General features: G+C 60.3%; 58 protein-coding genes, 1 tRNA gene and 1 pseudogene (1 of these 60 running past the window's edge). 30 read left to right on the top strand and 30 right to left on the bottom strand.

What is annotated here, in order from left to right:
* From dnaJ to RCH09_RS09805, 5 genes are all read left to right on the top strand, one after another.
* Window positions 1-77, top strand: partial view of a molecular chaperone DnaJ gene (gene dnaJ, locus RCH09_RS09825; protein ID WP_326940900.1) — the final stretch only. Its footprint begins 1,075 nt before the window's first position; only the last 77 of its 1,152 coding nucleotides appear in the window; the start codon falls outside the window, past its left edge; its stop codon occupies window positions 75-77.
* Window positions 78-295: 218 nt separating this feature from the next.
* Window positions 296-916, top strand: coding sequence for a chalcone isomerase family protein (locus RCH09_RS09820; RefSeq protein ID WP_326940899.1), 621 nt, complete (start codon window positions 296-298; stop codon window positions 914-916).
* 182 nt (window positions 917-1,098) lie between these two features.
* Window positions 1,099-2,211 carry an HD domain-containing phosphohydrolase gene (locus RCH09_RS09815; protein WP_326940898.1) on the top strand — a complete coding sequence of 371 codons (1,113 nt, stop codon included), beginning with the start codon at window positions 1,099-1,101 and terminating at the stop codon, window positions 2,209-2,211.
* 55 nt (window positions 2,212-2,266) lie between these two features.
* Window positions 2,267-4,840, top strand: a complete 2,574-nt coding sequence (locus RCH09_RS09810) for a response regulator (protein ID WP_326940897.1) — start codon at window positions 2,267-2,269, stop codon at window positions 4,838-4,840.
* Window positions 4,841-4,889: 49 nt separating this feature from the next.
* Window positions 4,890-5,540, top strand: coding sequence for a TenA family transcriptional regulator (locus tag RCH09_RS09805; RefSeq protein ID WP_326940896.1), 651 nt, complete (start codon window positions 4,890-4,892; stop codon window positions 5,538-5,540).
* Between the two features lie 60 nt (window positions 5,541-5,600).
* Here RCH09_RS09805 and RCH09_RS09800 read toward each other — a convergent pair whose 3' ends face one another.
* Window positions 5,601-6,548 (bottom strand): crotonase/enoyl-CoA hydratase family protein, encoded by a 948-nt coding sequence (locus tag RCH09_RS09800; RefSeq protein ID WP_326940895.1) that lies wholly within the window; start codon window positions 6,546-6,548, stop codon window positions 5,601-5,603.
* 211 nt (window positions 6,549-6,759) lie between these two features.
* Between RCH09_RS09800 and RCH09_RS09795 the strand changes: the two genes are divergently transcribed.
* Together RCH09_RS09795 and can are read left to right on the top strand one after the other, a co-directional pair.
* The gene (locus tag RCH09_RS09795) at window positions 6,760-7,899 is read left to right on the top strand and encodes an FAD-dependent oxidoreductase (RefSeq protein ID WP_326940894.1); all 1,140 of its coding nucleotides are present in this window, start codon (window positions 6,760-6,762) and stop codon (window positions 7,897-7,899) included.
* 67 nt (window positions 7,900-7,966) lie between these two features.
* Window positions 7,967-8,635, top strand: a pseudogene (can, locus tag RCH09_RS09790) (carbonate dehydratase).
* A gap of 44 nt (window positions 8,636-8,679) precedes the next feature.
* Here can and panB read toward each other — a convergent pair.
* The 7 genes from panB to hda form a co-directional block, all read right to left on the bottom strand.
* Window positions 8,680-9,510 carry a 3-methyl-2-oxobutanoate hydroxymethyltransferase gene (gene panB, locus RCH09_RS09785; RefSeq protein ID WP_326940893.1) on the bottom strand — a complete coding sequence of 277 codons (831 nt, stop codon included), beginning with the start codon at window positions 9,508-9,510 and terminating at the stop codon, window positions 8,680-8,682.
* 2 nt (window positions 9,511-9,512) lie between these two features.
* On the bottom strand, window positions 9,513-10,154 hold the full coding sequence (locus tag RCH09_RS09780) for a deoxynucleoside kinase (RefSeq protein ID WP_326940892.1): 642 nt from the start codon (window positions 10,152-10,154) through the stop codon (window positions 9,513-9,515).
* The gene (locus RCH09_RS09775) at window positions 10,151-10,372 is read right to left on the bottom strand and encodes a DMT family protein (protein ID WP_326940891.1); all 222 of its coding nucleotides are present in this window, start codon (window positions 10,370-10,372) and stop codon (window positions 10,151-10,153) included. The genes RCH09_RS09780 and RCH09_RS09775 overlap by 4 nt, the downstream gene beginning before the upstream one ends.
* 81 nt (window positions 10,373-10,453) lie before the next feature.
* Window positions 10,454-10,942, bottom strand: coding sequence for a 2-amino-4-hydroxy-6-hydroxymethyldihydropteridine diphosphokinase (gene folK, locus RCH09_RS09770; protein WP_326940890.1), 489 nt, complete (start codon window positions 10,940-10,942; stop codon window positions 10,454-10,456).
* Window positions 10,939-12,297: a polynucleotide adenylyltransferase PcnB gene (pcnB, locus tag RCH09_RS09765; protein WP_326940889.1), complete on the bottom strand. Its 1,359-nt coding sequence runs from the start codon at window positions 12,295-12,297 to the stop codon at window positions 10,939-10,941. Before pcnB ends, folK begins: the two co-directional genes overlap by 4 nt.
* Window positions 12,290-12,964, bottom strand: coding sequence for an HAD family hydrolase (locus tag RCH09_RS09760; RefSeq protein ID WP_326940888.1), 675 nt, complete (start codon window positions 12,962-12,964; stop codon window positions 12,290-12,292). The genes pcnB and RCH09_RS09760 overlap by 8 nt, the downstream gene beginning before the upstream one ends.
* Entirely contained in the window at window positions 12,961-13,644 is a 684-nt protein-coding gene (gene hda, locus RCH09_RS09755) for a DnaA regulatory inactivator Hda (protein WP_326940887.1), read from the bottom strand. Before hda ends, RCH09_RS09760 begins: the two co-directional genes overlap by 4 nt.
* Window positions 13,645-13,823: 179 nt before the next feature.
* On the opposite strand from hda, the gene purM reads away from it, so the two are divergent.
* Window positions 13,824-14,867: a phosphoribosylformylglycinamidine cyclo-ligase gene (gene purM, locus RCH09_RS09750; RefSeq protein ID WP_326940886.1), complete on the top strand. Its 1,044-nt coding sequence runs from the start codon at window positions 13,824-13,826 to the stop codon at window positions 14,865-14,867.
* A gap of 19 nt (window positions 14,868-14,886) precedes the next feature.
* On the opposite strand, the gene RCH09_RS09745 is transcribed toward purM, so the two are convergent.
* Window positions 14,887-15,591, bottom strand: a complete 705-nt coding sequence (locus RCH09_RS09745) for a Crp/Fnr family transcriptional regulator (protein ID WP_326940885.1) — start codon at window positions 15,589-15,591, stop codon at window positions 14,887-14,889.
* Between the two features lie 306 nt (window positions 15,592-15,897).
* Here RCH09_RS09745 and RCH09_RS09740 point away from each other — a divergent pair, with 306 nt between their 5' ends.
* The 6 genes from RCH09_RS09740 to RCH09_RS09720 all read left to right on the top strand — a co-directional run bounded on the left by RCH09_RS09740 (window position 15,898) and on the right by RCH09_RS09720 (window position 19,598).
* Window positions 15,898-16,395: a response regulator gene (locus RCH09_RS09740; protein WP_326940884.1), complete on the top strand. Its 498-nt coding sequence runs from the start codon at window positions 15,898-15,900 to the stop codon at window positions 16,393-16,395.
* 40 nt (window positions 16,396-16,435) lie between these two features.
* Complete coding sequence (locus tag RCH09_RS09735; protein WP_326940883.1) at window positions 16,436-16,597, top strand: hypothetical protein; 162 nt, start codon at window positions 16,436-16,438, stop codon at window positions 16,595-16,597.
* A gap of 20 nt (window positions 16,598-16,617) precedes the next feature.
* On the top strand, window positions 16,618-17,073 hold the full coding sequence (locus RCH09_RS09730; protein ID WP_326940882.1) for a GNAT family N-acetyltransferase: 456 nt from the start codon (window positions 16,618-16,620) through the stop codon (window positions 17,071-17,073).
* An 83-nt stretch (window positions 17,074-17,156) separates the two neighbouring features.
* Window positions 17,157-17,615 (top strand): type II toxin-antitoxin system Phd/YefM family antitoxin, encoded by a 459-nt coding sequence (locus RCH09_RS19720; protein WP_442785025.1) that lies wholly within the window; start codon window positions 17,157-17,159, stop codon window positions 17,613-17,615.
* Window positions 17,616-17,868: 253 nt separating this feature from the next.
* Window positions 17,869-18,072, top strand: coding sequence for a hypothetical protein (locus tag RCH09_RS09725; RefSeq protein ID WP_326940881.1), 204 nt, complete (start codon window positions 17,869-17,871; stop codon window positions 18,070-18,072).
* Between the two features lie 533 nt (window positions 18,073-18,605).
* Window positions 18,606-19,598 carry an IS5 family transposase gene (locus tag RCH09_RS09720; RefSeq protein WP_326940880.1) on the top strand — a complete coding sequence of 331 codons (993 nt, stop codon included), beginning with the start codon at window positions 18,606-18,608 and terminating at the stop codon, window positions 19,596-19,598.
* 499 nt (window positions 19,599-20,097) lie between these two features.
* On the opposite strand, the gene hutI is transcribed toward RCH09_RS09720, so the two are convergent.
* From hutI to hutU, 4 genes are read right to left on the bottom strand one after another with little or no spacing between them, the layout of a single operon-like run.
* Window positions 20,098-21,375, bottom strand: a complete 1,278-nt coding sequence (gene hutI, locus RCH09_RS09715) for an imidazolonepropionase (protein WP_326940879.1) — start codon at window positions 21,373-21,375, stop codon at window positions 20,098-20,100.
* Window positions 21,372-22,334 carry a formimidoylglutamase gene (gene hutG, locus RCH09_RS09710; RefSeq protein ID WP_326940878.1) on the bottom strand — a complete coding sequence of 321 codons (963 nt, stop codon included), beginning with the start codon at window positions 22,332-22,334 and terminating at the stop codon, window positions 21,372-21,374. Before hutG ends, hutI begins: the two co-directional genes overlap by 4 nt.
* 4 nt (window positions 22,335-22,338) lie before the next feature.
* On the bottom strand, window positions 22,339-23,871 hold the full coding sequence (hutH, locus tag RCH09_RS09705; RefSeq protein WP_326940877.1) for a histidine ammonia-lyase: 1,533 nt from the start codon (window positions 23,869-23,871) through the stop codon (window positions 22,339-22,341).
* Window positions 23,868-25,574 carry a urocanate hydratase gene (gene hutU / locus RCH09_RS09700; protein ID WP_442785024.1) on the bottom strand — a complete coding sequence of 569 codons (1,707 nt, stop codon included), beginning with the start codon at window positions 25,572-25,574 and terminating at the stop codon, window positions 23,868-23,870. Before hutU ends, hutH begins: the two co-directional genes overlap by 4 nt.
* Window positions 25,575-25,637: 63 nt before the next feature.
* Here hutU and hutC point away from each other — a divergent pair, with 63 nt between their 5' ends.
* On the top strand, window positions 25,638-26,384 hold the full coding sequence (gene hutC / locus RCH09_RS09695; protein ID WP_442785023.1) for a histidine utilization repressor: 747 nt from the start codon (window positions 25,638-25,640) through the stop codon (window positions 26,382-26,384).
* A 176-nt stretch (window positions 26,385-26,560) separates the two neighbouring features.
* On the top strand, window positions 26,561-27,964 hold the full coding sequence (locus RCH09_RS09690) for a Fic family protein (protein WP_326940875.1): 1,404 nt from the start codon (window positions 26,561-26,563) through the stop codon (window positions 27,962-27,964).
* An 87-nt stretch (window positions 27,965-28,051) separates the two neighbouring features.
* Here RCH09_RS09690 and rng read toward each other — a convergent pair whose 3' ends face one another.
* From rng to RCH09_RS09650, 8 genes are all read right to left on the bottom strand, one after another.
* Window positions 28,052-29,515 carry a ribonuclease G gene (gene rng / locus RCH09_RS09685; protein WP_326940874.1) on the bottom strand — a complete coding sequence of 488 codons (1,464 nt, stop codon included), beginning with the start codon at window positions 29,513-29,515 and terminating at the stop codon, window positions 28,052-28,054.
* Window positions 29,512-30,132: a Maf family protein gene (locus tag RCH09_RS09680; protein ID WP_326940873.1), complete on the bottom strand. Its 621-nt coding sequence runs from the start codon at window positions 30,130-30,132 to the stop codon at window positions 29,512-29,514. The genes rng and RCH09_RS09680 overlap by 4 nt, the downstream gene beginning before the upstream one ends.
* 5 nt (window positions 30,133-30,137) lie before the next feature.
* Window positions 30,138-30,608, bottom strand: coding sequence for a 23S rRNA (pseudouridine(1915)-N(3))-methyltransferase RlmH (rlmH, locus tag RCH09_RS09675; protein WP_326940872.1), 471 nt, complete (start codon window positions 30,606-30,608; stop codon window positions 30,138-30,140).
* Between the two features lie 14 nt (window positions 30,609-30,622).
* Complete coding sequence (rsfS, locus tag RCH09_RS09670; protein WP_326940871.1) at window positions 30,623-31,324, bottom strand: ribosome silencing factor; 702 nt, start codon at window positions 31,322-31,324, stop codon at window positions 30,623-30,625.
* Window positions 31,325-31,987: a nicotinate-nucleotide adenylyltransferase gene (locus RCH09_RS09665; protein WP_442785028.1), complete on the bottom strand. Its 663-nt coding sequence runs from the start codon at window positions 31,985-31,987 to the stop codon at window positions 31,325-31,327.
* A complete protein-coding gene (gene hemF, locus RCH09_RS09660) occupies window positions 31,975-32,901 on the bottom strand; it encodes an oxygen-dependent coproporphyrinogen oxidase (protein ID WP_326940869.1) in 927 nt (308 codons plus the stop codon). The genes RCH09_RS09665 and hemF overlap by 13 nt, the downstream gene beginning before the upstream one ends.
* 3 nt (window positions 32,902-32,904) lie before the next feature.
* Entirely contained in the window at window positions 32,905-34,179 is a 1,275-nt protein-coding gene (gene purD / locus RCH09_RS09655) for a phosphoribosylamine--glycine ligase (RefSeq protein ID WP_326940868.1), read from the bottom strand.
* Window positions 34,180-34,316: 137 nt separating this feature from the next.
* A complete protein-coding gene (locus tag RCH09_RS09650; protein ID WP_326940867.1) occupies window positions 34,317-35,042 on the bottom strand; it encodes a YebC/PmpR family DNA-binding transcriptional regulator in 726 nt (241 codons plus the stop codon).
* A 132-nt stretch (window positions 35,043-35,174) separates the two neighbouring features.
* Between RCH09_RS09650 and RCH09_RS09645 the strand changes: the two genes are divergently transcribed.
* On the top strand, window positions 35,175-36,698 hold the full coding sequence (locus RCH09_RS09645) for a helicase HerA-like C-terminal domain-containing protein (RefSeq protein ID WP_326940866.1): 1,524 nt from the start codon (window positions 35,175-35,177) through the stop codon (window positions 36,696-36,698).
* Here RCH09_RS09645 and RCH09_RS09640 read toward each other — a convergent pair whose 3' ends face one another.
* Entirely contained in the window at window positions 36,699-37,631 is a 933-nt protein-coding gene (locus RCH09_RS09640) for a DedA family protein/thiosulfate sulfurtransferase GlpE (RefSeq protein WP_326940865.1), read from the bottom strand.
* Window positions 37,632-37,869: 238 nt separating this feature from the next.
* On the opposite strand from RCH09_RS09640, the gene ribA reads away from it, so the two are divergent.
* From ribA to RCH09_RS09615, 5 genes are all read left to right on the top strand, one after another.
* A complete protein-coding gene (ribA, locus tag RCH09_RS09635; RefSeq protein ID WP_326940864.1) occupies window positions 37,870-38,499 on the top strand; it encodes a GTP cyclohydrolase II in 630 nt (209 codons plus the stop codon).
* Between the two features lie 4 nt (window positions 38,500-38,503).
* Window positions 38,504-39,415 carry a DMT family transporter gene (locus RCH09_RS09630; protein ID WP_326940863.1) on the top strand — a complete coding sequence of 304 codons (912 nt, stop codon included), beginning with the start codon at window positions 38,504-38,506 and terminating at the stop codon, window positions 39,413-39,415.
* 103 nt (window positions 39,416-39,518) lie between these two features.
* Complete coding sequence (locus tag RCH09_RS09625; protein WP_326940862.1) at window positions 39,519-40,493, top strand: quinone oxidoreductase family protein; 975 nt, start codon at window positions 39,519-39,521, stop codon at window positions 40,491-40,493.
* A 7-nt stretch (window positions 40,494-40,500) separates the two neighbouring features.
* Window positions 40,501-40,635, top strand: a complete 135-nt coding sequence (locus tag RCH09_RS09620) for a hypothetical protein (RefSeq protein WP_326940861.1) — start codon at window positions 40,501-40,503, stop codon at window positions 40,633-40,635.
* 117 nt (window positions 40,636-40,752) lie between these two features.
* A complete protein-coding gene (locus tag RCH09_RS09615) occupies window positions 40,753-42,924 on the top strand; it encodes a DUF1631 family protein (RefSeq protein WP_326940860.1) in 2,172 nt (723 codons plus the stop codon).
* 31 nt (window positions 42,925-42,955) lie between these two features.
* Here the strand turns inward: RCH09_RS09615 and RCH09_RS09610 are convergent, their stop codons facing one another.
* Together RCH09_RS09610 and RCH09_RS09605 are read right to left on the bottom strand one after the other, a co-directional pair.
* On the bottom strand, window positions 42,956-43,588 hold the full coding sequence (locus RCH09_RS09610) for a DUF4136 domain-containing protein (RefSeq protein ID WP_326940859.1): 633 nt from the start codon (window positions 43,586-43,588) through the stop codon (window positions 42,956-42,958).
* Between the two features lie 101 nt (window positions 43,589-43,689).
* Complete coding sequence (locus tag RCH09_RS09605; RefSeq protein WP_326940858.1) at window positions 43,690-44,031, bottom strand: hypothetical protein; 342 nt, start codon at window positions 44,029-44,031, stop codon at window positions 43,690-43,692.
* Window positions 44,032-44,092: 61 nt separating this feature from the next.
* Here RCH09_RS09605 and pepN point away from each other — a divergent pair, with 61 nt between their 5' ends.
* The 3 genes from pepN (at window position 44,093) to RCH09_RS09590 (ending at window position 47,968) form a co-directional block, all read left to right on the top strand.
* Window positions 44,093-46,792 carry an aminopeptidase N gene (pepN, locus tag RCH09_RS09600; RefSeq protein ID WP_326940857.1) on the top strand — a complete coding sequence of 900 codons (2,700 nt, stop codon included), beginning with the start codon at window positions 44,093-44,095 and terminating at the stop codon, window positions 46,790-46,792.
* A 21-nt stretch (window positions 46,793-46,813) separates the two neighbouring features.
* A complete protein-coding gene (locus RCH09_RS09595; RefSeq protein WP_326940856.1) occupies window positions 46,814-47,815 on the top strand; it encodes a class 1 fructose-bisphosphatase in 1,002 nt (333 codons plus the stop codon).
* A 77-nt stretch (window positions 47,816-47,892) separates the two neighbouring features.
* Window positions 47,893-47,968, top strand: a tRNA-Thr gene (locus RCH09_RS09590).
* 364 nt (window positions 47,969-48,332) lie between these two features.
* Here RCH09_RS09590 and RCH09_RS09585 read toward each other — a convergent pair.
* Window positions 48,333-48,623, bottom strand: coding sequence for a type II toxin-antitoxin system RelE/ParE family toxin (locus RCH09_RS09585; protein ID WP_326940855.1), 291 nt, complete (start codon window positions 48,621-48,623; stop codon window positions 48,333-48,335).
* Between the two features lie 2 nt (window positions 48,624-48,625).
* A complete protein-coding gene (locus tag RCH09_RS09580) occupies window positions 48,626-48,847 on the bottom strand; it encodes a TA system antitoxin ParD family protein (protein WP_326940854.1) in 222 nt (73 codons plus the stop codon).
* A 298-nt stretch (window positions 48,848-49,145) separates the two neighbouring features.
* On the opposite strand from RCH09_RS09580, the gene RCH09_RS09575 reads away from it, so the two are divergent.
* The 3 genes from RCH09_RS09575 (at window position 49,146) to RCH09_RS09565 (ending at window position 51,212) form a co-directional block, all read left to right on the top strand.
* Entirely contained in the window at window positions 49,146-50,117 is a 972-nt protein-coding gene (locus tag RCH09_RS09575; RefSeq protein ID WP_326940853.1) for an IS5 family transposase, read from the top strand.
* 223 nt (window positions 50,118-50,340) lie between these two features.
* Window positions 50,341-50,769 (top strand): antitoxin Xre/MbcA/ParS toxin-binding domain-containing protein, encoded by a 429-nt coding sequence (locus RCH09_RS09570; protein ID WP_326940852.1) that lies wholly within the window; start codon window positions 50,341-50,343, stop codon window positions 50,767-50,769.
* A gap of 56 nt (window positions 50,770-50,825) precedes the next feature.
* Complete coding sequence (locus tag RCH09_RS09565; protein ID WP_326940851.1) at window positions 50,826-51,212, top strand: RES family NAD+ phosphorylase; 387 nt, start codon at window positions 50,826-50,828, stop codon at window positions 51,210-51,212.
* A gap of 783 nt (window positions 51,213-51,995) precedes the next feature.
* Here RCH09_RS09565 and RCH09_RS09560 read toward each other — a convergent pair.
* The gene (locus tag RCH09_RS09560; protein ID WP_326940850.1) at window positions 51,996-52,304 is read right to left on the bottom strand and encodes a hypothetical protein; all 309 of its coding nucleotides are present in this window, start codon (window positions 52,302-52,304) and stop codon (window positions 51,996-51,998) included.
* Between the two features lie 229 nt (window positions 52,305-52,533).
* Between RCH09_RS09560 and RCH09_RS09555 the strand changes: the two genes are divergently transcribed.
* On the top strand, window positions 52,534-52,776 hold the full coding sequence (locus RCH09_RS09555) for an antitoxin (RefSeq protein ID WP_326940849.1): 243 nt from the start codon (window positions 52,534-52,536) through the stop codon (window positions 52,774-52,776).
* A gap of 8 nt (window positions 52,777-52,784) precedes the next feature.
* Window positions 52,785-53,189, top strand: coding sequence for a type II toxin-antitoxin system VapC family toxin (locus RCH09_RS09550; protein ID WP_326940848.1), 405 nt, complete (start codon window positions 52,785-52,787; stop codon window positions 53,187-53,189).
* Between the two features lie 349 nt (window positions 53,190-53,538).
* Here the strand turns inward: RCH09_RS09550 and RCH09_RS09545 are convergent, their stop codons facing one another.
* The 3 genes from RCH09_RS09545 to RCH09_RS09535 form a co-directional block, all read right to left on the bottom strand.
* Entirely contained in the window at window positions 53,539-54,036 is a 498-nt protein-coding gene (locus RCH09_RS09545; RefSeq protein ID WP_326940847.1) for a cupin domain-containing protein, read from the bottom strand.
* A gap of 295 nt (window positions 54,037-54,331) precedes the next feature.
* Window positions 54,332-54,832: a DinB family protein gene (locus RCH09_RS09540; RefSeq protein ID WP_326940845.1), complete on the bottom strand. Its 501-nt coding sequence runs from the start codon at window positions 54,830-54,832 to the stop codon at window positions 54,332-54,334.
* Between the two features lie 498 nt (window positions 54,833-55,330).
* On the bottom strand, window positions 55,331-55,882 hold the full coding sequence (locus RCH09_RS09535) for a hypothetical protein (RefSeq protein ID WP_326940844.1): 552 nt from the start codon (window positions 55,880-55,882) through the stop codon (window positions 55,331-55,333).
* Between the last annotated feature and the right edge of the window lie 121 nt (window positions 55,883-56,003).

Raw genomic sequence — 56,003 nt, 5'->3', positions numbered from 1 at the left:
TGACCTCGGAAGGCGGTGCGAAACACAGCCCGCAATCGAAATCCTGGAAGGAAAAGGTCAAGGGCTTTTTCGATTGACATGCGCTCCTGCCGAGCGAAAAAACCGCCAGTCCGGCACCGGGGCTGGCGGTTTTTTTTGCCAGCGCGACGGCAATGCGTTACTGTACGGCTGCCTTGCTGTTTTGTCTGCCGCGCAACCCGTCGGCGCGGGATGGCAGGCGCTGTTCACCCCCGACTATCAAGCGACAACGGCGCCGTTGCGGCGCCATCAAGATCGCGTTACTGGAGATTTTTACATGATGATTACCCGCCTTCGCGCTGCCTTCACCGCGGCCCTGCTGTTTTCGTTCTGCCTGGCCAGTGGCGCGGCCCTGGCCGTGACCGACGTCGCCGGCGTCAAGTTTGACGACAGCGCCAAGGTCGGCGGCCAGGATCTCAAACTCAATGGCGCCGGCATTCGCTACAAGGCCATCTTCAAGGTGTATGCCGCCGGTCTGTATCTGTCCGACAAAAAGCTTACGGTGCCTGATGTTCAGGTTGCCACCGGTGCCCGTCGCGTACAGATCGTGATGTTCCGCGATGTCGGCAATGAAGAGTTCGGCCGCGGCTTCATGGGCGGCATTACGCAAAATACAGATCGCGCCGAAAAATCGAAATTCGTCAATCAGCTCATCAAGTTCGGCGAATTGTTTTCCACCGTGCCAGAACTGAAAAAAGGCGACGTGCTGACCGTCGACTGGATTCCGGCGATCGGCACCGCGATCATGTTGAATGGTAAAAAAATCGCCGAGCCGATTCCTGATGTCGGTTTTTACAATGCGATTTTGCGCATTTGGCTGGGCGAGAAGCCGGTCGATTCGAAACTCAAGCGCATGATGCTGGGCGAAGTTGCTGATGACGGTCCGCGTTCGAACTGATCTGACGCGGCCGCGATGTGCGGTCGCCGTGATGCGGAGCGCGTCCTGAACCTGCGCTGATTCGGTGGCGGCGCGGGACGCTCCGGCCTGCCGGATTATGTTAATTTTTTAAAACAATAAGTTCACAGTGTTCATGATTCTGCGGCATACTCAAATCTCAAATAACTTGCAATGAGTCAACCATGTCTGTCCAATCAAGCCCGGCCACAGTCCATGCAATCAGACCGCCGCCGGGTGTGACGCAGACCGTTGTCATCATCGATGACCAAAGTACCGGCCGCCTGATCCTGGCGGAAGTCGTCAAGGGAATTGACCGCTCCATCCAGACCGTGATGTTCTCCAATCCGGTCGAAGCAATTGACTATATCCGGCAGTTTCCGGTCGACCTGGTGCTGACCGATTACAAGATGCCGCAGCTCGATGGCATCGAGACCATTCGCCAGCTGCGCAGCATGTACACCTACGAGCAGCTGCCGATCGTCATGACCACCGTGGTCAGCGATCGCGAAGTGCGCTACAGCGCGTTCGAAGTCGGCGCCACCGATTTCCTGATTCGTCCGGTTGATCCCATCGAGTGTCGCGCGCGTTGCCAGAATCTGCTCAATTTGCGCCAGCAATATCTGATCAACAGTAATCACGCCCGCATCATGGAAGCGCGCGTGCTGGACGTCACCCGCGAACTGCGCTTGCTGGAAGTCGATACCCTGTGCCGGCTGGCACGCGCGGCGGAAAAACGCGAGCTGGTGACCGGCGCCCATTTGTTGCGCCTGTCTGCCTTTGCCGCACTGATCGCGCGGTCTCTCGGCCTGTCCGATGACGAGGTCGAAGCCATCGAGCTGGCAGCGCCAATGCATGACATCGGCAAGATCTGCATTCCCGATGCGATCATGCAAAAGGCCGCCGAGCTCACGCCGCAAGAAGCGGTGATCATGCAAACCCATGCGCATCTCGGCCACGATCTGCTCAAGAACAGTCCTTCGCGATTCCTGCAGGTAGCCGCGCGCATCGCGCTGCATCACCACCAGGAGTTTAACGGCAGCGGTTACCCGGGCGGGCTCGCGGGCCATGCGATTCCGCTCGAAGCCAGGATTGTCGCCGTGGCCGATGTCTTCGATACCCTGACCACGGCGCAGTCCGGCGTGGCGCCGATGGAATGGCGCGCCGCGCTCGACTATTTGCTGGCGCACAAGGGGCAGCGTTTCGATCCTGTGGTGGTCGATGCCTTTGTGGCGCATGCCGCCGAGATCGTCGCGATTCTCGATGCGGCGACGACGCCGTCGCCGTCCCATGGCTAGAAGCTGGATGCGCGTCGTCGGCCTGCGATCCTTTCTGACGGGCGCCAGGGCGGCGATGCTCCGCTTTATGCGGCATCCGAACAGCGAGCACGAACAGGCCGTGGTGCGGATGGTGATTGCGATCCTCATTTGCGCCTACGTGGTGTGGTTTACCCCGACATCGGACACCACCGCGAGCCTGCTCCCCACCATCGGCTTCTTCCTGTGCCTGAGCACCCTGTTGCTGGTCGATATTGCGCTGCATCCGCAGGCAATTGCCGTGCGCCGCGTGATCGGCATCCTGAATGACACGGCGGGCGTGTCCTTCGGCCTGGTTTATGCCGACGAGCTTGGCGTGTCGATCTATCTGTTTTATTTGTGGATCACGTTTGGCAATGGATTTCGCTTTGGCAAAGCGTACCTGTTCGTGTCGCTGGCCGGGTCGCTGCTCGGGTTTTCGATCGTGCTGATGACAGTCGAGTACTGGAAGCAGCACCAACAACTCGGGCTGAGCCTGTGGGGCGGGATCATTCTGATTGGTCTGTATTTCAGCACGCTGGTGACCCGGCTGACGCGGGCGTTGCAGCAGGAAGAGGCCGCCAATCTGGCCAAACGCAGTTTCATTTCATCGGTCAGCCATGAACTGCGCACGCCGCTCAATGCGATCATCGGGATGGCCAATCTGCTGCAAAGCACCGCGCTCAATCGCGAACAGGACGAGATGGTCCGCAGCCTCGACAACGCCTCGCACCTGATGCTGGCACTGGTCGAGGATGTGCTTGATTTTTCCAAGATCGAAGCCGGCAAACTCCTGATCGAGGAGATTGCGTTCGACCTGCACGACCTGATCAACAGCACCGTCGACATTTTCAAATACCAAGCCAACGCGCGCGGGTTGCCATTGCTGGTGCGGGTCGATCCCGCCGCGCCGTTTGCACTGCGCGGCGATCCCCATCATTTGCGTCAGGTGCTGGTCAACCTGTTGTCGAACGCGGTCAAATTCACCAAGCAGGGTCGCATCGTTCTGCGTATCGAATGCATCTCCGATTCGGATCAGCGCGCGCTCCTGCGCTTCGAGGTCGAGGATACCGGTATCGGGATTGCTCCGGCCGCACAGGGCAAGGTCTTCGACAGTTTTACCCAGGCCGATGCCTCGACCTCGCGCCGCTATGGCGGCACCGGGCTGGGCAATACGATCGCGCGCGAGCTGGTCGACCTGATGGGCGGTCAGCTGGGGTTGCGCAGCGAAGTGGGCGTCGGCAGCACATTCTGGTTTGAGCTGGGACTGAACAAGCAGCCTGCGCTGCCATGGTCGGCGCCACCTGGTGTGCGGCGCGTCTTGCTGGCCGGATTCTCCGCTGCAGAGGAGCACGCCTTGGCGGCGTTGCTCGACACGCTGGCGATACCGCACACGACCGCTGTCGATAGTGCTGGCGCGCAGGCAGTGCTGGCGCGGGAACGCGAGATACATGCCGACGCCGGCTGCGATCTGGTGCTGCTGGGCGCGGCCACGCTGCGGATTGGCGATGCACTCAAGCTGGCGGAATTGCGCGGGCTGGTGTCGGTGTTGCAGGCGTCTGCCGGACGCGATGACTTTCCGGTGATTTTATGCGACAGCGCGGTGACGAACAGCCATGCACGCGGCCAACTGGCCGAGCAGGCCGGGTTGCAGGCGGTGCTGCGGCTGCCCTTGAAATCTCAGCTGTTGCAAAACGTATTGCACGCGATTGCGCCGCGCGATGGCGGGTTGGTGCGGCCGGAAGCGCCGCTGCTGTCTGCGGTGCCCTCGGCTGTGGTGACAGCGCCCCAAGCAGCCCGATATCAATTGCTGGTCGCCGAAGACAATCCGACCAACCGCATGGTCATTCGCAAGATGCTGGAGCGCGCCGGCCATGCCTGCACGCTGGTGGAAAATGGCGAACAGGCGCTCGACCAGCTGCAGCAACAGGATTTCGATGCGGTGATCCTGGACATGAACATGCCCGAGATGAACGGCCTGGAAGCGACCCGGGCGATGCGCTTCACCGGCTCGCGTGCGCGCCATTTGCCGGTCATCATGCTGTCCGCCGATGTCACGGCCGAGACCATCGCCGAATGCCTGGCGGCCGGCGTTGATCAATTCCTGCCCAAGCCGATTCAGATCGGGACGCTGCTCGACACCCTCGATCGCCTGACCAGCCAGTTTGGCCGCCAGCCGTTGCAGCTGCAGTTGCTCCCGCCGGCGTCGTTGCCCAAGGTGGCGACGATCAGGCCGATTCTCAGTCAGCCCATCGAAGACGCGGCCGTGCTCAATTACGCCACGCTGGCGGAGCTCGATGCGATCGGCCAGGATGGCCGTTTTGTCGACGGTGTCCTGAACGGATTCATCGAAGACGGCCGCAACCTGATGCAGCAAATCGAGCGCAGCTTTCAGGACCAACACTTCGGCGACATCAAGGATCTGTTGCATGCGCTCAAGGGCGCATCAATGAGCATTGGTGCGATATCGCTGCGCACCACCTGCGCCTTGCTCGAAAGCCGCAGCGAAGCCGATCTGCGCAACGAACCGGCAGCAGCGCTGGCATTGCTGCAACAGGCTTTCCAGGAACTGCTGACGGCGCTCGATCATTACCGGCGGCTGCGCGCCCAGTCCGCTGCGCACAGGCGCTAGATTCCAGGATTTTCCCAACCCTATGACTTTTCATTGACGGAGTACTGCCATGTCTTTTTTTATTCGTTTGCTGGAAGCGACCGATACCAATCGGCGCGAGATGGAGGGAATTCCCGCCGTGCAGGATATGTTGCACGGAAAAATGTCGCGCGCCTCCTATGAGGATTTCCTGCTCGACCTGTATCACGTCGTCTGGCATTTCTGCCCGATCATGGCCACGGCGGCCAGTCGGTGTCCCGATCAATTCATCGACGTGCGCTATCACCTGTACCACAACATCGAGGACGAAAAGGGCCATGAGAACCTGGTGCTGGACGACCTCGGCGCCTTCGACATTGCCCCCGCCACGGTGCGCGCATCGCAGCCCTCGGCGGCAGTGCAGGCGATGATCGCCTACAACTACCATTCGGCCGAGCGCATCCACCCCTGCTGTGTCCTGGGGATGCTGTACGTGCTGGAAATCGTTTCGTCGGTGTACGGCGGCCAGGTTGCCGGCGCGGTTGCCGGCGGGCTGGGCATGGAACTGCCGAAGGGATTCAGCTTCCTCGATTCGCATGCGTCGATGGATGTGGAGCACATGGCGCGCTTGCGCACGCTACTGCAGACCATTGAGGACCCGGCAGTGCAGGAACTGGTCATCAATGCGATCCAGATGAACTTTTACCTGTTCACCCAGTTCCTCAGCACGAATCGCGCGTAACTGCTGCCCCGCCTGCGCGCCGCGTTGGGCGCAGGCTGGGCCGTCGTCAATCCGGCGCCGTCAACCCAGCGCCAGCTCCAGATCTTCTTCCACCATCGGCATGCCATTGCGGCGCGCTTCCTGTTGGCGCAACTGGGAGCGGACCAGTCGGCCCATCATTTTCAGATCCTTGTCCTGCAGGCGCAACGCGGCATCGACCCATACTTCGGTGATGCCCATCAGTTCTTCATACGAAATGGGCTGGGTGTGCCGACGGCATTCGAACATCGCGCGCAAGCCATTGCTGCGTTTGCTGTTACGGCGCACATAGTCGTTGACGGCGGCTTCGCCACGGCCGGCAGGCACGATCACGTCGATCAGGCCGAGGTCGAACATCTCCTGCGCCGAGTAGATCTTCCCGCTCAGAATGATCTCTTCCGCCTTTTTCGCACCGACCCGTCGGCTCAACAGGCTGTAGGCGCCCATGCCAGGAAACAGGTTGAACAGGATTTCCGGGAAACCCATGCGTGCGGTGTCTTCCGCGATCAGCACATGGCTGGCCAGCGCACTTTCAAAACCGCCGCCGAGCGCATCGCCCTGCAGCAAGGAAATCGTGACGACATTGGTGTCGAAACTGGTCAGCCGTCCGTACAGGGTGTCGACGCACAGGCGCGCGTAGTGCAGCAGCGCATCGCGATCACGCGACTTGATCAGCAACACGAACAGGGCCAGGTCGCCGCCGTAGTTGAAGACGTTGGTGATGCGCGAGGCGCCGACACTGAAATCCACCGGATACAGCGTGCCGTCGATGTCGACCTGACCGCCGTTGGTTTCAAACAGCTTGTCATTGGCGCGCAATTCATTGAGCAAACCCAAATTGAAGCAGGGCGTGCCGGCCGGTTTCATGAAGGTCCACAGGACCCTGTTTTCGGGATCGTATTCGAGGTCAAGCTGGCGCCGCGATATGCCGCGGGCGGTAATGGAGGGCAGGGGCACGCGTAAATTGGTCAGATCGGTCATGGCGTTCATGGTGGTTTGCCTTGGCAGTATGTTGAGAAGTGGAGGTTGCTTGCGTGCCCGTAAGTAAGCATCGTAATGGGACCGGGCCACGTTCAAAGCGGCAAATAGAATGACTTTTCTGCAAGATAAACTCCACAAGGGAAACCTTTGCGGGCTTGGCATGCGTTTTTTCCGACGCTGCGTGGTATGGTGAAAGTCCGAATTTTGCCTGACACTGAATTTGACGACACATCGAAAACGACTGCTGCTTGTCGGTGGCGGTCATGCCCATCTTTTTGTACTTGAAGCCTTGCGTCATTGTGACGTCGCTTTGCGCATACAGTTTGATGTCACTCTATTGAGCAGCGATCTCGACACGCCGTATTCCGGCATGCTGCCGGGCCTGGTTGCCGGCCATTACCGCATCAAGGAATGCCATGTCGATTTGCGCGCGCTGGCCGCTGCCGCCGGCGTGCAACTGGTGCAGGCGACGGTGGAGCGTCTTGACCTGACCCGTAATGCCGCCTGGGCCAATGGCGCGTGGTGGCCATTCGATCTGGTTTCGCTGGATGTCGGTTCGACGCCGCCGCTGGGCAGCATCGCCGGGGCGGCGGCGGCCGGACTCCCGGTCAAGCCGATCGGGCCGTTTCTGCAACACTGGCGCGCGCTGCAGGCACAGCTTGACGGCCTGAACCGACCGCTCCACATGGTGATGGTGGGCGGCGGCGCGGGTGGCATCGAGCTGGTGCTGGCGATGGCATATCGCCTGAAAGCACAGCGCGAGCAGGTCAAGTGGTCGCTGGTCAGTCGCGGTGCGCTGCTGCCAGGCTATCCGCGCCGCGCGGCCCGCCTGATGACCCGGCAACTGGAGCAAGCCGGTGTGGCGATCCGGACCGGCGCTGCAGTCGTGCGGGTGGACGCCGATCAGGTGTTTTTTGACGACGGCAGCCAGGCCGCCTGTGACCAGCTGATCTGGGCCACCGGTGCGGCGCCGCAGGCGTGGCCGGCCGATGCGGGACTGGCGTGCGGCGACGATGGTTTTGTGCGGGTCAATGCGCATTTGCAATCGGTCAGTCATCCGCAGGTCTTTGCCGCCGGCGATATTGCCACCGACGATAGCCAGCCACGTCCCAAGGCGGGCGTGTTTGCGGTGCGCCAGGGGCCGGTGCTGGCCGCCAATCTGCTGCGCCAGCTTGGCGGCGCGGAGCTGATCCGCTATCACGCCCAAAGCGACTACCTGTCGCTGCTGTCATGCGGCGACCGGCATGCGATTGCCTCGTGGTACGGCTTGGTCTGGCAAGGCAACTGGGTCTGGCACTGGAAGAACCGGATTGACCAGCAATTCATGCAACGTTTCGGCGCGCCATTTCCGCCCGCCTGACAGAAGTGGGGGCAAGGCGCGCTTAACAGTTAAAATGCGTGCGCTCCGATCATCCCAAGGAATTCGCATGACAGATGAAAACAAAGACAGCGTCGGGCTCGAACAGCTGTTTCGCAACAATCGGGCGTGGGCCGCGTCGATGGTCGATCATGACGTCGACTTCTTTGCCAAGCTGACCGCCCAGCAGTCGCCCGACTACCTGTGGATTGGGTGCTCCGACAGCCGAGTGCCTGCCAATGAGATCGTGGATCTGCTGCCGGGCGAGCTGTTCGTGCATCGCAATATCGCCAACGTGGTGTGCCATTCCGACCTGAATTGCCTGTCCGTGATGCAGTTCGCCATCGATGTGCTGCAGGTGAAGCACATCATGGTGTCCGGCCATTACGGTTGCTCCGGCGTGCACGCGGCGCTGACCCGGCGGCGCGTCGGCCTGGCCGACAACTGGCTGCGCCACGTGCAGGACGTGCATTAGAAGCATGGTCGCTACTTTGGCGACACCATCCCCAGTGGCGAGCAGCTCGACCGTCTTTGTGAGCTCAACGTCATTGAACAGGTCGCCAACGTTTGCCAGACCACGCTGGTCCAGGATGCCTGGGAACGCGGCCAGGAACTCACCATTCACAGCTGGATTTACAGGCTCAAGGATGGTTTGTTGCGCGACCTCGGCGTGACCGTCAGCGGCCCGGATGAACTGGCCGGGAAGATGGCGGCGAGTCTGGCACGCTACGAATATTGATCGACGCGCCAGGCCGGCGCGCCTGACAAGGGCGCTTCACCGCATCAGAAACAGTGCTCGGCGGCCGGGAACGTGCCGTCCTTGACCGCTGCGACATACGCCCGCACCGCGCCTTCAATGCTGCCTTGCCCGTCCATGAAATTCTTGACGAAGCGCGCCTTGCGACCCGGGAATGCGCCCAGCATGTCATGCATCACCAGCACCTGCCCGGCGCAATCGGGGCCGGCGCCAATGCCGATGGTGGGAATCGCCAGCAATTCGGTGGTTTCCTTGCCGAGCGCAGCCGGGATTGCCTCCAGCACCAGCATCGATGCCCCCGCTGTTTGCAAGGCCAGCGCATCGGCGCGCAACTGGTCGGCGCTTTCGATCGACTTGCCCTGCACCCGGTAGCCACCGAGCTGATGCACCGACTGCGGCGTCAGGCCCAGATGCGCGCACACCGGCACGCCGCGCTCGGTCAGAAATTTTACGGTGTCCACCAGCCACGCACCGCCTTCGAGCTTGACCATGTGGGCGCCTGCCTGCATCAGCACCACCGCGTTGGCGTAGGCGAGCTCTGGCGTGGCATAGCTGCCGAACGGCATGTCGGCCACCAGCAGTGCGGTGTGATTGCCACGCGCCACGCTGGCGGTGTGATAGGCGACGTCGGCAACCGTCACCGGCAGTGTCGAATCATGGCCCTGGCAGACCATCCCGAGCGAATCGCCAACCAGCAGCACTTCCACGCCACAGCGGTCCATCAGTGCCGCAAAGCTGGCGTCGTAACAGGTCAGCATGCTGATCTTCTCGCCGCCGCTGCGCAGCGCCATCAGCGATACGACGGTGATGGGTTTGTTGCGTCCGGCACGTTCACTTTCCTGCAGATATCCAGCCATGGTCATTCCCCGAGATTAAAAAATTCGCGCTTGCCGCGCATGTTCTTGATGCGCATGACCAGCAGGTTGAAGTCTTCGTCGCGCTCGATCGGATTGAGATGTTCGGCGTTGACGATCAACAGCGGGGCAGCGTCGTAATGATAGAAAAAACGGCTGTAGCTTTCGCACAGTCGCGTCAGGTAATTTTCCGAGATCCCGGCTTCGATCGGCACGCCGCGCTTGCGCACGCGCTCGATCAGGGTCTCCGGATCGGCCTGCAGATAGATGACCAGATCCGGCACCGGCGCCTGCGGATGCAGGTGATCGTACATTTGCTGATACAGGTTCAGTTCGTCGTCGCCCAGCGTCAGGCGGGCAAACAGGGGGTCCTTGTCGATCAGGAAATCCGACACCAGCGATGCATTGAAAAAGTCCGTCTGCGCCAGGTCGCGCAGCTGGTTCATGCGCTGGAACAGGAAAAACATTTGGGTCGGCAGCGCATACCGTGCGGCGTCGCGGTAAAACCGTTCGAGGAAGGGATTCTCGTGCGGCTGCTCCAGCATCAGCTGGGCGCCGAAGCTTTCCCCGAGCCGTTTTGCCAGCGATGATTTACCGACCCCGATCGGGCCCTCGACGACGATGTAATTGTATTTATCGAAATTCATGACCTGAGTATGAAGAAAACAGCACCCGCCAGACATAAAGCCGTCCGCACCTCATCGCGCTTGAACGGCTGACTCAAATAAAACATTGCACATTGAACAAACACGATCAGTGTAATGGCTTCCTGCATGATTTTCAGCGGCGTCCGGCCCAGGCCTGCTCCGCGCCGCGAGCCGCCACGGTTTGCTGGCAAGCCTGTTGGGATGGCGATGCCAGGCACGCGTCATGGCGAGGTTGCGCGGCGTCTGCAAACTGGCGGGTTCAACGATGACGGGAACTTGCATGGTTGGCGCTCCGCCGGCTAGATTATTTTTTGAATCGACTGGCCGGCGACGTCCGGCACGAAGGCATGCGCGGCGCCGCGGCCTGGTATCACAATCAGCGGATCGATCTGCAGCAACGGGATCAGCGTAAAGGCCCGCTGGGTCAGGCGCGGATGCGGCACCGTCAACGTGGCCGTGTCAATTTCCTGCTGGCCGAACAGTAGCAGATCAAGGTCGAGGGTGCGGGGCGCATTGCGATGCGACCGCTCGCGGCCGAATACCTGTTCAAGCTGCAGCAGTTCGGCCAGCAGTTGCTGCGCGCTCAGCGTGGTGTGCAGCTGCGCCACGGCGTTGACGAAGTCGTCGCCAACGGCATCGATCGGGGCGCTGCGAAACAGACTGGATTGCGCGACCACGGTGGTGTGCGGAAAACTGCCCAGCGCGACGATGGCCCGTTGCACTGTCGTTTGCGCATCGCCCAGATTGGCCCCAAGGCCGATGCTGGCGATGACCGGGGCGCTACTCATTCGGCTGCGCCGCCGCCTTCGTCCGGTCGGGCGCGACCGCGGCCGCCGCGGCGCTTGGCCCGCTTGGGTGCACCATCGACCGCGCGCGGCTTCTGCGTCATCAGGGTTTCGCGTTCACCGGCGTCGCCTTCCATGAAGGCAGTCCACCATTCGCCCAGTTCGGCATCGATTTCACCGGACGCACAGCGCAGCAGCAGGAAGTCGTAGCCGGCGCGCAGCCGCAGATTTTCCAGCAGCTTGTAGGGCGCCTTGCCGGTGCGTCGTTCGAAGCGCGGCTGCATGGCCCAGATGTCGCGCATGTCGGAGGCGATCTTGCGTTGCAGCGCGAGCTGTTCGGTCTGACTGTTGAGCACATCATCGGCGGCCAGGTGCAGGGCCGGAATCGGCATCTCGCCGGCGGCCTGGTAGGCGCTCCATTTTTCCAGTACCTGATGCCACAGCAGCGCGGCGAAGAGAAAGCCGGGCGAGACCGGTTTGCCCTGCTTGACCCGGGCGTCGGTACTGGCCAGTGCAAGGCGCACGAATTTTTCGCCGAGCGGCTGTTCCAGCACCACGTCGAGCAGCGGCAGCAGGCCGTGATGCAGGCCTTCCTTGCGCAGCTGCTGCAGGCAGGCCAGCGCCTGGCCGCTCATCAGCAACTTGATCATTTCATCGAACACGCGCGCGGCCGGGACATTGTTGATCAGCGGCGCCATTACCTTGATCGGCGCGGCAGTCTCGGGATGAATCGTGAAGCCCAGTTTGGCGGCAAAGCGCACCACCCGCAGCAGTCGCACCGGATCTTCGCGAAAGCGTGCTTCCGGCACGCCGATGATGCGCAGCGTCTTGTTGCGGATGTCGGCCATGCCGCAGTGGTAATCCAGCACCACCTGCGTGGCCGGATCGTAGTACATCGCATTGATGGTGAAATCACGCCGGACCGCATCTTCATGCTGCTCGCCGAAGGTGTTGTCGCGCAGGACGCGGCCGTGCTCATCCTTGGGGGCGGCTTCCGTCGAGGCGCCGCGGAAGGTGGTCACCTCCAGCAGGTCCTGGCCGAACATCACGTGCACGATCTGGAAGCGGCGGCCGATGATGAAGGCACGCCGGAACAGTTTCTTGACCTGTTCCGGCGTGGCGTTGGTGGCGATATCAAAATCTTTCGGCTTGATCCCGAGCAGCAGATCGCGCACCGCGCCGCCGACCAGGAACGCCTTGAAGCCGGCTTCCTGCAGCGTTTGCGTCACGCGAATCGCATTCGACGACACCAGCTTCGGATCGATGCCGTGTTCCTTCGGCGTCAGCTCGGTGGCCTTGGTGTGATCGATGGCTTTCGTCTTGCTGCCGAGGATGCGGCGGATGAATTTTTTAATCATTGAATAAGTCAAGGGTAGGCCAACCATGCGCCCGCGCGTGCGCGGCCAGCAGGTCGTTGGGATTGGTCGCCATGGGGTGGGTGACGATCGACAGCAGCGGAATATCGTTTTGTGAATCGCTGTAAAAATGGCTTGCGCTGAAGTCGGCCAGTCGTTGCTTGCGGGCGGCCAGCCAGGCATGCAAGTTGACCACCTTGCCGGCGCCAAATGGCGGCGTGCCCAGCGCGCGTCCGGTGAAGTTGCCATCGGCCTTGAGTTCGGCTTCGGCGGCAATCAGATCCGGTACGCCAAACGCCTGGGCGATCGGGCCGGTGACAAAGCGGTTGGTCGCCGTGATGATCAGGGGCAGGTCGCCAGCCTCCTGGTGCTTTTGCACCAGTGCCAATGCGGCGGGTTTGATCGCCGGCAGGATGATCTCCCGCATGAATTGGGCATGCCAGGCATCCAGCTGGTCGCGCTCAAACTGCGCCAGCGTGCTGAAGGCGAATTCCAGATAGGCGTGCGGGTCCAGCGTGCCGTTCTGGTACTGCTGAAAGAAAACTGCGTTGCGCGCGGCGAAGGCGTTTGGCTCGACCGCACCGATGCGGCACATGAACCGGCCCCACTCGTAATCCGAGTCCAGCGGCAGCAGCGTGTGGTCGAGATCGAAGATGGCAATTCTGCTCATGGGCCTGGCGTGCCTTCGCGTTGCAGAAGTGCGCGCAGTAGCGGCAGGGTGATCGGTCGTTGGGTCTCGAGCGAGTAGTGATCCAGTGCGTCGAGCATCGCGGCGAGGGAGCGCATGTCGCGCCGAAAATGAGTGATCAAGTAGGGTAACACGCCGCTTGCCAGCGTAAGACCTCGGGTTGCTGCGGCATGGGTGAGGGCGGCGATTTTTTCTGCGTCGGTCAGGCTTTGCAGCTGATAGATCAGGCCCCAGCCGAGGCGTGTGCGCAAGTCTTCGCGCAGTGCCAGATGCGCCGGCGCCTGGGCGCCGCACGACACCAGCGCGCCGCCATGCTCGCGGATCTGGTTGAACAGGGCAAAGGCGGCGATCTGCAGGGACGGCGACAGCCGCTCGCAGTCATCCAGCAGATACAGCGTGACAGCGGGATCGTGGACAAAGGCGGCGGCGTCGGCATCCGGATCGAGATAGCGGCTGTGGGCGGCGCCAGCCAGCGCGTGCAGCAGATGCGTCTTGCCGCAGCCGGCTTCGCCCCAGCAATAGATGAAGCGCTCGCTGAGCGTGATGGCAGCGCCCGCGGCGACCCGGATCAGCAGCGCCAGCAGTTCGGCGTTCTGGCCGGCTTCAAAATTGGTCAGTGTCTGCGGCTTGGGAGCCGGCAGATCGAGCAGCATTTGCCTCATGCGTGGCTGGCCGAAAACCGCAATGCGGTCGGGAACGGCTTATCTGTAATTAAAGAAAATCTCATGAACCCGCAGTCTGGTGGCACGGTTTGATAAAATGGCGGCTTCTTCAATGCCAACCGACAACGGTTGTCATTGCCTCAACCCGCTATTTTACTGCCTTCGCTGCCAATTACATCATGAGTACCCCTGCAAACGTTTCCCTTTCTTACCGCGATGCGGGTGTCGACATGGATGCCGGCGACGCGCTGGTCGAAGCCATCAAGCCCTTTGCCAAGCGCACCGCCCGTGAAGGCGTCCTCGCCGGCATCGGCGGTTTTGGCGCGATGTTTGAAATCAGCAAGAAGTTCAAGGAGCCGGTGCTGGTATCCGGCACCGATGGCGTTGGCACCAAGCTCAAGCTGGCCTTTCACCTCAACCGCCACGACACCGTCGGCATTGATCTGGTGGCCATGAGCGTCAATGACATTCTGGTGCAGGGCGCCGAACCGCTGTTTTTCCTCGATTATTTCGCCTGCGGTAAGCTCGATGTGCCAAGCGCCACCGACGTCATCAAAGGCGTCGCGCTGGGTTGCGAACAGGCCGGCTGTGCCTTGATTGGTGGCGAAACCGCCGAAATGCCGAGCATGTATCCGGATGGCGAATATGACCTGGCCGGCTTTGCGGTGGGTGTGGTAGAAAAATCGAAGATCATCGACGGCAGCAAGATCAAGCCGGGCGACGTGGTGCTGGGTCTGGCGTCAAGCGGCGCGCATTCGAACGGCTACTCGCTGGTGCGCAAGATCATCGCCGTCGCCAAGCCGGATCTGGAGGCCGATTTCCATGGTCGCAGCCTGGCCGACACCCTGATGGAACCGACCCGGATTTACGTCAAGCCGCTCCTCGCGCTGATGGCCGAGATGGAGATCAAGGGCATGGTGCACATCACTGGCGGTGGGTTGGTCGAAAACGTCCCGCGCGTCCTGCAAAGCCACCTGACTGTGGTGCTGCAAAAGAAATCGTGGGTCATGCCGCCGCTGTTCTCGTGGCTGCAAAAGCATGGCAATGTCGCTGACGCCGAAATGCACCGCGTCTTCAATTGCGGCATCGGGATGGTGGTGATCGTCGCCAAGGAAAACGCCGAGGCAGCCATGGCCCACCTGGCCGCGTCCGGCGAGACCGTGTCGCGCATCGGCGTTGTGCGGGAACGTCAGGACGGCGAACATCAGACCCTGGTCGAATAAGACCGGTCCCGACCCGGCGTCAAGCCGGGTGCACCATCAGGCGATCGTATTCGCGCCTGACGGCCAGGTAGCACTCGCACACCCGCTCTTCGAGTTTCGGGCGGTCCACCACAGTGATCTTGCCGCGGCTGTATTCGATCAGGCCGGCATCCTGCAATTTGTTGGCAGCTTCCGTGACACCCTGGCGGCGTACGCCGAGCATGTTGGAAATCAATTCCTGGGTCATCACCAGATTCTGGTCCGACAGCAGGTCCATGCTTAATAGCAGCCAGCGGCACAGTTGCTGATCAATGGTGTGGTGGCGGTTGCACACGGCGGTCTGCGCAGTTTGCGAAAACAGCGCCTGCATGTAGCGCAGCAGCAGTTCCTGCAATTCGCCGCGCTGCAAGAATTCGGCCATCAGCTCCGCTGCCGGCATCCGGTATGCCGAACCCGCGCTCTGTACTACCGCTTGATGATTGGTGGTCGATCCGCCCATGAATACGGCCAGGCCGACGATGCCATCATTGCCGACGATGGCGATTTCGGCCGATGCGCCGTCCTCCATCACATACAACAACGAGACGATCGACGTGGTCGGAAAATACACGAAGTCCAGCGGGGTTCCGGCGTCGTACAGCATCTGCCCGAGCGGAAGCTTCATGTGTTCCAGATGTGGGCGCAGCCTCTCGATAACAGGATCGGACAACGCGGCGAGAAGCCGGTTATGAAGACGGTTTAACATGGGGTGACTCCAGTAGGAATGAGGCGCACGCAATGGCAGGTTGTGCGGCATGAACGACAACGAACCAACTGCGTCAGGATGGAGCAAGACTGCGCGCTGGCCAGGTGCTCGTATGTACGCTGGCGAACAAAGCGCAGTGGTTGCTTTCGACGAAGCAACGGCGGGGAGCGCAAATACAACGATGCTGCGTCCGGTAACGTGCCGACGCTTGAAAACCCCGTCACTATAATCCCCCGCTGACAACGTGTGTTACCGCCGCCCTGGCGGCAACGCCGATCCTCACCTCACTTTTACGCACAGGCTTTCATGCAGGATCATTTACTCTCGGCCATGCCAGAAAATCTGGTGCACCGCCCCAGTGGGGTTGCGGCGCAGTCGCAACACGTGCAGTCCGACCGGCGCAAGGTGCTTTACGTCGAAGACAATCCGGCGAACCTGGCCCTGGTGACGGTGCTGATCGATCGGCGCGACGACCTGACCTTGCTCGCCGCGACCGACGGCAATGCAGGCGTTGTGCTGGCGCGCAGCGTGCACCCCGACGTGATTCTGATGGATATCAACCTGCCCGGCATCAATGGTTTGGATGCGCTGGCGTTACTGCGCATGGATCCGCTCACGGTCCATATCCCGGTCATCGCCTTGTCTTCGAACGCCTTCGCCGGCGACATCGACAAAGGCCTGCGCGCCGGATTCTTCCGCTACCTCACCAAGCCGTTCAATATCGATGCGCTGATGCGGACGATTGATCTGGCGCTGGCCTTGCCGGCGCCGACCGCAGGCGCGTCGACTACATCGCCAACGTAATTGCGGCGTGGACTGTTCTGGCGCCCGGCGCGCAGGCGAAATGAAAATTGCCGCGCCGTGCGCGACGGTCATGCTGCTCGATTTGTCGAACGCGACCTCCCCGGTGGGTATCGGGTCGCTGCCGGTTCCTGGTCCGACGTCGTCTATCGGCGGTACCATTGAACGGGTTCTGTTCGGTATCGACGATCAGGGCATTCAGTAAAATTTCACACACCAGGAATCATGATCACTGCCCACATCCGAGACTACGCAAGCACCGACCGCGATGCCGCCTTGGCCTGCTTCCGCTCCAATGTCCCGGCGTTCTTCAGCGCCGAAGACGAAGACTGGTTCATCAGTGCGCTCGATGAACCGGACGGTCCGAATTTCGTCGTGGTCTGCGATGGCAAGGTGGTCGGGTTTGGCGGCTATGAGGTATCCACTTCATACAATCATGCTGTGCTGGTGTTCGGACAAATTCACGCGCAGTGGCACGGCAAGGGCCTGGGCACGATGCTGCTGATACACCGCATTGCGCATCTCAAGACCCATGCCCAGCCCACCAAATACCTGATCATCGATACGACCCTCAAGGTCGCGCCGTTTTATGTCCGGCACGGATTTGAGATCGTGTCGCACTGGCGCGAGGGGTTTCGGGATGGTGCGGACAAGGTCGATTTGCGGTTGGTGTTGTATTAGGTTTTGTTGAGGCGGCGTTGCGATTGGAAGCGGTTTGGTGGGCCTTCCGGAACCGGCATTTTGTTGGTCAATGTGGCGTCATCATGCCAGCATGGTCGGTACAGTATGCCAATGCCCGCCTCATTGAATTGCTCGACGCCTGCATCCGTGGTGGGTCGCGACTGATAACGCGGCGTGGCTCCGAAACGGCGGTGCTGGTACCAATTGCGCGGCGGCGACAACTTGTCGTTGCGACGCGGCCGACGCTGGAGGAGCGGATGCCGTCCCGTCGGCGCACGATTTATCCCGCGTCGCAATTTCCAGAGCTTCTACATCCCGCCGTTGAAGGGGGCAGCTCGCGATACCGGATAAATCGTGCGCTCGTGCTTGGCGTAAGCCGGTCGCATTCTATGGGGCAGTTTCTGCTGTATGCAAATGGAATGAAAGACCGTTTTCGACCCACGTCAGACGGTCAAGGCGGGTTCAATGAATGGCAGCAATGCGGCGTACAGCAGTCGGTAGATTGGCATGCTGGAGTCGGGCGAGGCCGAATCGTTCAGTGAAATCGCTGAGGTCGAGAAAATCGGTAACAGTTAGGCGGCGTTAACGGTGATGAGATCAAACGATCAGAATTTCACTTCGCGAGTAGCCGGTCATCCTCCGGCGTGTTGTTTTTGTTTCGCTCTTGCGTACGCAACCGCACCGTTCAATCGAATTTAAAGACCTATTGTGGAACGGCATTGCGATAGGGCGAGCGCTCAGTCGCTGCGTGTTGTCTTTCGGCCCATCCACTTCTCCACCCTAGGAAATTACACCATGCCACATGCCAATGAAGCCAGCGTTCTGCACAAACAAGCTGCCAGCGATCACGAAGCAGCCGCGAAGCAGCATCTCAAAGCAGCCGAGTGCCATGATCATAACAAGGTAGGCGACGCCAAGAGCAGTTCCAAGAGCGCCATGGACTGCTGCAACACTGCACAGAAAAATACAAAAGCAGCTTGCGACTGTTCGGCGAAGTGACTCGTTGCTAGAACCGCTGTTGTCGAAGCTACCCACGATGTGACGAGCAATGTGGTCGGTTCAAACGGGCCGACCAAAGAGACCGACTCGGGTAAATTTTGCTGACTTGAGAGTAAATATGAAAAATTTAACTGTTTTCTTAAATGCGACTGCACCGATGAGCATAATGGGAGCGCTTTGGCGCAAGGTTCGATGATGCTGGGCCATATGTGGGGCGGCGGTTGGATGAGTGGTTATGGTGGCCCGTGGGGGGCAATATGTCTAATCGCAGTTATTGTCATACTTGCGGTCTGGATCATCACCCAGCGCAAAGGCAAGTAACGAATAGATCGCCATGTAGTTAATGCCGGAGAGGGAGCCCATGTAGCCGCTTTCTGCTCGGCAGGGGACTCAACGCACGGACTTTTCTCATTAACGAACTCGGGCGGGTTGATTGGGTAAGTTTCATTGTCCGAAACTAAGGAGACGCTGATTTAATCGCGCTCCCTTGATAAAATTCCGGTTCAGAAAAAAATTCAAAGGTGGCCGCAGCCATGAAGCAAACCAGTTTTTCCAGCGCCGAATTTGCCGGCAAGAAGCGTACGACACGACGCGAGAAATTTCTGGCTGAGATGGAGCAGGTGGTGCCATGGGCCGAGCTGGAGGCGGTGATTGCCCCGGTCTATCCAACCGGCACGCGCGGTCGCCCTCCGATCGGTCTGTCGCGCATGCTGCGGGTGTATTTCATTCAGCAGTGGTACGGGTTGTCGGACGAAGCGGTGGAGGATGCGATCTACGACAGTCAGTCGGTGCGCGCCTTTGTCGGCATCGATCTGGCGCGCGAGAATGCGCCGGACGCCACCACGCTGTTGAAGTTTCGCCGCCTGCTGGAGACCAACGACCTGACCCAGCGGATGTTTTTGGCGATCAACGCCACGCTGACCGAGAAAGGTCTGCTGATGCGTTCCGGGACGATTGTCGATGCCACCATCATCAACGCGCCGCCATCGACGAAGAATACCGACGGCAAGCGCGATGGCGACATGCACCAGACCAAGAAGGGCAACCAGTGGTATTTCGGCATGAAGGCGCATATCGGAGCCGATGCCGACAGCGGTCTGGTCCACACCGTCACCACCACGGCGGCCAATGTAGCCGATATCGCCGAGTTGGCGGCGTTGCTGCACGGCGAGGAAAAAACGGTGTTTGCCGACGCGGGCTACACCGGTGCCGAGAAACGGATCGAGTTGCAGGATGTCGCGGTGGACTGGCAGATCGCCACCCGTCGCAGCACCGTCAAAAAGATCGACCCGACGCGGCCGCTGCGGGCGGTGCTTGATGCGCTGGAGCATGCCAAGGCGCGCATTCGGGCGAAAGTTGAGCATCCGTTTCATGTCGTCAAAAACCTGTTTCGTCATCGCAAGACGCGCTACAAGGGGCTTGCGAAAAATACCGCGCAGGTGGTGATGCTGTTCGGCCTGGCCAATCTGGTGCTGGCAAAAAACAAGCTGATGGTATTGCAGGCCCAAGCTCCGTCCGTCGCGTGAGAAAGGCGGGAAATAGCGCCAACTCGGCTCCATTTCTTTTCCCGAACCGACGAATTTGAATCAAATTACTGAAAACGGTGCACGGAGAAAAGATATAGCCGGTGCGACATCGCGATTTCGACGTTGATCAGCGGCTCCCTAGGGTAAAAATGCGGGTATTAGTGCTGATGAATTTTTGACTCGTCCCCGCCAGAAAATAGGAACATTATCTTCGACAGCGGTGCTGCGGCGGGTGAGCCGACAGTGAAGTGATGAGTCAATCCGACGCGAGCGTCAACAGGATGACCGCAATCTGCGTTGAACCGCCATTCACAACGCAATCCCCAACGGCTGGTCATGGCTGAATTCTGACCTTGGCACTGTAACGGAGTGTACCGTACGCATACGGCTCAACCCAACGCCAACAATCGGTGCCAATACGCCGCAGAGCAAGGCCGGTTTTGCAAATTTCTTTTACCCGCACAGCGAACCCGATGACCCTGATCAAGCAGCTCGGCGCCTACCGTACGACTTGTCCCGTTTCCTGATCCGCCCCCTTGAATCCATCTGCAAACTGACTCGCCGCGCGCCACTGCCCCGCCAGCACCACTCCCGCGCAAGCATTCCCCCCAATCCGGTACGCCAGATCCCCCGGCCGTTCGATCTGCCATAGCGCAAAGTCAGCCCGCAGACCAACCGCGAGCAGGCCCGTCTCGGCCTGCAAGCCGAGCGCCCGCGCTGCGTGACAGGTGACACCGGCCAGCGCCTCGGCCGGTGTCAGTCGAAACAGCGTGCAGCCCATGTTCAGCGCCAGCAGCAGCGACGTCATCGGCGAGGTGCCGGGATTGCAATCGGTGGCCAACGCCATCGGTACGCCGGCAGCGCGCAACGCGTCGATGGGTGGCAACCTGGTTTCGCGCAGGTAGTAAAACGCGCCGGGCAGCAGCACGGCCACCGTGCCGGCGGTGGCCATCGCGTCGACGCCGTCCTGCGACAGAAATTCCAGATGATCGGCTGACAGGCCGTTATATTGCGCGGTCAGTGCGGCACCGCGCTGGTCCGACAATTGTTCGGCGTGCAGCTTGAGCGGCAGGCCGAGTTGCTGCGCGGCGCGAAACACGCGCTCGGTCTGCGCCGGGGTGAAGCCGATGTGTTCGCAGAAGGCATCGACCGCATCGATCAACCTTTCGGCATGCAGCGCCGGCAGCATCACGGTGCAGATGTGGTCGATGTAGTCGTCGGGTCGATTGACGTATTCCGGTGGCAGCGCATGCGCGCCAAGAAATGTGGTGACCACGCGCACCGGCAGCGTCGCGCCGAGGCGGCGGGCGACGCGCAGCATCTTTGCTTCGTTGTCCAGATCGAGGCCGTAGCCGGATTTGATTTCGATGGTGGTGACACCTTCGGCCAGCAGCGCCAGCACGCGTGGCAGGCTGGCTGCATACAGTGCGTCTTCGCTGGCGGCGCGCGTGGCGCGTACGGTGGCCATGATGCCGCCGCCGCTGGTGGCAATGTCGGCATAGCTGACGCCGTTCAGGCGCGCTTCGAATTCATCGCTGCGGTTACCGGCGTGGACGATGTGGGTATGGCAGTCGATCAGGCCCGGCGTGAGCCAGCCGCCGTTGCCATCGTGGGTGATTGTGGCGCTGGCGCCGGCCGGTAAATCCGCGCGCGCTCCGAGCCAGGCGATCCGGCCATCCTGCACCGCAATCGCGCCGTCGCGAATTTCGCCGTAACCATCGGCCATCGTGGCCAGATGCAGGTTGGTCCACAGTGCATCCCAATGGATGGCGGTCATGTCGCGTTCCAGCCGGCAGCGAGTCGCGCCACCAGACGCGCGCCGACGCGCGCGGTGCGCTGGTCGATGTCATGGGTCGGATTGAGCTCGGCAATGTCGGCCACGCGCAGCTTGCCGCTGGCGGCGACCAGATCGATGATCGGCTCGATCACGTCCAGCCCGACCCCGCGTGCGGCCGGTGCGCTGACACCCGGCGCGAGCGCCGCCGGCAGCACGTCCAGGCAGATGGTGAAATACAGGTGATCGACGCGTTCCAGAAAGCTGGCCAGCGTGGCCGCAATCGCCGCGCCGTCGCTGGATGTCATTTGCTCGTCGAGCAGCGTGCGCACACCCAGCGTGGCGGCGCGGTCGAACAAGGCCTGCGTGTTGGCGAAGCGACTGACGCCGAGGCAGCAATAATTGAAGGCCCAGCCACGCGCGCAGCAGTCATCGGCAATCTGCCTGAACGGCGTACCGGAATTCGCCTGCGCGGCCAGTCGCAAATCGAAATGCGCATCCAGATTCAGGATGCCGATGCGGGGCGGCTTGTCCGCGCCGGCCAGCGACCTTGCCAGTCCGCAGAAGGTGCCGAAGGCCATCTCATGGCCGCCGCCGAGAACGATGGGGCGATGCGCTGCGGCCAGTAGCGCCGCCACCGCTTGCGCCAGTTCCTGCTGCGTCGCTTCGAGTCCGTCGTCGTCGTCAACCGGCATGCACACCACATCGCCGGCATCGGCAATCTGGCCAGCCAGCGCCGGCATGTTCGCCAGCATCGCGCGCAATGCCTGCGGTCCTTCGCGCGCGCCGGTGCGGCCATGGTTGCGCGCGACGCCGGCGTCGCAGGCGAAGCCGAGCACAACGATGCCGGGCGCGGCGGTGTGCTCGACCGGTTGCATCTGCTGGTGCCAGCGCATGCCGCCAACGCCTTCTTCGGCATCGATGCGGCCGTTCCAGCGGCTCATGTCGGCGGGCGTTTTCATTGGCTCAGTCCAGGTAAAGGGCAGCAAACAACGCGTCGCACTGCTGGCTCAACTGGCCATCGAGGACCATGTTCCTGGCCGCCTCAATGTCCGGCGCGAACAGTCGGTCGCAGGCGTAGAACGGCACCCGTTGGCGCAGACGTTGATGCACATCGGCCAGCATCGGCGCGGTCGTCAGCGGCTGATGAAAATCGATGCCCTGGGCCGCCGCCAGCAGTTCGATGCCGATGATGACGGCGGTGTTGTGCGCCATCTCGTGCAGACGTCGCGCGGCAAAGGTGGCCATGCTGACGTGGTCTTCCTGATTGGCCGAGGTGGGCAGGCTGTCGACGCTGGCCGGATGAGCCAGCGACTTGTTCTCCGACGCCAGCGCCGCAGCGGTGACATGCGCAATCATGAAGCCGGAATTCAGGCCGCTGGAGGCGACCAGAAACGGTGGCAGGCCGGACAGCGAGGCGTCGATCAGCAGCGCGATGCGGCGTTCCGAGAGCGCGCCGATCTCGGCAATCGCCAGTGCCAGCGTGTCGGCGGCAAACGCCACCGGCTCGGCATGAAAATTACCGCCGGAGAGGACCTCATTGTCATCGGCAAACACAAGCGGATTGTCAGTCACCGCATTCGCCTCGATCTTCAGCGTGCGTGCCGCGTTGCCGATCAGGTCGAGGCAGGCGCCCATGACTTGCGGCTGGCAACGCAGGCTGTACGGGTCTTGCACACGCTCATCGTTGACCAGATGCGAGCGCCGGATGGCGCTGTCGGCCAGCAGTTCGCGGTAGATGCGCGCCAGCGCAATCTGGCCGGGCTGTCCGCGCACTGCATGCACGCGCGGATCGAACGGTGCATCGCTGCCCTTGGCGGCATCGACCGACAACGCGCCGCTGACGGTGGCTGCGGCCAGCATGCGCTCGGCCAGGAACAGGCCGTTCAGGGCCAGTGCAGTCGAGACCTGGGTGCCGTTGATCAGGGCCAGGCCTTCCTTGGCCGCCAGCGTGATCGGGGCGATATTGGCTTGCGCCAGCGCCGCCGCGGCGGTCATCGGCACACCGTGCACGGTGACCTCGCCAATGCCCAGCAAGGCCAGCGTCATGTGCGCCAGCGGTGCCAGATCGCCGGAGGCGCCGACCGAACCCTTGACCGGAATGCTCGGCATGATGCCGGCGTTGTACAGCGCAATCATGGTGTCGATGACGACCGCGCGAATGCCGGAATAGCCGCGCGCCAGGCTGGCGATCTTGGTGGCCAGGATCAGGCGCACGATTTGGTCGGCAATCGGCGTGCCGGTACCGACCGCATGGCTGACGATCAGGTTGTGCTGCAGCAGTTCGAGCTGGTCATCCGGGATATGGGTCTTGGCAAGCTTGCCGAAACCGGTGTTGATGCCGTAAGCGGGATCGCCTTTGCGGACAATCGCGGTAATGGTGGCAGCGGCGGCGTTGATGTCGACATAGGCGCTGGCCGGCAGCATGATCGGCGCATGCGACTGCCAGATTGCGCGCAGGGTCGAGAGGGACAGCTGGCCGGGTTCGAGCGTCATCATGGGTGTGCTTTCGGATGGATCATGGGCAGGTTGAGTGCGTTGCGTTCGGCGCAGGCGATGGCTTGCGGATAGCCCGCATCGGCATGCCGCATCACGCCGGAGCCGCTGTCGTTGACCAGCACGCGGGCCAGTCGCTTGGCGGCGGCGTCGCTGCCATCGGCGACGATGACCATGCCGGCGTGCTGCGAATAGCCCATGCCGACGCCGCCGCCATGATGAAGCGAGACCCAGGTCGCGCCGCTGGCGGTATTGAGCATCGCGTTCAACAGCGGCCAGTCGGAGACCGCGTCGGTGCCGTCCAGCATGCTTTCGGTTTCGCGGTTCGGGCTGGCCACCGAGCCGGTATCGAGATGATCACGGCCGATCACGATCGGCGCCTTCAATTCACCGCTGCGCACCATCTCGTTGAAAGCCAGCCCGGCCAAGTGCCGCTCACCCAGGCCGAGCCAGCAGATGCGCGCCGGCAGGCCCTGGAACGCAATCCGTTCGCGCGCCATGTCGAGCCAGTGATGCACCGCGGTGTGGTGCGGGAACAGCTCCTTGATCTTGGCGTCGGTCTTGTAAATGTCTTCCGGATCGCCCGACAGCGCGACCCAGCGAAACGGCCCGCGTCCTTCGCAGAACAGCGGGCGGATATAGGCCGGTACGAAGCCGGGAAAGTCGAACGCGTTCGTTACGCCATCATCGAACGCGACCTGGCGAATGTTGTTGCCGTAATCAACCGTCGGAATGCCCATCGCATGGAAATCCAGCATGGCCTGCACATGGGCGCTGCATGAGTGCGCCGCTGCGGCAGTCAGTGCCGCGTGTTGAGCCGGATCTGGTTGGGCGGCTTTCCATTGCGCCACCGTCCAGCCAATCGGCAGATAGCCGTTGATCAGGTCATGCGCCGAGGTTTGATCCGTCACCAGATCGGGACGGATGCCACCGGCGCGGGCGCGTCGCACCAGTTCCGGCAGGACTTCGGCAGCGTTGCCAAGCAAGCCGATTGAGACGGCTTCGCGTCGTGCGCAATGCTCGGCAATCAGCGCCAGCGCGTGATCCAGATTGTCTGCTTGCTTGTCGAGATAGCGGGTGCGCAGACGGAAGTCGATGCTGCTTTGCTGGCACTCGACGGTCAGCGAGACGGCCCCGGCCAGCGTCGCCGCCAGCGGCTGCGCGCCGCCCATGCCGCCCAGTCCGGCCGTCAGTATCCAGCGTCCGGCCCAGTCGCCCTGATAGTGCTGGCGACCGGCTTCGACGAAGGTTTCGTAGGTGCCCTGGATGATGCCCTGGCTGCCGATGTAGATCCAGCTGCCGGCCGTCATCTGGCCATACATGAACAGGCCCTTGCGGTCGAGTTCGTTGAAGTGTTCCCAGTTGGCCCACTTCGGCACCAGGTTCGAATTGGCGATCAGCACGCGCGGTGCATCGGCGTGGGTCTGAAACACACCAACCGGCTTGCCGGACTGGATCAACAGGGTTTCGTCGTCGCCCAGTTCGCGCAGCACCGCCAGGATGCGGTCGAAGCTGGCCCAGTCGCGTGCAGCCCGGCCGATGCCGCCGTAGACCACCAGATGGGTTGGGTTTTCTGCCACTTCCGGGTCCAGATTGTTCTGGATCATCCGGTATGCGGCTTCGGTCAGCCAGCTCTTGCAATGCAGCTCATTACCGCGTGGCGCACGGATCACGCGGCTGGGGTCGAGGCGGGGGTCTTTGGTCATGGCGGTCTCCAGAATTTTGGACAGCATAAGTTGTCTATACAACTTTGGCAAGCCGATGTTAACATGCGTTGTCGATCAACTCTGGAGCAACACGTGAAGCAGCCCGAAGCAACGCAGCGTAGACCGGTTTTTCAGGTCATCAAGGATCATTTGCTGGCGCAGATTCAGGCCGGGCAGTGGAAGGAGGGCGAGGCCGTGCCGTCCGAACAGGCGCTGGCGGCACAGTTCGGAGTGGCGCGCATGACCGTGAACCGGGCCGTGCGGGAGTTGACTGCCGAGCAGGTGCTGTTCCGTATCCAGGGTTCGGGCACCTATGTCGCGCCGCAGAAGGTGCAGTCGACGCTGGTGGCCATCCGCAATATTGCCGAGGAGGTGGCGGCGCGCGGACATCGGCATCGCAGCCAGGTGCATCTGCTGGCACGCGAAGCGGCCACGGAATTGATCGCGGCACAGTTCGGCCTGAAGCGGAAACAGTCGCTGTTTCATTCGGTGATCGTGCATTTCGAGAATGACCTGCCGATCCAGGTCGAGGATCGCTGGGTCAATCCGGCCTTGGCGCCGGCGTATCTGAAGCAGGATTTTTCCGTGACGACACCGAACGCGTACCTGGTCGCCGTGGCGCCGCTGCAGGGGGTCAACTACAGCATCGAAGCATTGCCGCCGCCACCGCCGGTGGCGCAGATGTTGTCGATGGCGCCGCACGAATCCTGCCTCGTGCTCAAGCGCCGCACCTGGTCAAAAACGCTGGTGGCCTCGGTGGTGACGATGTGGCACCCCGGCAGCCGGTATCAGTTTGCCGGGAGTTTTTAGGCAGGCTGTGATGGGCGGCGGCGGACAGGAGGCCCGATCGTGAATGCATCACGTCGGTGACGACGGAAGAATTGGCGCGATTGCGGCAATCATGGTGATGATGTGGCGCGCAAATATATTTGCGCGCCATTTTATTTGGCGCGATACTCACGTTGTCCTTCCTTAACGCGCACCCCATGCCCAAGCGAACGTCTTCTCAAGCACTGGCTCAACTCGTCGAACTGATTGCCTTGTGCCCAACCGGCGTCGGTATCGACGCGATCCAGCAGGCCGTCGGTACTGAGATGCCGCGCCGGACCCTGCAGCGCAGGCTGGCGTTGCTCGTCAATGCGGGCCGGATTGTATCGCGCGGAGCCGGCCGCGCGGTCCGCTATCATCCTGCCTTGCAGAATGACGAAGGCGGTCTGTCGCTCCATCAGGAACCGGCTTCGACGTATGCGATCGTCGATGCCTACATACCCACTTCGCCGGAAGGAAAGGAAATCAAGGCATGGGTGCGTCAGCCGCGCCAGTTGCGCCGGCCGGTCGGCTACAAGCTGACGTTTCTAGAACAATATCAACCGAACCAAAGCGCCTACCTGCCGCAGACTTTGCGCGATCAGTTGCACGCGCTGGGTCGCTCACCTGCCGAGAAGACACCGGCGGGCACCTTCGCGCGCGACATCCTGAATCGCTTGCTGATTGATCTTTCCTGGGCATCCTCGCAACTGGAGGGCAACACGTACAGCCGGCTCGATACCGAACGGCTGATCGAGTTCGGCCAGGCTGCCGAGGGCAAGGATGCGCTGGAAACCCAGATGATCCTCAATCACAAGGAGGCCATCGAATATCTGGTGCGCGACCCCGACCATGCTACGCTGACCACCGACACCATCATTGCACTGCATGCCTTTCTGTCCGACGGATTAATGGCCGACCCAACGGCCTGTGGCCGCATTCGCAACCGTGCGGTAGAAATCGGTGGCAGCGTGTATCTGCCGGTAGCGTTGCCGCAGCGGTTGCAGGAGTTGTTCGGCATCGTCATGCAGATGGCCGCGGAAATTCACGATCCGTTCGAGCAAGCGTTTTTCTTGATGGTGCATTTGCCTTACCTGCAGCCGTTTGAAGACGTCAACAAACGCGTGTCACGGCTGGCGGCGAATATCCCGTTCATCCGTCACAACCTGTGCCCGCTGTCGTTCATCGATGTACCGCAACCGTCCTATGTGGATGCCATGATCGGGGTGTACGAACTCAATCGCATCGAATTGCTGCGCGATGTCTTTGTCTGGGCTTACGAGCGCTCCTGCCAGCAATACGTGGCGGTGCAGCAGAACCTGATCCCGCCGGATATTTTTCGATTGCGCTATCGGCAAGCGCTGGGTGAAGTCGTGACGGCCATCGTGCGCCATGATGAAGCGGCCAGTGAGGCTGCGATTCGCGCCCGAATACCGGCCGCAGTGACGTTGGCGGATCGGGATCACTTCATTGCGCTGGCGCTGGAAGAGTTCAGGACGCTGCATCCCGGGAATGCGATTCGCTTTGGCATCCGGCCGCTGGAGTTGGCCGCGTGGCGTGCGCAATCCCGTCGGCGCGAGTGATGGTTGTCAGTCCAGGCGCGGCTCCTTCCCGCGCAGCGCCAACAGCGCAGGTCAGACGAAAACGTGCCCGACCGGTTGGAACGCGTGCTACATCAAAATGATGTCGTACTGTTCCTGGTGGTACACCGATTCGACCTGCAGCGAGATCGGTTTGCCGATGAAATCCCCCAGCATCGCCAGATGTTGCGACTCTTCTTCGAGGAACATGTCGACCACCAGTTGCGATGCAAGGATGCGGAATTCGCGCGGATTGAACTGCTTGGCTTCGCGCAGCAATTCGCGCAGGATTTCGTAGCAGATGGTGCGTGAGGTCTTGACCTGGCCCTTGCCGCTGCAGGCAGGACAGGTTTCGCACAGGATGTGCGACAACGATTCGCGCGTGCGTTTGCGCGTCAGTTCGACCAGCCCGAGGGCGGAGAAGCCCGACACCGACATCTTGGTGCGGTCGCGCGCCAGCGCCTTGTGCAATTCCGCCAGCACCGCATTGCGATGCTCGGCGTTTTCCATGTCAATGAAATCGAGGATGATGATCCCGCCCAGATTGCGCAGGCGCAGCTGGCGTGCCAGTGCCTGCGCAGCTTCCAGGTTGGTCTTGAAGATGGTGTCGTCGAAATTGCGGCCATTGACGTAGCTGCCGGTGTTGACGTCGATGGTGGTCATGGCTTCGGTCTGGTCGATGATCAGGTAGCCGCCGGATTTCAGATCGACGCGCCGCCCCAGCGCGCGTTCGATTTCCTCTTCGACGCCATACAGGTCGAACAGTGGCCGTTCGCCGGTGTAATGCGACAGTCGGGTCAGCACCGACGGCGTGTAGGTCGCGCCGAACTGCTGCAGCATCAGGAAATTTTCGCGCGAGTCGACCTGGATGGTGGCAGTGTCGTCGCCGACGAAGTCGCGCAGCACGCGCTGGGCCAGGCTCAAATCCTGATGCAGCAGCGTCGGCGCCGGTTTGCTCTTGGCGCTGGCGGTGATGGTCGACCAGGTCTTGCGCAGATAGTCGATGTCCATCTGCAGATCGGTCTCGGAGGCGTCCTCGGCCATGGTCCGAATGATGAAGCCGCCTTTCTCTTCGGGTGGCAACAACTGGCGTACCTTGCCGCGCAAGGCTTCGCGCTCGGCTTCGTTTTCAATCCGCTGCGAAATGCCGATGTGCGAATCCTGCGGCAGATACACCAGCATGCGACCGGCAATGGAAATCTGCGTGGAGAGCCGCGCGCCCTTGGTGCCGATCGGGTCCTTGATCACCTGCACGGTCAGCGCCATGCCATCGAACAGGATTTTTTCGATCGGCAGCGGATTTGCTGCCGCCCCGGTCTGCGACTTCGATTCCCAGATGTCCGCCACGTGCAGGAACGCGGCGCGTTCCAGGCCAATGTCGATGAAGGCCGATTGCATGCCCGGCAGCACCCGCGCCACTTTGCCGAGGTAGATGTTGCCTGCCATCCCGCGCGAGAGGGTGCGTTCGATATGCAACTCCTGCACAGAACCCTGCAAGATGAGCGCGACCCGTGTTTCCTGCGGCGTAATGTTGATCAGAATGTCTTCGTTCATGGGAGTCGCAGACCGGCCTGTTTCAGGAGTTGGATGGTTTCGAACAGCGGCAGGCCCATGATGCCCGTGTAACTGCCGGCGATGGCTTCGATGAAGCTGGCGGCGTAGCCCTGGATGCCATAGGCGCCGGCCTTGTCGTACGGCTCATTGGTGGCGCAATAGGCGCGGATGGTGGCGTCGGACAGGGTGGCGAAGCTGACGTCGGAAGCTTGCGTTATCTGCTGGATTTCGCCGTCGTGGCAGACCGCCACGCTGGTCAGCACCTGGTGCGTCTGGCCCGACAGGCTGTGCAGCATGGCAATGGCATCGACTTCTCCGGTCGGCTTGCCGAGAATGCGCTGGCCCAGGACGACGCACGTATCGGCGGTCAGCACCGGTCGCGGCGGCAGGCGACGGTAGTACACCGTCTGCAAGGCGGCCTGCGCTTTTTCGAGGGTGACGCGATGCACGTAGGCCTCGGGCGTTTCGTCAGGCAGCACGTGCTCGGAGACGTCGGCGTCGCGGTTGCCATGATCACGCAGCAACAACAGGTCGAATTCCACCCCGATCTGACGCAGCAATTCACGTCGTCGCGGACTTTTGGAAGCGAGGTAGATGCGTTGTTCAGAGGGGCGCATAACTGTCAGACCCGATGGTAAGGATGATTGTGCATGATTGACCAGGCGCGGTACAACTGTTCTGCCAGCAGCACGCGCACCATGCCGTGTGGCAGCGTCAGACTCGAAATACGCAACAGCATGTCGGCGCCGGCCTTGAATGCGGGATCGAGGCCATCAGCGCCCCCGATGACGAACGCGACATCGCCGCCGCTTTGCTGCCAGCCGGACAATTGTTGCGAGAGTTGTTGTGAAGTCAGATCGCGGCCGTGCTCATCGAGCGCAACGATACGGGCGCCTTTTGGCAACACCGCCTCGATGCGGCCACGCTCCAGCGCCATCGCGGTCTCGGCGGTCTTGCTGCCGGAGCGTTCGACCGGTTTGACTTCCTTGATCACAATCCGGCACTCGGAGGGCATGCGCTTGGCATATTCGCCGAAGCCGGTGTCGATCCATGCCGGCATCTTGTGGCCGACTGCAGCGATGAGGAGCTGCATAGGTGTCGGCGCGCTTAGTCGGCAGCTTTGGTTTTGGCGGGCGCCCGTTTGACCGGCGCCTTTTTCTCGGCCACGATCTTGCGGTCCGTGTCGATCCGGACTTTCTTGGCCGCGGCGGCAGTGCTGGCGCTCTTGGTCGTGGCGACCTTGATGGTTTTGCCGACCGGCTTTTTGGCGGCGGTCTTTTTCGGGGCCGCTTTTTTGTCCGCTGCTGCGCCATCGGTTTTCTTGACGGCCGGTTTGCGGGTGGCTTTCTTCGGTGTTTCGTCGGTACTGATCTGCACGGTCGGGGTGGTGCTGGTGGTCAGGTGGCGACCGGCCTTCTTGACCGGCTCATCGCTGTCGTCCGACGCCGTGCGTTTCGACACCCGCTTGGCTGAACCGAACTTGACTTCCTTTTCGCCCCAGATTTCTTCCAGGCGGTAGTAGGCCCGGATCGCCGGCTGCATGATGTGGACGATCATGTCACCCAGATCGACCAGCACCCACTCGCCGGTGGTCTCGCCTTCGACGCTCAGGATGGTGCCGCCGTTTTCCTTGACCTTGTCGCGCACCGAGGCGGCCAGCGCCTTGGTCTGACGATTCGAGGTGCCGGAGGCGATCGCGATGCGGTCGAACAGGCTGGTCAGGTGGACCGTGTCGAAGATCTTGATGTCTTGGGCCTTGACGTCTTCCAGCGCGTCAATGACCAGTGCTTGCAGTTGTTTGATATCCATTTAGCTTTTATAGAGATGATGTTGTTCAATATAGTCTAGCACCGGGTTCGGAACCAGCTCGGCGGGATTGTTCCCGTCGTGCAATGCCTTGCGGATGTCGGTAGCGGAAATATCCACCGCCAGATTGGGTGCCAGAAACGTGTTGCCTTGCGGCGTAGTACGGATTTGCGTCGGTGTGCCGGCGCGTCGTTCGAATTCCCTGCTGACTTCTGCCGGTACCAGTCGCCCGGTCAATGCGAAGCCGGGCCGTGCTGCCGCGCATAAATGCGCCAGGCCGAACAGTTCACGCCATCCCTGCCAGCTGTCGAGGTGCTGCAGTTGATCTGCGCCCATCAGAAAAATCAACGAGACATCCGGACCCAGTTCGGCACGCATGGCCCGCAAGGTGTCGATGGTGTACGTCGGTTGATCGTTCTGCAGTTCGCGCTGGTCAATCACGACCGGTACCTGTTCGCTGTCAAACGCCCGTTGCAGCATGGCGACCCGCTGCCTGCCGCTGGCTTCCAGACCGTGCTTTTGCCAGGGATTGCCAGCCGGCAGAATACGCAGCTCGTCCGGTTGCAGCAGATTCACAAAATGGCGCGCCAGCGCCACATGGCCACGATGGACCGGATCAAAGCTGCCGCCCAGAATCGCGATGGAGCGACTGCTCACGCGAGCCAGTCGCGCGGCACGAGGAAATGCGCGGTCAGGTTGTGCTCGGGGGTGCCCGGCGCGGGGCTCCAGTTGTAGCGCCACTTCACTTCGGGCGGCATCGACATCAGGATCGACTCGGTGCGGCCACCGGATTGCAGGCCAAACAAAGTGCCGCGATCATACACCAGGTTGAACTCGACGTAGCGTCCGCGACGCACGGCCTGGAAATCGCGCTGGCTGGCGTCGTACGGCAGATCCATGCGGCGCTGCAGAATCGGCAGGTAGGCGGCGAGGAAATGATCGCCGACGCTTTGCATCATCGCGCTGCTTTGTTCAAAGCCCAGCGCATGGAAATCGTCAAAGAAAATGCCGCCGACGCCGCGCGCTTCCTGGCGATGCTTCAAATAGAAATAGTCGTCGCACCAGGTCTTGAAGCGCGGATGCAGATCGGCGCCAAACGGCGCCAGCGCATCGCGGCAGGTGCGATGAAAGTGTTGTGCATCCTCGTCGAAGCCGTAATACGGTGTCAGGTCCATGCCGCCGCCAAACCACCAGACCGGCGCTTCGCCTTCTGCCGTGGCGGTGAAAAAGCGCACGTTCATGTGCACGGTGGGGGCAAACGGATTGCGCGGATGCAGCACCAGCGACACGCCCATTGCCTCCCAGCCGCGCCCGGCGATCTCGGGACGATTGGCGGCGGCCGACGGCGGCAGGCTCTTGCCGGTCACATGCGAAAAGCCGACCCCGCCGCGCTCGAACACATTACCGTCTTCAATGATGCGGGAAATGCCGCCGCCGCCCTCGGGTCGTTGCCAGGCGTCGGTCGAGAAGGACTTGCCGTCGATGGCCTCGAGTCCGGCGACGATGCGCGCCTGCAGCCCGAGCAGATAGGTCTTGATGGCTTGCGCCGGGGCCGATGTGATTGCAGTGGATTCGGTCATCGATCAGCCATGCCGCTTGAGGGCGCGCCAGCCGATATCGCGGCGGAACTGCGCGCCATCGAAATGGATCTGGTCGAGTGCCTGATAGGCCTGGCGCTGCGCCATCTTGACGCTGTCGCCAAGGCCAACCACGCACAACACGCGGCCGCCCGCGACCGTCAGCTGGCCATCGACCAGCGCGGTGCCGGCATGGAAGGTCACGCACTCCGGCGTTTCGGCGGGAATCCCGCTGATGACGTCGCCCTTGCGTGGCGTATCGGGATAGCCTGCAGCCGCCATCACGACACCCAGCGCGGTGCGCCGGTCCCATTCCAGTTCGACCGCGTCGAGCGTGCCATTGACGGCATGTTCCATCACGCCGACCAGATCGGTTTTCAGGCGCGCCATGATCGGCTGGGTTTCGGGGTCACCCATGCGGCAGTTGAATTCCAGCGTTTTCGGGTTGCCGTGGTCGTCGATCATCAGGCCGGCGTACAGGAAGCCGGTAAAGACGATGCCGTCGCGGGCCATGCCCTGCACCGTTGGCACGATGATTTCACGCATCACGCGCGCATGCAGTTCGGGCGTGACAATCGGCGCCGGCGAGTACGCACCCATGCCACCGGTGTTCGGTCCGGCGTCGTTGTCGAGCAAGCGCTTGTGGTCCTGGCTGGTGGCCAGCGGCAGGATATTCTTGCCATCGACCATGACGATGAAACTGGCTTCCTCGCCGCTCAGGAATTCTTCGATGACCACGCGCGCACCGGCGTCGCCGAGCTTGTTATCGGACAGCATCATGTCGACGGCCGCGTGCGCCTCCGCCAGGTTCAATGCCACCACCACGCCCTTGCCGGCGGCCAGGCCATCGGCCTTGATGACGATGGGCGCGCCTTGCGCGTCGATGAACGCATGCGCATCGATGCTGCTGGAGAAGGTCTGGCTTTGCGCACTCGGAATGCCATGCCGGTGCATGAAGGTCTTGGCAAAATCCTTCGAGCTCTCGAGCTGGGCCGCTTCCTTCGTCGGGCCGAAGATCTTCAGGCCCTTGTCGCGGAACAGATTGACGATGCCGGCCGCCAGCGGGATCTCGGGGCCGACCACGGTCAGGGCGATGTGCTCGTCCAGCGCGAATTGCAGCAGCGCAGCCGGATCGGTGAGCGGCAGGTTTTCCAGGCGGCCATCCTGCGCCGTGCCGCCGTTGCCGGGCGCGACATAAACCATTTGAATCCGCTCCGATTGTGCGAGTTTCCACGCGAGGGCGTGTTCGCGGCCGCCAGAGCCGATTACCAGAATTTTCATGAGTGCGATTGTGACTTGAGATCCATTGCGAAAGAACCGCGCCGGTCGTCAAGTTCTGTTGACGGCGTGGTCCGAAGAATTTTGCAGCGTGCTACCTGTTTCCAACTCCCGGGCGCCGGTGCTGCGCGCCCCGACACTTATCCGCTGATGATGGCGTTGGTGTAAATCTCCTGCACGTCATCGAGGTCTTCCAGTGCATCGAGCAGCTTTTGCATCTTGATCGCGTCGTCGCCGGTGAATTCGGTTTCGGTGGCAGGCTTCATGATCACGTCGCCGACCTCGGCCTTGAATCCGGCCGCTTCCAGCTTTTGCTTGACGATGGTGAAGTCATGCGGCGGGCACAACACTTCGATGCCGCCTTCGTCATCGGTCAGCACGTCTTCGGCGCCTGCTTCGAGCGCGGCTTCCATCAGCGCGTCTTCGTTGGTGCCGGGCGCAAACAGAAACTGGCCGCAATGCTTGAACTGGAACGCCACCGAACCTTCCGCACCCATGTTGCCGCCGAACTTGGCAAAGGCATGGCGGACTTCGGCAACGGTGCGTACGCGGTTGTCGGTCATGCAGTCGACCAGAATGGCCGCGCCGTTGATGCCGTAGCCTTCGTAGCGAATTTCTTCGTAATGGGCGCCATCGAGGCCGCCGGTGCCGCGTGCGATGGCGCGCGCGACGTTGTCCTTGGGCATATTGGCGTCGGCGGCTTTTTCAACGGCCAGGCGCAGGCGCGGGTTGGTGGCAATATCGGCGCCGCCAAGGCGTGCGCCGACCGTGATTTCCTTGATCAGACGGGTCCAGATCTTGCCGCGTTTGGCATCGGTGGCGGCCTTCTTGTGTTTGATATTGGCCCATTTGCTGTGTCCAGCCATGTCGATGTTTCCTTGCCAGTGTGTGCGTGAAAGCGCGGTTGTCGCGCCAAATTAGTTGTCGGGGAACGGCAAAACCGATCTACAATTTTACCATAGCGACCTCCCGAAACTGCCTCTGAAAGCGCCATCTCCATGCCCGATCCATTGTTAATTGCGAAGAGTCAGCAAGTTCCGCTGTGCCTGTTGCCCCAGCTGGCCAATCGTCATGGCTGCAGTACCGGGGCTACCGGCACCGGCAAGACCGTGACACTGCAAGCGATGGCGCAAGCCCTGTCGAATATCGGCGTGCCGGTTTTCATGGCGGACGTCAAGGGCGACCTGTCCGGCCTGGGCGTGGCGGGCAGCAACAGCGACCGCATCAAGACGCGCCTCGCGCTGCTGGACATGCCGGAGCTGGCATGGGCGGCCGCGCCAGTCACATTCTGGGACGTGTTCGGCGAAAAAGGGCACCCGGTGCGCGCCACCATTTCCGATCTCGGCCCGTTGCTGCTGGCACGCATGCTCAATCTGAACGATACCCAGCAAGGCGTGCTGCAACTGGTATTCAAGATTGCCGACGACAATGGACTGCTGCTGCTCGACGTCAAGGACCTGCGGGCCATGCTGCAGCATGTCGGCGATCAGGCGGCCACCTTTCAGACGGAATACGGCAATATTTCCGCCGCCAGTATTGGCGCCATCCAGCGGGGCCTGATCAGTATCGAGGAGCAGGGCGGCGATAAATTCTTTGGCGAGCCGATGCTCAATATCGACGATCTGCTGCAGACCGATGGCGCCGGCAAGGGCGTCGTCAATATTCTCGCCGCCGACCGGCTGATGAACGCACCGCAGTTGTATTCGACCTTCCTGTTGTGGCTGCTGTCGGAGCTGTATGAGCATCTGCCGGAAGTGGGTGACCTCGACAAACCGAAACTGGCCTTCTTCTTCGATGAAGCGCATCTGCTGTTTGCCGATGCGCCCAAGCCGTTGCTGCAGAAGATCGAGCAGGTGGTGCGCCTGATTCGCTCGAAGGGCGTGGGCGTGTACTTCGTGACGCAGAATCCGCTCGACATTCCCGATACCGTGCTGGGACAACTCGGCAACCGGGTCCAGCATGCCTTGCGCGCCTACACGCCGCGCGACCAGAAGGCGGTGCAGGCGGCGGCCGAGACCTTCCGCGCCAATCCCCAGCTCGACACCGCCACCGTGATCACCCAGCTCGAAGTGGGCGAGGCATTGATTTCATTCCTCGACGAGAAGGGGCGGCCAGGCATGGTCGAGCGCGGCTTCGTGGTGCCGCCGGCGTCGCAGATCGGGCCGATCAGTGCCGAACAGCGCAGCGCACTGATGGCGTCGTCGATCGTTGCGGGCGTGTACGAAAAAACCGTGGACCGCGAATCTGCCTATGAAAAAATCAAGGGCCGGGTTGCTGCCAGTCCGGCCGCGCCCGCGCCGGCAAATGCGCCAACACCGACAAATGCGCCCGCGCCGGCCGATGGCCCGTCGTTCGGCGACAAGTTCAGGGACGTGCTGGGTGGTGTGATGGGCAGCGGGCCAACCGGCCGCCGCGACAGCGTGGTGGAATCCATGATGAAATCGGCGGCGCGCTCGATCGGCTCGCAAGTCGGCCGTGAAATCATTCGCGGCGTACTTGGATCGATCCTGAAGCGCAACTGATCAATGGGCGGTAAGCGATTCCGTCAGCGATTCTTTCCACGCGTCGAGTCCGCCCACCAGCGGACGCACGTGCACAAAGCCATGACCGATCAGCTTGCGTGCAATGATCGCTGCCGACGCTTCGTTCGGGCAGCTGCAGTAGACGATGATTTCGCTGTCACGCGGCACATTGGCGAAGGTCTCGGCATGATCGACATGGCCGTACAGGATCGCGCCCGGGATGGCCGGTTCGAGTTCCTGTGCGGTGGCGCTGCGGGCATCGACGATGATCGGATCGACGCCTTCCTCCATCATGGTGCGCAGCTGGTCGACCGAGATGCGCGCCATGTACAGTGAACGCAAAAAACGGCGACGCTCAACGTACTTGATCAACATGAACAGGGCCAGCACGGCTGCGACCACCAGCACGGCGGTCACGCCCATGGTGCTGAGAATGTCCAGCACCCGGTCGATGCTCTTGGAAAAAATGGCGCCGATCGCGATGCCGGTGCCGGCCCACAGCACTGAGCCGAACATGCTGAAGAGCAGGAATTTGTCGAGCTTGGTGCCCATTGCGCCGGCCAGCGGTGGCGCAATCGTATTGAAGCCTGGAATGAATTTGCTGATCATCAGCGATTTCGGTCCCCAGCGCCGGAACGTGTCTTCCGTGTGGCTGACGCAGTTATCTGGCGACAACGAGATTTTGCACAGCAGGCCAAGGATGCGCTTGCCATAGCGTTTGCCGGCGGTGTACCAGCTGAAGTCGGTGATCAGGCACGCCATCACGCTGACCAGCAGGCAGGATTGCCAGCTCAGGTCGCCAATCATCGACAACGCGCCGGCGACGATCAGGATCGGGAATGCGGGGATCGGAAAGCCCATCTGTTCCACCAGGACATTGGCAAACACGAGCAGCAATCCGTAGTGCTGAAGCAGGAGGGTGAACTTGGGCATGGCGTGATTGGCTTCAGAGTTAGGCCGGTATCATAGCAAAAGCGCGGCAGCGCCGTGGCCGCGTCTGCCGGGTCTGGCCGCAGGCCGTGTAACGCAAAGCGCGCCGGCCTGATATCCTTGCGGATTGCCGAGCACGGCGTGTTGTCAATCAGATAACCCGCCTGACGCTGCGTCGCGCCGCTGTACGCAACGTTTGATTTTGCTTTTTTATTGAGTTTGCCTTACCAAGAGAAGTGCCATGTCCCCGATTCCATCCGACCACGCCGTCGTGCCAGAAACCCCACTCGATTACATCACCACCTGTGACCTGCCGACCCCGTGGGCGACATTTCGACTGCATGCATTCGTGGAGCCGGACACCGGCAAGGAACATCTGGCGATGGTGCTTGGCGACGTTGGCGATGGTCTGCCGGTGCTGGCGCGCATGCATTCCGAATGCCTCACCGGCGACGCGCTGTTCAGCCAGCGCTGCGACTGTGGTGCCCAGCTCGAGGCCGCGCTGCAGAAGATTGCGATCGAAGGGCGCGGCGTGCTGTTGTATCTGCGGCAGGAAGGCCGTGGCATCGGACTGCTCAACAAGCTGCGCGCCTACCATTTGCAGGACGGCGGGGCCGACACCGTCGAAGCCAACCAGGAGCTGGGATTTTTACCCGATCAGCGCCATTACGGTCTGGCCGTGCCAATGCTGCGCCACCTCGGCGTGCGCAGCCTGCGCCTGATGACCAACAATCCGCGCAAGATCAGCGCGCTCACGCAGCTCGGCGTCGAGGTTGCCGAGCGCATTCCGCTGCTGGTGCAGCGCAACGGATTCAATACCCGCTATCTGGATACCAAGGCCGCCAAGCTCGGTCACCTGATCGCTTCCTGACGCGATGACGACGGCCATCCTCGGCCAGACCGAGCGCAAGACCTTTCTCATCGGGCTGGCGATTGCCATTAGCGGTGCAATCCTGTTCTCGACCAAGGCCATCGTCGCCAAGCTGATCTATCGCTACCACGTCGACGCGGTCACGCTGATCGCATTCCGGATGCTGTTTTCGCTGCCGTTCTTCGTGGCGATTGCGTTCTGGCAGATGCGCGGTGCGACTCCCTTGTCGCATGCCGAGCGCGGCCGCATCGTGGTGCTCGGGCTGCTCGGTTATTACCTGTCGAGTTTTCTGGATTTCCTGGGTCTGCAATATATTTCTGCGGGCCTGGAGCGTCTGATCCTGTTCCTGACACCCTCTTTTGTGTTGCTGATTTCCGTCATATTTCTGAAAAAAAGCATCTCGCGCCTTGAATGGTGCGCGCTGCTGACGTCGTATTTCGGCATGGTGCTGGTCTTCGTGCATGATGCCCGGACCGGCGGCCCGAACGTGATGCTCGGTGGCGCGTTTGTGCTCGGCAGTGCGGTCGCCTACGCGCTGTATTTGCTGGCATCGGGCGAGATGGTGCGGCGGGTCGGTGCGTTGCGGCTGGTGGCCTATGCCATGTGCGTCTCCAGCGTCGCCTGTATTGGCCAGTTCCTGCTGCTGCGGCCGTGGTCGCTGCTGGTGCAACCTGCCGCCGTGTACGGGCTGTCCATGTTCAACGCGTTCTTTTGCACCGTGCTGCCAGTCTGCCTGACCATGGTTGCCGTCTCGCGCATCGGCGCCGGCACCGCGTCACAGGCCGGTATGATCGGGCCAGTGTCGACGCTGTTCCTGGGTGCGCTGATTCTTGATGAGCCGATCACGGCCATTCAGCTTGCCGGTACGGCATTGGTGTTGGCGGGCGTGTATTTGCTTTCGCGCAAAAAGATCTGAATCGATCGCCAGTAATGTCGATCATCGATCTGGCCGAAACACGGTAGAGTGCTCGTGAAGTGACCAATTGAACCATCCCTCACATCAAGGCAAGGAAATCACCATGGCAAAGGCAATTCGCATCTTTAAAATCGGTGGACCGGAAGTCATGGAATACGTTGACGTCGAGGTTGGCGAACCCGGTCCTGGCGAAGCGCGGGTCCGGCAGCATGCCTGCGGCTTGAACTACATTGATGTGTATTTTCGCACCGGCCTGTATCCGCAGCCGATGCCGGCCGGGCTCGGTATGGAAGGCGCGGGCGTGGTGGAAGCGGTCGGGCCGGATGTCACGCACGTCAAGCCGGGTGACCGGGTCGCCTACGCTGGTCGGCCAACCGGCGCGTATGCCGAAGTGCGCGTGATGCCGGCGGCAATCCTGGTGCGGGTGCCCGACGGGATCAGTCTCGATTCCGCGGCGGCGATGATGTTGCAGGGCATGACGGTGCAGTATCTGTTTCGTCGCACATTCCCGTTGCGCGGTGGCGAGACGATCCTGTTCCACGCAGCCGCTGGCGGCGTTGGCCTGATCGCCTGTCAGTGGGCCAAGGCGCTTGGCGTGACCATGATCGGCACGGTTGGCTCCGACCAGAAAGGCGAACTGGCCAAGGCCCATGGTTGCACGCACGTGATTAACTACAACACCGAGAATTTCGTCGAACGTGTCAAGGAAATCACTGGCGGCGCAGGCGTGCCGGTGGTGTACGACTCGATTGGCGTCGATACGTTTTTCAAGTCGCTCGATTGCCTATCCCCGCTCGGGATGATGGTCAGCTACGGCAGCGCGTCCGGCCCGGTGCCACCGTTTACGCTCAATGAGCTGGCGTCGCGCGGCTCGCTGTTCGTGACCCGCCCGACCCTGTTCACGCACACCGCCAAACGCGATGATCTGGAAGCGATGGCGGCCGACCTGTTTGCCATGGTCGAGAGCGGCAAGATCAACATCGAGATCAATCAGCGCTACGCGCTGGCCGATGCCGCCCAGGCGCATCGTGACCTCGAAGCCCGCAAGACCACCGGCTCAACCATTCTGATTCCGTGAGGCTGGCATGTCCGAGTCCCCGAAAAAACCAGTGAGCCAGGACGACGGCATGCCAAAATTCGGCCGCCTGCTGATCGTGCTGGCCCTGGCCGTGATGATCGTCGTCGCCGTGACGTTTGGATCGATGGCGTATTTTTCCTGAACGCTTTTTTCTGGCTGGTAATATAAATGGCATAGAATAAAACGACGCGAACCGCTTCCAGTCGCGACCTGTATTTCTTGTCAAGTATTCCAACGTTGCCAATCAAATCACATTCCCATGCCTGACAACCCGGCCGACAAATCGTCCGATGCCGTAAGTTCCGCATCGAGCCGTATCCTGATCCTCGAAAGCCTGGTGCCCCTGGCCGTCGAGCAGGTCGGCGAGCAGGCAACGGCCATGATCGATCGCCTGACCGAGGCCTTGTTCCGGCTGTCGGATCAATCCGTGCGGCCCGCCGAAGCGAATCTCAGTTTCAACGCGTGGAATCACCTGAAGAAGAACGCCACCCAACTGCAGCGTGGCATTGTTGGCAGCCTCGGCTACGCGCTATTGCGCGAAATCGCAGCGCTCGACAAGGGCCAGACACCGGTCCAGGCGATGGACTCGTCGGACCTGTCGCTGGTCAGTCTTGAAGAAATGGAAAACAAGGTCCTGATCGGCAATATTGGTCAAGCCATCGAACTCAACAACTCCGCTGCGCTGGTGGCACTGAACATTCGCATCAGCCGCCTGCTGCAGCGTGAAGAAATCAGCATTTCACAAAATCCGTTTCGTCCCGGTGTGTTTCTGCGGGCGGTATTCGAGGCGTGGTGCAAGTTCGATCCGATTCCCGAATCACATCGCCTTGCGCTGCGGCTGTTGCGTCCCGAAGTATTTCTCGATTTCGAACCGATTCTGGAGCAGCTCAACGGCGCGCTGGTCGCGCGGGGCATCGTGCCCGACCTGGTGGAAGCCTACCGGGCCGGCAAGGTCGATCGGCGCGCGAAGCCGACAGCCGAGTCCGAGCGGCGCGACTTATCACTGCACAACAAGCTGCAGCGCTGGTTGCAGAACGGGCCGGATGGCAAAGGCGGTGGCAGTCAGCGCCCCGACCGGCGTGGTGCAGCGGGGCCGACGACACCGGGTACGATCAACAATGCGCTGCTCGACTATCTGACGGACATCCAGCGCAACGCCGTCAATGCCAGCGGCGATCCGGGCGGACCGGCATTTTCGCAAACGGCGGCCACGCTGCGCCATATTCCGCGCCAGGCGCCGAGCGGGTCGATGTCGGCGATGGACCAGAACACGATTGAACTTCTGGCGCGCATCTTCGACTTCGTTTTCAGCGATCACAATATTCCCGATGAAATCAAAGGCCTGCTCGGACAGTTACAGGTGCCGTTGCTGAAGACCGCACTGATCGACAAGGAATTCTTTTTCAGCGACACCCATCCGGCCCGTCGGCTGCTTGAGCGGCTGGCCCAGTCGGGTCTGGGCCTGCGGCACGACACCGGCGCCGACGATCCGCTCTACAAGATCATCGAACAGATTGTTGATCGGGTGCAGCAGGAATTCGACCAGCATCTGGGGTTGTACAGCGAGGTAGTGGCCGACCTCGAAGCGTTTATCACCGAAGAGGAAAAGACCGCCAGGAGCGCGCTCAAGGCCAGCATTTCCGAAGCACTGCGCGAAGAAAAAATGCGGCAGGCGCAGGAGGCGGCCGAAAATGATGTGGCGGTGCGCATCGAAACCGGCGAGATCGCCGGCTTCGTCGAGATTTTTCTGGAAACGCAGTGGGTGCGCATTCTGACGCTTGCGCACAGCGTGGCCGAGCGCAAGCCGCAAGCGCTCGAAAAGGCCCTCAAGGCGATGGACGATCTGATCTGGACCGTCAAGCCGAAAGTCAGCCCCGAGGAGCGCAAGGAGCTGGTCAACAAATTGCCATCGCTGCTGTCGCTGCTCAATGCGTGGCTGAATGCGATCAAATGGGATGAGCCGGAGCGCGTCGAATTCTTTGCCAACCTGGTCGAGCGCCATGCTGCGATGGTGCGCGTACCGACCGAGTTGACCCCGGGGCACCAGATCGAGATCGCGGTCAACGTCGCGCAAAAAGCCAGCGAGCGGCGACTATCCAAGCGCGCCCGCGAGATGCAGGAAAAACCGATCGATCAGTTCGTGCATGTGGTCGACAGCATCGAGCTCGGCACCTGGGTGGAGTTCGTGCGTAACAACGGTGTGCGCATTGCATTCCGGCTGGCGTGGATCAGTCCGCTGCGCAGCCGCTTCATTTTCAGCAACCGCCAGGGCGACGACCCGTTTTCGTTCACCGCCGGGGAATTCGCCAGCGCCTTGCGCGAGCAGGGTGCTGTCGTGATGCCGCGCGAATCGGTGGTGACGCGGGCGCTCACAGAAGCGCTCAAGGGTGCTGCACCAGACCGGACTGATCCGGCGCAGTACCAGGAATGACGGAAAAACGGCGCCTGGCAAGGCGCCGCGCTCAGTCTTCCATCTTCATTTCGACAGTCCTGGTCGCGCCGCTCTTGCCCGGAAATTCGGCGAAGGCGCTGCGCACCATATAGGGCATGACTGCCGCCAGCGACGAATTCTCGCCCTCGCTGTTCACCTTCACGTCGTACAACGATTTGCCGTCGGCATTGCGGCTGATGCGCACCTGCAGCTGGCGGCGCTGCAGCGCATAACTGCGCTGCTGGTACGCCACCGTGGGCGGACCCCAGAAGAAGGGGTCGTAGGCGCCGCGGTAGAACGGTCTTGGGTAGAACCCGCGACCATAGTAGCCGGAGCCATAAAAATACGGATCGACGAAGACCGGCTCCACGCTGGTGACGTCGACTTCGTTTGCCGCAAACGAAAGCGTGACCTTGAGCGCCGGCTTGCGGTTCGACTGCGCCTCGGTCAAGCCCAGCCGATTGACCTCCGCCCGCACCAGGTTTTCATAGCTGAGATATTCCAGGTTCTGGTTTTGCTCCTGCGTGCGCTCGAAGCCATAACTCTTGTCAGGCAGCTCGGCCGGCCAGTCATTGAATGCGGTGACATTGCTGCGTATCGTGCTGGCGCAACCGGACAGTGCCAGACAGGCCGCGGCGAAGAGAAGGGCGGTGGTGCGTTTCATTGCAAATCTCCTTGGGCGCTTGGACAACATGCTTTTATAGCTTTTCTCAGTCTAAGCAGCCGTCAAGACGAGATTCAAACTGTTACCTTCAGTAACCGAATTCAGTGGGGATTTTCGAAAAAGATGTAGTTCGACCCGAAGTCGCTGATTTCGAAATAGACTTTCTTTTCGCCCGGGTCGACGCGCATGTTTAAATTTTCGTCGAGCACGCCGTAGCCATAGCGATAGGAGCGCGGTGCGCCATCGTCGGTGCCCATCGCAGTGGTGATCTTGTCAATGGCGATGAAGCGGCGCACCAGCTTGTCGCCGGCATAGAACTCCAGCACGCCATTGGTGCCGGTCCAGTTCTGCACCGAACGACTGATCTTGTTCTGCTGCTCCTTGGTACAGCCGACAGCCACAATTGCTGCGAAGCACATCAGAATCATGGACGCAAATTTCATGGATCACCCCGATGCTTGTAAAATGCCATTTTGCGTCAAATCCCTCTTTTATCAAACTCTTATGCGCACTGACAATCCCCAGACCATCTATCGCGAGCATTACACGCCCCCAGGGTTTTTCGTCGAAACCGTCGACATGGGATTCGACCTCGATCCGGTTGATACGCGCGTGGCGACCCGCATCAAGATGGTTCGCAATCCGGCCGCTGGCGACCGCACCATCATTCTGTTTGGCGAAGCGCTGCGACTGATCCAGATCAGCATGAACGGCAAACTGCTGAGCAAGCGCGAATACCGGCTGGTCGGCAATGCGCTGCATATCGCCGACGCGCCCGATCGCGTCACGCTGGATATCGAGACCGCGCTGGCGCCGGTGCGCAACACCTCGCTGATGGGCCTGTATGTGTCGGGTGGGAATTTCTTCACCCAATGCGAAGCCGAAGGCTTTCGCAAGATCACCTACTTTCCCGATCGCCCGGATGTGATGGCCAAATATACCGTGATGCTGCGGGCCGACAAGGCGCGCTACCCGGTGCTGCTGTCGAACGGCAATCTGATCGAGCAGGGCGATCTCGGCGATGGCCGCCATTACGCGCTGTGGGAAGACCCGTTCAAGAAGCCGTCGTACCTGTTCGCGCTGGTGGCCGGCAAACTGGTGTGCCAGGAAGAGACTTTCCGCCTGAAATCCGGCCGCGACGTGCTGCTGCAAGTCTGGGTCGAGCCGGGCAATCTGGACAAGACCCAGCACGCCATGGATTCGCTCAAGAACAGCATTCGCTGGGACGAAGAACGCTTCGGCCTCGAACTGGACCTGGATCGCTTCATGATCGTCGCCGTGGGCGACTTCAACATGGGTGCGATGGAGAACAAGGGCCTGAACATTTTCAACACCAAGTTCGTATTGGCCAATGCCCGCATCGCTACCGATGCCGACTACGCCAACATCGAATCGGTGGTCGGCCACGAGTACTTCCACAACTGGACCGGCAACCGGGTCACCTGCCGCGACTGGTTCCAGTTGTCGCTCAAGGAAGGCCTGACCGTATTTCGTGACCAGGAATTTTCCGCCGACCAGATTGGCTCGGCCACCGGCCGCGCGGTCAAGCGCATTGATGATGTGCGCGTGTTGCGGCAGGCCCAGTTCCCCGAGGATTCCGGTCCGATGGCGCATTCGGTGCGGCCCGATTCGTACCTCGAGATCAATAACTTTTACACGGTCACGATTTACGAAAAGGGTTCCGAAGTCGTGCGCATGTACCAGACCCTGCTGGGTCGCGACGGCTTCCGCAAGGGCATGGATCTGTACTTCGCGCGGCACGACGGCCAGGCCGTCACCTGCGACGACTTCCGCGCCGCAATGGTCGATGCCAACGGCCGCGATCTGGCGCAGTTCGAGCGCTGGTACAGCCAGGCAGGAACGCCGACTGTCGGTGTCCGGACCGAGTACGATGCTGCAGCCAGGACGTATGCGATAACGCTCACCCAAAGCTGCGCACCGACACCCGGTCAGTCCGGCAAATTGCCGTTCCTGATTCCGGTTGCCGTCGGCCTGCTCGACCACGACGGCAAGGACATGGCGCTGGTGCTGCAGGATCGCCCGCACGTTCCGGTCGCCGGCGCCAAACGTAATCAGCCACAGCGCACCATCGTGCTGGAACTGACGGAAGCGGAACAAACCTTTGTCTTTACCGGCGTGGCCGAAAAGCCGGTGCCATCGATCCTGCGCGACTTTTCGGCCCCGGTCGTCCTCAACGTCGACTACAGCGATGAGGAACTGGCATTCCTGATGGCCAACGACAGCGACGCCTTCAACCGCTGGGAAGCGGGCCAGCGCCTCGCCACCCGCCGCCTGCTGTCGATGATCGAATCGTCACGTCCGGAGAACCTCAACGGCAAGACGGCATCGCTGGCGGCCGATGCGACGCTGTTGATCGACTCGCTGCGCGCCACCCTCAACGATAAGAAGCTCGGCGCCGCGTTCCGCGAAGTGGCGCTGACCTTGCCGTCCGAAACCATGCTCTCGGAAGCACTCGCGGTGATTGAGCCGCAAGCGATTCACAATGCGCGCCAGGCACTGCGGCGCGCGCTGGCAGCAGCGTTGCGGCCGGATCTGGAAGCAATCTACGCAGCCCATCAAGTCAAGGGCGCCTACAAGCCTGATGCCGAATCAGCCGGCAAGCGGGCACTGAAAAACATCGCGCTGAGCTATCTGGCCGAACTCGATGACGCCGCCGCGCATGGACTGGCGCAGAAGCAGCTTGAGCGAGCCAACAACATGACGGACCGGCTCGCCGCATTGAGTGCACTGCTCAATTCCAGCGCACCGACGCGGCAGGCAGCCCTGGACAACTTTTACAGTGAATTCGAAGCCGAGCCGCTGGTGGTTGACAAGTGGTTCATGCTGCAAGCCATGGCGCGCCACACCAACGTGGCGACGGTGCGCGAACTGATGCGTCATCCGGCCTTCACGCTGAAGAACCCGAACCGTGCACGCAGCCTGATTTTCAGCTTCTGCAATGGCAATCCGGCGCAATTCCATGCCGCCGACGGCAGCGGCTACGCGTTCTGGGCGGAGCAGGTCATTGCCCTCAACGCCATCAACCCGCAGGTCGCCGCACGATTGGCACGCACGCTGGATCGCTGGCGCAAATATGCGCCGGTCCAGCAGCATTTGATGCAACAGGCGTTGCGCCGCGTGGCTGCCGCACCGGCGCTATCGAACGACGTCCTCGAAGTCATCACCAAAGCCCTGGCCAACTGAATCGAAAGCGAAGAGTCCACCATGAAACGCATCAGCCTCACGCAATATCTGGTCGAAGAACAACGCCACCACAACACCATTCCCGCCGAACTGCGTCTGTTGATCGAAGTGGTCGCGCGCGCCTGCAAGACCATCAGCCATGCCGTCGGCAAGGGTGCGCTGGGCGACGTGCTCGGCAGCGCCAACATTGAAAACGTCCAGGGCGAAGTGCAGAAAAAACTCGACATCATCAGCAACGAGATCCTGCTCGAAGCCAATGAGTGGGGCGGCCATCTGGCAGCCATGGCGTCCGAGGAAATGGAAACCATCCATCCGATCCCGAACCGCTATCCGAAGGGCGAATACATGCTGCTGTTCGATCCGCTGGACGGCTCGAGCAATATCGATGTCAATGTGTCGATCGGGACCATTTTCTCGGTGCTGAAAGCGCCCGAGGGCATGTGCGAACCGACCGAAAAGGATTTCCTGCAGCCGGGCAGCAAGCAAGTCGCCGCCGGTTATGCCGTGTACGGTCCGCAGACCGTGCTGGTGCTCACCACCGGCAACGGCGTGAACTGCTTCACGCTGGACCGCGAGATGGGTTCATGGGTACTGACCCACCGAAACATGCAGATTCCCGCCGAGACCCGCGAATACGCCATCAACGCCTCCAACGCACGCCACTGGCATCCACCGGTGACCAAGTACTTCAACGAGCTGCAAGCCGGCAAAACAGGACCACGCGGCACCGACTTCAACATGCGCTGGATCGCCTCGATGGTCGCCGACGTGCATCGCATCCTCAACCGCGGCGGCATTTTCATGTACCCGGCCGATGCGCGCGAACCGGACAAGCCAGGCAAGCTGCGCCTGATGTACGAAGCCAACCCGATGGCGTTCATCGTCGAGCAGGCTGGTGGCGCCGCGACCGACGGGCAAGGGCGCATCATGGACATCCAGCCGCACAAGCTGCATCAGCGCGTGCCCGTGTTTCTGGGATCAAAAAGCGAAGTCGAACGGGTCACCGGCTACCACCAGCAGTAAATAACATCAGTGGATTGCAGGAAAAATCACACCGCACTGGCTTTTGCGTCTGAAACTTTGCTAGAATGCGGGGCTTCGCTGATGTAGCTCAGTTGGTAGAGCAACTGATTCGTAATCAGTAGGTCGGGTGTTCGATTCGCCTCATCAGCACCAGTATCCATGCGGGTTAGCGGCTAGTTGCCACTAATCCGCATCTTCGGTTACTGCCAATTTTAAGCCAATTTCTTTTTTGGTTATCTTTTCAGTGCTTGTATTGGAGATATCCAATACAGGAATCTTGATTCGCAAAATATTCCCTAGAAACGTCGTTGCCGCTGGTGGCTCACCATTCCGTAAGCTCTGAGGAATAGGCCAACATAAGTGGATGCCTTGGCTGGCCGGCTTGCATCAGCCCAAAGTAAAATAGCCGAATGCCATCTTGCCGTCTTCGCGATAGAACGTCACACGCCATTGTTTTGGCCGTGGCGTAATCGGCTTCTTAAGCTTGAACAAGGTATCAAAGTTCACCGCATTTTCCCTAGTTTGATCGTTTCAGTTCAGTGTAAAAATTCTCGTGCGATCCAATGCTCAACAGCAGCACAGTAACCGGCGATAATTTGCTCGGTTGAAGCTGGTAGGCCAACAAAACCTCTTGTTTGTTGATCTTGAACTTGTGCACAAAAATCCCGGCCAAGTCGCCCTTTTTTTCTTCGCCTATTGCAGGGTTCTTGGCAATTTCTTTCACGGCGCTGTCCACTGCAATCTTGTCTTTGGCGTGCAATTTCTTGATGACTTTAGTAAAGGTCGGAGTAGCAAGGATCGCCAACACTATCAGGCCTCAAACTGGTACTGGGTAAGCAACCCAGCCTTGGCCTCTTGAGCGGCGAGTAGCGTATCCTTAATGAATTGCAGCGGCAGGCCGGGGTTGTCATCGACAGCCTTCCCAAGCCGCGCCCAATACTCGATCTGCTTAGGGACAGAACGATGTTCGGCAGCGGCATGTGGCTTAGCCATTTCGACCAGTTCATCCGACAATTTCAGCGCGATAGACATAATTGAATCCCTGATAAGTTAAGCTACATTATGTTCCATGTTGCCACCTTTTGAAACCGGTAAGTTTGCGCGATTCAGAGCTAGTTGCTGCTGACGACACCCCAAAGCAACAGCCAAACCTCCATGCCGCCTGCATTCCTCGGAAAAGCCGCATCAGACCCAGGGCAGAAACCGGCACAGCGGCAACCTCCCATCGCGCCTCTATGCCTGCTCCATAGTCGATCGACGTTCGTACGCCGAGAGCTAGGGAATCTCTGCATAAGGTCGGCGAAGTCGCCTTCCAACACGTTGACTACCGATGAAACAAATAAGCCTCCCCACCGCCGGATTTGAACTGGCCCCCAAGAAGACGCGCAAGCGCGAATTTCTCGATGAAATGAACCTGGTTGTTCCCTGGGCCGAGTTGGTGTACTTGATTGAACCGTACGCGCCGAAAGGTAAAACGGGCCGGCCGCCGTTTGCCGTGTCGACCATGCTTCGGATTCACTTCATGCAGCAGTGGTTTGGGCTGAGTGACCCGGCAATGGAGGAATCGTTGCACGACGTTCCGCTGTATCGGGAGTTTGCAGAACTGGACGCGGGTATGAGCCGGTTGCCCGACGAATCCACCATTCTGCGGTTTCGCCATCTGCTGGAAAAACATGCGTTGAGTGCGCAACTGCTGGCCACCATCAATGCCACGCTGGCCAAGCGAGGTCTTCTGCTCAAGACCGGAACGGTGGTCGATGCCACGCTGATTGCCGCGCCCAGTTCGACCAAGAACAGCAAGGGCGAACGGGACCCCGAGATGCATCAAGCCAAAAAGGGAAACCAGTGGTACTTCGGCATGAAGGCCCACATTGGGGTTGATGCCGATTCGGGTCTGGTACACACGGTTATCGGCACCGCCGCCAATGTCAACGATGTCACTCAGGGCCACGCACTGTTGCACGGTGAAGAAGTCGAGGTATTCGCGGACGCTGGCTACCAGGGCGCCAACAACCGGCCCGAGGCGACCGGCGTCAAGTGGCACATCGCCATGCGTCCGGGCAAGCGCAAGACGTTGGACAGGGCGACGAAACTGGGTGCCATGCTCGACAACATCGAGAAGCTCAAGGCGAGTGTTCGCGCCAAGGTTGAGCATCCATTCCGGGTCATCAAGCGCCAGTTCGGATTCACAAAAGTTCGCTACCGCGGCCTGGCGAAAAACACGGCCCAACTGGCCACGCTGTTTGCGCTGAGCAATTTGTGGATGGCACGTCGAGCGATTATTGACGGACGGCGGGCATGAGTCCGTCCGCAATCCGGAGAGGGGCCCAGAACCGGCCCGATAGTGTGAAAATTTCCACGCCAAATGCAGTGAATTTGCACGAAAACGCATTCCCATCTTCATTACGCGAATTTCTCTCGTTCAGCTCACGCTGTGGCGGTGGTTATGCAGACCATCCCTAGAGCTTGACTTGAAATAGATCACTTGATACGATAAAATTTGATAAATGATCTAAAAAGCCCAAATGCAAACTGTGACTCCGGAAAAAATCGCCGCCGTTATGGCTTTGGTGCCTGCGCCACATAGCTTTGCCGAACTCGAGGGAATGGTGCGCACGGGCCTGCCAAAATCGGCGCTGCGTACTAGCGTGGCGCATGTTGGCCGCACAGCCGACGAACGCAGGACCATTTTGAACAGCATTATCGCCGAGGCCACCTATAAACGGCGTGATGCGCGCCTCACACCAGGCGAGTCCGAACGCGCCGAGCGATTGGCGCGGGTTTTCGCGACGGCGCAATACGTATGGGACGACGAGGCGCTGGCCCGGGAATTCCTGCACGCTGCGCACCCACTACTGGAGAGCCGGACACCGCTGGATGTGTCCATGAGCGAACTTGGCGCGCGGCGTGTTGAGGCGCTACTGTGGCAACTGTTTTATGGCCTCCCGGTCTAGTGCGGATCTTTCGGATTGCTGATGGGCGTCATCCCCTCTAGGATGGAACGGGTGCCATGCGGTTTGGGGGACGTTGGAACAGTGCTGGAATGCCGGTCATATACGGGGCGACGACCTATGCCGGAGCCATGCTGGAGGTCCTGGTCCACAGCCGTATTGGCAGCGTGCCAAAAACACATATGTTGGTAGTTGGCGAGGTGCCTGACGGCTTGGTCCTAGAGATAGTCACGGCGACGATACTGGGGCCGGGGTGGGCTGAGCCAGAAAGTTCGGTGGCACGAGAGTTCGGTGATTGCTGGCTACGGGAGTGCCGTAGTGCAGTGCTGCTAATTCCGTCAGTGGTCACCGGTGACGACGGCAACGTGATGATCAATCCGGCCCATCCAGATGCGCGTCAGCTTGTTGTGTCGGCACCGCAGCCATTGCTCTGGTGTTCGCGCTGATCGAAATTTGCCCCCCAGGGGGGTCACTTTTCGTTCAGCGGCAACACTTCGGTTCCCAAAGCCGGATATTCAGCCGATTTCTCTCGTAATACTCCAGCAAGGCTTCAGCGTCGTCGAGACGCCGGGGAGTCAAAGTCAACCGCTCAGTTTTCAGGAGAATATTATCGGTCAGCATATTCGTCGATGCTGTGGCACGCTGATCGTCCACTTCTGGCCGATTGTACGCGCGCGAAGTGGAACTTCCGACGCAAAGGAGTCAGTCAATTCAACCTGCCATAGTACGGAGATTCCAGAAATTTGATTAGGCGACTTAGGTTAATCGCCATGGCGGGTTCCTGCGATTCTTGCCCCCCAATACAAACAGATGATGTTCCCCTTCGGATCGACTAGGCGTGCTTCGCTCCACAGCCAAGACTGATCAACCGGAAGCTGTGTAAACGAAAACCCTTTAGTCTGCATTTCAGCAAGCGTTTGATCGAGATGAGCACATTCGAGATAAAGGACCGTTCATGAACTGACTGCCGGTCCTGCTGCGCGGTGGACAGAGGACGTAGCATCTCCGTCTGGACAAGCAAAGCGCGCGTATTGGGGCGAATTAACGATTTGAATGAAGCCCAGACGGCGGTAAAACGAAATCGACTCGGTAACGTCGCTCGTCTCAAGGGTGACCTGGTTTAGATTCATGCGTCGCCCCTCGCTTGTTAACGGATGTTTGATGATGGTCGATTGGACGCATGCGCGAACTGGGGCTATCGACCCCAAGCTGACATTGTGAACTTGTCGTCACGCACCGAGCGTTCTAAAGGCCGGAATGAAGAAGGATAGTCCAACCAAGCCGAGCAAGACCGCCGCATTTATCGCCAGTTTTAACCACGGGAACGGAATGCCGCCGTCCGGATTGCTCCAGCCTCCCGCAACATCATCGTCGATCGTGATGAGGTGTCCCGCAAAAGCCCAGACGGCGAATCCGATGGCGGTATACGAATATGGCACTTTCCAGATCAACGACAAAACTACAGCAGTCAAGCAACACGATGCCAGAGACGTGCCATACCGCTTGAATTCAGAAACACTCAAGTCTTTATCTCCCATGGCATGAACGAATCAATGACCGCTCCTGGTCGTTTCCGGCTCGAATTAACCGCAAATGACGCAGCGCGGCTCACGCTATCGCCAAATCAGTTCGCATTCGACGTTACCGGATCGCCATCCACCGCGATGTGCTCGAAATAACTGCAAATGAAAAAACTGAGAAATACCTATCATTGATATGTACTTTGCATGGTATATGCTACGAATAGGTACCGATAAGGAGATTCAAATGCCATCCACTGCCAAGCTTTTCACCACCGGACGCAGCCAAGCGGTACGGCTACCAATGGAGTTCCGGTTTCAGGGAACGGAGGTCTTCATTCGGCGCAACCCGGCAACGGGGGAAGTCGTGCTGTCTCCTAAACCAACGTCGTGGCAAGAGTTTTTCGAACTTGCAGACCGCACCGACATCCCAGCCGATTTCATGATTGATCGTGACGACCTGCCGGCCGACGAACGGAACCTGTTTTGAGTCGCTTCATGCTTGACACAAACATGGCGAGCTATGTCATCAAGGGCCATCCTCCGGAGGTTCGTCAACGACTGGCTGCGCTGCCGATGGACAGCGTCGTCATCTCGGTTGTCACGCAAGCAGAACTGCTTTACGGCTTGGCTCGCAAGGGTCATCCAGCGGCCTTTACAAGGCTCATACGCGAGTTTTTGCTTCGCGTTGAAGTGTTGTCTTGGGACGGGGAGGCCGCAACCGTCTACTGCGATTTGCGATCATCCTGTTCCGCTTCCGGCATCACGCTTGGCGCGCTCGATATGATGATTGCCGCACACGCGGTAGCGGCTAAAGCGACTCTCGTCACGCACGACAAGGCTTTTTCCTTGGTTCCAGATGGCGTCCTCGCCGTCGAGGACTGGATCATCCAAGCGCGATGATATTGCAGCATTCCGCACTAATATTCCGGATTGGCGTAGCGGCTTGCATTTCAAACCGACCGTGCTCGCAGTTGACACCGATTTCGGTTCAAATTATCTGTGAATGAAAATTGGCTCGTGCTCGCGCAATCTGCAAATGAGCTCGAAACTGAAGATGCCGGCTTGCATTCCATGGTCGCCGGCTCACGCTAATTGCAAATGATTGAAGTCCATAACGGCACGCCCCCTTTTTGCCCCGCGCAAATTCCCGCTGTCGACCCTGAGCCGCTATTCGAGCTAGCGAGACCGCAACGGCGGCTTCCAGCTACAGCCGCCGTTCGCTCGCTTCGCCGGTAAGTCATCGAGGCGGTCATTCTCTTAAGCCTGAGTCCGGCATCCCGTTATGGTCTCCGAGCGGTCTAACGGGCCAGTCCACCCAGCGGTCCGCGCGGATAAGTTCGTGCGCTTGGTTGAGCGGGTAACGAATACGATTGTCGTCGCGCGGACGTTCGCCGATCACCATCAGCCTGACTACGGCCTTCGTGTTATTGATGAAGGTGTGGCAGATTCCAGTTCCTGCCGGAAACGCGACGGAATCGCCTTCAACAAGGGGATGGAGCACCCCGTCGATCCATACATCGGGCTTGCCCTCGAGCACGTACACGAACTCCTGTTCGGTGCTTTCGGCGTGCGGATATGAAGTCCGCCGGCCGGGCAGAAGCCTCACATGATGAATACCAATACGCGTAATGCCTAGTGCGGCGGATAGCGGCGCATCGAGCGCCATTTGCTCGGTATCGCCGCTATAGACATGCGCATCCGGTTCTTCGAGTTCAGTCCAGTGCTTGATGAAATCTGGTCGGCTCATCGATTACTCCCATTTTGGGTGAGCTACCATAGTAGCGGTTCAGCAACGGACGCGAGCCGTGATTTGCGAGCAATCTCGGCAAATAGCGGTCCGTCCAATGTCGCGACTGACATGATCCGCGAACGAAGGTCCGGTGTCTGGTGCAAGCCGATGTCCGAACGTCCGGGCACGTGTAGGCCAACGGCGGCAGTTGGCCGATTGTACGCATGCGCGAACTGGGACTTTCGACCCAGAGCGGCCAGTCAGCTATGCGGAAAGTTGCCCTCGGGCCTTTTACGTGCGCTCGCGGAACGCGTTAGGGCGCCCTGCGTACAGGGTCACTCTGATGCAGGAACTTTGTGTAGAGATCGCGTGGCGGCGCAACGGAAATCGACTTGAGCACTTGTCCGACATTGCCTCGGTGATACCCACCGTGGGTGAGTACGTGAAAAAGAACTTCTTCGCGAGACATTCGGCCGGGGTCTCCGTCGGTAAAAGTAAAGTCGATAATTTCCGCAGCCTCGGCGGCTGTGATCGATGACGCGTACTTCTGATACCAAGCATCGGTGGCCTCGACCTCCTCGCGCAGTTGACAAAGTGACGGAGTTGCCCTTGTGTTCGTGGCGCCGAAGGGCCTAGGTTCCCCACTCAAATGAGCGCGAAAGATTCGGTCAACCACGTAGATATGGTTCAGAGTACGAACACAGATGTTGAGCTCCTCAGCACGCTCCGCTGGAAGCGTGGCCAACAGCGTAAACAATTCCGAATTGGCCCAGGCCTTGTAACCGAACAGCGAAATGAGGGTTGAAGTGGACATGGAAGGCTCCTGGGGAGTTATAAGCATAACTTGTAAGAATCGAAAAATTTCATTCTGACATCGGACGTTAGCCGCTGCTGACCATTTATGTCTGACCCGGCCCGGATGTTGGAATCAGCATAGAATGTTGCTAAACTGGAAAAGTCACTGACTGTCACGAATGGCGGCTCTTGGCCGGCTCCTGCCGACTGTACTCGACGACAACTCGCCTTGGCGCCTGACGCCCCTTTGCAGCCGCTGGCAGCGTTTCACTCGTCATCTAGCCGATGCGGTAGTCGACTTCTTTGGCTATCGCCTCGTTCGCAAGCCAATGTCCGCGCGACAGCGCGACCGACGAATCGGCCACGTTCAAATGTTATGACTGGTCACGATGCCGGAATCACTGGTCACGTTCGTCCGGAATGCCCAGTTAAAACTGGAAATACTGTTTATTTACTTCTTAATTACCGAATCATCTAAGTACCACTATCCTCGTGCGCGTCCAACTGCCGTTTCGGTTCAGCGTCGGGAATTTCTGAGGAGCGCCTGTGCAACCTGCAGTACTTCTGATCGCTTGAAGGAAAGCGAGGTCAATTTCACCCGCCCCTCGAACCCTTTGTAAAAAAGGCGTTGCAGCACCGAGCGCAACATTCGCGATGTTCCAAAGTGCTTCAGCACGTTGTTGGCGTTGCGAAACCGAAGCACCAGATAGGTAGAAGATTGGTGGGCTTCAATGCGCACCGCATCAACTTCTGTCCACGGAATCAGGTGGCCACTCTTACGGTAGTTGGTAATGCCAAAGCGGTCGAACAACAGCACAGGGCCGCTCCAAAAATAATTGACGATGCATTGGCGCATGGTGAAAACATAGGCCAGTGCAACGGGGGCGAACAGGATGATTCCGAACGCTTTTCCCAACACAAAGGAAAGAGCAAAAGTTGTGTAGCCGCAACTGACAATAAAAGGTGTGAACACAAGGAAAACCAGAATCGCATAACCGCGAGATGTGGTGAGTTCTAGCTCTCTGGATGGCAAGTTGGGAGATATTCCATTTGGTTCAGGGGCTGTCAATTACCGGCATTAAGACGCCACCGATATGCGGCGTAATGGCGCCACGAGGACCAATCAAATCAGGGGCTCAAACTGGGTGCGAGGATGCGCGATTTTGGGTGATTTTGCAATAGCATTTTTT

The organism is Actimicrobium sp. GrIS 1.19, from assembly GCF_035984655.1.
Classification (GTDB): Bacteria; Pseudomonadota; Gammaproteobacteria; order Burkholderiales; family Burkholderiaceae_D; genus Actimicrobium.
The sequence above is the reverse complement of the archived record's forward strand: the minus strand, read 5'-3'. Positions and strand labels throughout refer to the sequence as shown.

Coding starts and splice junctions, on each gene's coding strand:
- RCH09_RS09620 (WP_326940861.1), top strand. CDS start 40,501: ATGTCCGAGTCCCCGAAAAAACCAGTGAGCCAGGACGACGGCATGCCA.
- RCH09_RS09740 (WP_326940884.1), top strand. CDS start 15,898: ATGCAGGATCATTTACTCTCGGCCATGCCAGAAAATCTGGTGCACCGC.
- RCH09_RS09610 (WP_326940859.1), bottom strand. CDS start 43,588: ATGAAACGCACCACCGCCCTTCTCTTCGCCGCGGCCTGTCTGGCACTG.
- hutC (WP_442785023.1), top strand. CDS start 25,638: ATGCGTTGTCGATCAACTCTGGAGCAACACGTGAAGCAGCCCGAAGCA.
- RCH09_RS09555 (WP_326940849.1), top strand. CDS start 52,534: ATGCCATCCACTGCCAAGCTTTTCACCACCGGACGCAGCCAAGCGGTA.
- RCH09_RS09680 (WP_326940873.1), bottom strand. CDS start 30,132: ATGCGCCCCTCTGAACAACGCATCTACCTCGCTTCCAAAAGTCCGCGA.
- RCH09_RS09570 (WP_326940852.1), top strand. CDS start 50,341: ATGCAAACTGTGACTCCGGAAAAAATCGCCGCCGTTATGGCTTTGGTG.
- RCH09_RS09640 (WP_326940865.1), bottom strand. CDS start 37,631: ATGCCCAAGTTCACCCTCCTGCTTCAGCACTACGGATTGCTGCTCGTG.
- RCH09_RS09780 (WP_326940892.1), bottom strand. CDS start 10,154: ATGAATTTCGATAAATACAATTACATCGTCGTCGAGGGCCCGATCGGG.
- rlmH (WP_326940872.1), bottom strand. CDS start 30,608: ATGCAGCTCCTCATCGCTGCAGTCGGCCACAAGATGCCGGCATGGATC.
- RCH09_RS09550 (WP_326940848.1), top strand. CDS start 52,785: ATGCTTGACACAAACATGGCGAGCTATGTCATCAAGGGCCATCCTCCG.
- rsfS (WP_326940871.1), bottom strand. CDS start 31,324: ATGGATATCAAACAACTGCAAGCACTGGTCATTGACGCGCTGGAAGAC.
- RCH09_RS09745 (WP_326940885.1), bottom strand. CDS start 15,591: ATGTTAAACCGTCTTCATAACCGGCTTCTCGCCGCGTTGTCCGATCCT.
- RCH09_RS09580 (WP_326940854.1), bottom strand. CDS start 48,847: ATGTCTATCGCGCTGAAATTGTCGGATGAACTGGTCGAAATGGCTAAG.
- RCH09_RS09615 (WP_326940860.1), top strand. CDS start 40,753: ATGCCTGACAACCCGGCCGACAAATCGTCCGATGCCGTAAGTTCCGCA.
- hemF (WP_326940869.1), bottom strand. CDS start 32,901: ATGACCGAATCCACTGCAATCACATCGGCCCCGGCGCAAGCCATCAAG.
- RCH09_RS09605 (WP_326940858.1), bottom strand. CDS start 44,031: ATGAAATTTGCGTCCATGATTCTGATGTGCTTCGCAGCAATTGTGGCT.
- hutH (WP_326940877.1), bottom strand. CDS start 23,871: ATGATGACGCTCGAACCCGGCCAGCTGTCCCTCTCGACCCTGCGCGCA.
- RCH09_RS09630 (WP_326940863.1), top strand. CDS start 38,504: ATGACGACGGCCATCCTCGGCCAGACCGAGCGCAAGACCTTTCTCATC.
- RCH09_RS09560 (WP_326940850.1), bottom strand. CDS start 52,304: ATGGGAGATAAAGACTTGAGTGTTTCTGAATTCAAGCGGTATGGCACG.
- RCH09_RS09730 (WP_326940882.1), top strand. CDS start 16,618: ATGATCACTGCCCACATCCGAGACTACGCAAGCACCGACCGCGATGCC.
- RCH09_RS09800 (WP_326940895.1), bottom strand. CDS start 6,548: ATGAACGCCATGACCGATCTGACCAATTTACGCGTGCCCCTGCCCTCC.
- RCH09_RS09540 (WP_326940845.1), bottom strand. CDS start 54,832: ATGTCCACTTCAACCCTCATTTCGCTGTTCGGTTACAAGGCCTGGGCC.
- hutG (WP_326940878.1), bottom strand. CDS start 22,334: ATGAAAACGCCCGCCGACATGAGCCGCTGGAACGGCCGCATCGATGCC.
- RCH09_RS09805 (WP_326940896.1), top strand. CDS start 4,890: ATGTCTTTTTTTATTCGTTTGCTGGAAGCGACCGATACCAATCGGCGC.
- RCH09_RS09690 (WP_326940875.1), top strand. CDS start 26,561: ATGCCCAAGCGAACGTCTTCTCAAGCACTGGCTCAACTCGTCGAACTG.
- RCH09_RS09625 (WP_326940862.1), top strand. CDS start 39,519: ATGGCAAAGGCAATTCGCATCTTTAAAATCGGTGGACCGGAAGTCATG.
- rng (WP_326940874.1), bottom strand. CDS start 29,515: ATGAACGAAGACATTCTGATCAACATTACGCCGCAGGAAACACGGGTC.
- RCH09_RS09650 (WP_326940867.1), bottom strand. CDS start 35,042: ATGGCTGGACACAGCAAATGGGCCAATATCAAACACAAGAAGGCCGCC.
- purD (WP_326940868.1), bottom strand. CDS start 34,179: ATGAAAATTCTGGTAATCGGCTCTGGCGGCCGCGAACACGCCCTCGCG.
- hda (WP_326940887.1), bottom strand. CDS start 13,644: ATGAGGCAAATGCTGCTCGATCTGCCGGCTCCCAAGCCGCAGACACTG.
- hutU (WP_442785024.1), bottom strand. CDS start 25,574: ATGACCAAAGACCCCCGCCTCGACCCCAGCCGCGTGATCCGTGCGCCA.
- RCH09_RS09645 (WP_326940866.1), top strand. CDS start 35,175: ATGCCCGATCCATTGTTAATTGCGAAGAGTCAGCAAGTTCCGCTGTGC.
- RCH09_RS09545 (WP_326940847.1), bottom strand. CDS start 54,036: ATGAGCCGACCAGATTTCATCAAGCACTGGACTGAACTCGAAGAACCG.
- RCH09_RS09760 (WP_326940888.1), bottom strand. CDS start 12,964: ATGAGCAGAATTGCCATCTTCGATCTCGACCACACGCTGCTGCCGCTG.
- hutI (WP_326940879.1), bottom strand. CDS start 21,375: ATGACCGCCATCCATTGGGATGCACTGTGGACCAACCTGCATCTGGCC.
- RCH09_RS09810 (WP_326940897.1), top strand. CDS start 2,267: ATGCTCCGCTTTATGCGGCATCCGAACAGCGAGCACGAACAGGCCGTG.
- RCH09_RS09565 (WP_326940851.1), top strand. CDS start 50,826: ATGCGGTTTGGGGGACGTTGGAACAGTGCTGGAATGCCGGTCATATAC.
- RCH09_RS09820 (WP_326940899.1), top strand. CDS start 296: ATGATGATTACCCGCCTTCGCGCTGCCTTCACCGCGGCCCTGCTGTTT.
- pepN (WP_326940857.1), top strand. CDS start 44,093: ATGCGCACTGACAATCCCCAGACCATCTATCGCGAGCATTACACGCCC.
- RCH09_RS09815 (WP_326940898.1), top strand. CDS start 1,099: ATGTCTGTCCAATCAAGCCCGGCCACAGTCCATGCAATCAGACCGCCG.
- panB (WP_326940893.1), bottom strand. CDS start 9,510: ATGGCTGGATATCTGCAGGAAAGTGAACGTGCCGGACGCAACAAACCC.
- purM (WP_326940886.1), top strand. CDS start 13,824: ATGAGTACCCCTGCAAACGTTTCCCTTTCTTACCGCGATGCGGGTGTC.
- RCH09_RS09735 (WP_326940883.1), top strand. CDS start 16,436: ATGAAAATTGCCGCGCCGTGCGCGACGGTCATGCTGCTCGATTTGTCG.
- RCH09_RS09595 (WP_326940856.1), top strand. CDS start 46,814: ATGAAACGCATCAGCCTCACGCAATATCTGGTCGAAGAACAACGCCAC.
- pcnB (WP_326940889.1), bottom strand. CDS start 12,297: ATGATTAAAAAATTCATCCGCCGCATCCTCGGCAGCAAGACGAAAGCC.
- RCH09_RS19720 (WP_442785025.1), top strand. CDS start 17,157: ATGCCAGCATGGTCGGTACAGTATGCCAATGCCCGCCTCATTGAATTG.
- RCH09_RS09725 (WP_326940881.1), top strand. CDS start 17,869: ATGCCACATGCCAATGAAGCCAGCGTTCTGCACAAACAAGCTGCCAGC.
- folK (WP_326940890.1), bottom strand. CDS start 10,942: ATGAGTAGCGCCCCGGTCATCGCCAGCATCGGCCTTGGGGCCAATCTG.
- RCH09_RS09720 (WP_326940880.1), top strand. CDS start 18,606: ATGAAGCAAACCAGTTTTTCCAGCGCCGAATTTGCCGGCAAGAAGCGT.
- RCH09_RS09575 (WP_326940853.1), top strand. CDS start 49,146: ATGAAACAAATAAGCCTCCCCACCGCCGGATTTGAACTGGCCCCCAAG.
- ribA (WP_326940864.1), top strand. CDS start 37,870: ATGTCCCCGATTCCATCCGACCACGCCGTCGTGCCAGAAACCCCACTC.